The 55732-nt window shown below is 42.7% G+C and carries 63 protein-coding genes and 1 tRNA gene (1 of these 64 cut by a window edge); 30 read left to right on the forward strand and 34 right to left on the reverse strand.

Going from position 1 to position 55732, the window contains the following annotated elements; all coding sequences use genetic code 11:
- Nucleotides 1-387 precede the first annotated feature (387 nt).
- The gene (locus tag GS399_RS06955) at nucleotides 388-660 is read left to right on the forward strand and encodes a hypothetical protein (protein ID WP_160843901.1); all 273 of its coding nucleotides are present in this window, start codon (nucleotides 388-390) and stop codon (nucleotides 658-660) included.
- A gap of 62 nt (nucleotides 661-722) precedes the next feature.
- Here the strand turns inward: GS399_RS06955 and GS399_RS06960 are convergent, their stop codons facing one another.
- On the reverse strand, nucleotides 723-1499 hold the full coding sequence (locus tag GS399_RS06960) for an Fpg/Nei family DNA glycosylase (RefSeq protein ID WP_160843902.1): 777 nt from the start codon (nucleotides 1497-1499) through the stop codon (nucleotides 723-725).
- A gap of 96 nt (nucleotides 1500-1595) precedes the next feature.
- Here GS399_RS06960 and GS399_RS06965 point away from each other — a divergent pair, with 96 nt between their 5' ends.
- Nucleotides 1596-2255 carry a DUF1349 domain-containing protein gene (locus GS399_RS06965; RefSeq protein ID WP_160843903.1) on the forward strand — a complete coding sequence of 220 codons (660 nt, stop codon included), beginning with the start codon at nucleotides 1596-1598 and terminating at the stop codon, nucleotides 2253-2255.
- 39 nt (nucleotides 2256-2294) lie between these two features.
- On the opposite strand, the gene GS399_RS06970 is transcribed toward GS399_RS06965, so the two are convergent.
- Nucleotides 2295-2519, reverse strand: a complete 225-nt coding sequence (locus GS399_RS06970; RefSeq protein WP_160843904.1) for a CDGSH iron-sulfur domain-containing protein — start codon at nucleotides 2517-2519, stop codon at nucleotides 2295-2297.
- 344 nt (nucleotides 2520-2863) lie between these two features.
- Between GS399_RS06970 and GS399_RS06975 the strand changes: the two genes are divergently transcribed.
- The 5 genes from GS399_RS06975 to GS399_RS06995 are packed head-to-tail and all read left to right on the forward strand — an operon-like array spanning nucleotide 2864 to nucleotide 8266.
- Complete coding sequence (locus tag GS399_RS06975) at nucleotides 2864-3364, forward strand: (2Fe-2S)-binding protein (protein ID WP_160843905.1); 501 nt, start codon at nucleotides 2864-2866, stop codon at nucleotides 3362-3364.
- Nucleotides 3361-4344, forward strand: coding sequence for an FAD binding domain-containing protein (locus tag GS399_RS06980; protein ID WP_160843906.1), 984 nt, complete (start codon nucleotides 3361-3363; stop codon nucleotides 4342-4344). The genes GS399_RS06975 and GS399_RS06980 overlap by 4 nt, the downstream gene beginning before the upstream one ends.
- 3 nt (nucleotides 4345-4347) lie before the next feature.
- Nucleotides 4348-6570 carry a xanthine dehydrogenase family protein molybdopterin-binding subunit gene (locus GS399_RS06985; RefSeq protein WP_160843907.1) on the forward strand — a complete coding sequence of 741 codons (2223 nt, stop codon included), beginning with the start codon at nucleotides 4348-4350 and terminating at the stop codon, nucleotides 6568-6570.
- 2 nt (nucleotides 6571-6572) lie between these two features.
- Entirely contained in the window at nucleotides 6573-7697 is a 1125-nt protein-coding gene (locus tag GS399_RS06990) for an XdhC family protein (protein ID WP_160843908.1), read from the forward strand.
- On the forward strand, nucleotides 7694-8266 hold the full coding sequence (locus GS399_RS06995) for a nucleotidyltransferase family protein (RefSeq protein ID WP_160843909.1): 573 nt from the start codon (nucleotides 7694-7696) through the stop codon (nucleotides 8264-8266). The genes GS399_RS06990 and GS399_RS06995 overlap by 4 nt, the downstream gene beginning before the upstream one ends.
- A gap of 4 nt (nucleotides 8267-8270) precedes the next feature.
- Here GS399_RS06995 and GS399_RS07000 read toward each other — a convergent pair whose 3' ends face one another.
- The 4 genes from GS399_RS07000 to GS399_RS07015 form a co-directional block, all read right to left on the reverse strand.
- Nucleotides 8271-8561 (reverse strand): hypothetical protein, encoded by a 291-nt coding sequence (locus tag GS399_RS07000; RefSeq protein ID WP_160843910.1) that lies wholly within the window; start codon nucleotides 8559-8561, stop codon nucleotides 8271-8273.
- 1285 nt (nucleotides 8562-9846) lie between these two features.
- On the reverse strand, nucleotides 9847-10431 hold the full coding sequence (locus tag GS399_RS07005) for a riboflavin synthase (protein ID WP_160843911.1): 585 nt from the start codon (nucleotides 10429-10431) through the stop codon (nucleotides 9847-9849).
- Between the two features lie 75 nt (nucleotides 10432-10506).
- Nucleotides 10507-11991 carry an acetyl-CoA carboxylase biotin carboxylase subunit gene (gene accC, locus GS399_RS07010; RefSeq protein WP_160843912.1) on the reverse strand — a complete coding sequence of 495 codons (1485 nt, stop codon included), beginning with the start codon at nucleotides 11989-11991 and terminating at the stop codon, nucleotides 10507-10509.
- Between the two features lie 101 nt (nucleotides 11992-12092).
- Nucleotides 12093-12596 (reverse strand): hypothetical protein, encoded by a 504-nt coding sequence (locus tag GS399_RS07015; RefSeq protein WP_160843913.1) that lies wholly within the window; start codon nucleotides 12594-12596, stop codon nucleotides 12093-12095.
- Between the two features lie 107 nt (nucleotides 12597-12703).
- Here GS399_RS07015 and GS399_RS07020 point away from each other — a divergent pair, with 107 nt between their 5' ends.
- Complete coding sequence (locus GS399_RS07020) at nucleotides 12704-13183, forward strand: RidA family protein (RefSeq protein WP_160843914.1); 480 nt, start codon at nucleotides 12704-12706, stop codon at nucleotides 13181-13183.
- A 503-nt stretch (nucleotides 13184-13686) separates the two neighbouring features.
- On the opposite strand, the gene GS399_RS07025 is transcribed toward GS399_RS07020, so the two are convergent.
- Both GS399_RS07025 and GS399_RS07030 read right to left on the reverse strand, forming a co-directional pair.
- A complete protein-coding gene (locus tag GS399_RS07025) occupies nucleotides 13687-14007 on the reverse strand; it encodes an HU family DNA-binding protein (RefSeq protein ID WP_160843915.1) in 321 nt (106 codons plus the stop codon).
- A 59-nt stretch (nucleotides 14008-14066) separates the two neighbouring features.
- Entirely contained in the window at nucleotides 14067-15044 is a 978-nt protein-coding gene (locus GS399_RS07030; protein ID WP_160843916.1) for a DUF1028 domain-containing protein, read from the reverse strand.
- Nucleotides 15045-15199: 155 nt separating this feature from the next.
- Between GS399_RS07030 and GS399_RS07035 the strand changes: the two genes are divergently transcribed.
- Together GS399_RS07035 and GS399_RS07040 are read left to right on the forward strand one after the other, a co-directional pair.
- A complete protein-coding gene (locus GS399_RS07035; protein WP_160843917.1) occupies nucleotides 15200-16060 on the forward strand; it encodes a LamG-like jellyroll fold domain-containing protein in 861 nt (286 codons plus the stop codon).
- Nucleotides 16061-16341: 281 nt separating this feature from the next.
- Nucleotides 16342-16797, forward strand: coding sequence for a YciI family protein (locus GS399_RS07040; RefSeq protein WP_160843918.1), 456 nt, complete (start codon nucleotides 16342-16344; stop codon nucleotides 16795-16797).
- A gap of 2 nt (nucleotides 16798-16799) precedes the next feature.
- On the opposite strand, the gene GS399_RS07045 is transcribed toward GS399_RS07040, so the two are convergent.
- Entirely contained in the window at nucleotides 16800-17552 is a 753-nt protein-coding gene (locus tag GS399_RS07045; RefSeq protein WP_304622142.1) for an EcsC family protein, read from the reverse strand.
- An 85-nt stretch (nucleotides 17553-17637) separates the two neighbouring features.
- Here GS399_RS07045 and GS399_RS07050 point away from each other — a divergent pair, with 85 nt between their 5' ends.
- Nucleotides 17638-18348 carry a DNA alkylation repair protein gene (locus GS399_RS07050; RefSeq protein ID WP_160843919.1) on the forward strand — a complete coding sequence of 237 codons (711 nt, stop codon included), beginning with the start codon at nucleotides 17638-17640 and terminating at the stop codon, nucleotides 18346-18348.
- Here GS399_RS07050 and GS399_RS07055 read toward each other — a convergent pair.
- From GS399_RS07055 to GS399_RS07070, 5 genes are read right to left on the reverse strand one after another with little or no spacing between them, the layout of a single operon-like run.
- A complete protein-coding gene (locus tag GS399_RS07055) occupies nucleotides 18341-19411 on the reverse strand; it encodes an aminotransferase-like domain-containing protein (RefSeq protein ID WP_160843920.1) in 1071 nt (356 codons plus the stop codon). The two genes, GS399_RS07050 and GS399_RS07055, sit on opposite strands and share 8 nt — an antisense overlap.
- A gap of 14 nt (nucleotides 19412-19425) precedes the next feature.
- Nucleotides 19426-20241: a hypothetical protein gene (locus GS399_RS07060; RefSeq protein WP_160843921.1), complete on the reverse strand. Its 816-nt coding sequence runs from the start codon at nucleotides 20239-20241 to the stop codon at nucleotides 19426-19428.
- A 31-nt stretch (nucleotides 20242-20272) separates the two neighbouring features.
- On the reverse strand, nucleotides 20273-21343 hold the full coding sequence (locus GS399_RS07065; RefSeq protein WP_160843922.1) for a M48 family metallopeptidase: 1071 nt from the start codon (nucleotides 21341-21343) through the stop codon (nucleotides 20273-20275).
- A 2-nt stretch (nucleotides 21344-21345) separates the two neighbouring features.
- Nucleotides 21346-21618, reverse strand: a complete 273-nt coding sequence (locus tag GS399_RS20640; RefSeq protein WP_369410110.1) for a DUF898 family protein — start codon at nucleotides 21616-21618, stop codon at nucleotides 21346-21348.
- Nucleotides 21522-22304 (reverse strand): YjgN family protein, encoded by a 783-nt coding sequence (locus tag GS399_RS07070; RefSeq protein WP_202409398.1) that lies wholly within the window; start codon nucleotides 22302-22304, stop codon nucleotides 21522-21524. The genes GS399_RS20640 and GS399_RS07070 overlap by 97 nt, the downstream gene beginning before the upstream one ends.
- Before the next feature lie 83 nt (nucleotides 22305-22387).
- On the opposite strand from GS399_RS07070, the gene nudK reads away from it, so the two are divergent.
- Entirely contained in the window at nucleotides 22388-22966 is a 579-nt protein-coding gene (gene nudK / locus GS399_RS07075) for a GDP-mannose pyrophosphatase NudK (RefSeq protein ID WP_160843923.1), read from the forward strand.
- Nucleotides 22967-22971: 5 nt separating this feature from the next.
- Here the strand turns inward: nudK and GS399_RS07080 are convergent, their stop codons facing one another.
- Both GS399_RS07080 and GS399_RS07085 read right to left on the reverse strand, forming a co-directional pair.
- Complete coding sequence (locus GS399_RS07080; protein WP_160843924.1) at nucleotides 22972-23367, reverse strand: ACT domain-containing protein; 396 nt, start codon at nucleotides 23365-23367, stop codon at nucleotides 22972-22974.
- A 1-nt stretch (nucleotide 23368) separates the two neighbouring features.
- Complete coding sequence (locus GS399_RS07085; RefSeq protein WP_160843925.1) at nucleotides 23369-23722, reverse strand: antibiotic biosynthesis monooxygenase family protein; 354 nt, start codon at nucleotides 23720-23722, stop codon at nucleotides 23369-23371.
- Between the two features lie 62 nt (nucleotides 23723-23784).
- Here GS399_RS07085 and GS399_RS07090 point away from each other — a divergent pair, with 62 nt between their 5' ends.
- Nucleotides 23785-24465 carry an ArsR/SmtB family transcription factor gene (locus tag GS399_RS07090; protein ID WP_160843926.1) on the forward strand — a complete coding sequence of 227 codons (681 nt, stop codon included), beginning with the start codon at nucleotides 23785-23787 and terminating at the stop codon, nucleotides 24463-24465.
- Nucleotides 24466-24476: 11 nt separating this feature from the next.
- Here GS399_RS07090 and obgE read toward each other — a convergent pair whose 3' ends face one another.
- The 6 genes from obgE to GS399_RS07120 form a co-directional block, all read right to left on the reverse strand.
- The gene (obgE, locus tag GS399_RS07095) at nucleotides 24477-25472 is read right to left on the reverse strand and encodes a GTPase ObgE (RefSeq protein WP_160843927.1); all 996 of its coding nucleotides are present in this window, start codon (nucleotides 25470-25472) and stop codon (nucleotides 24477-24479) included.
- A 66-nt stretch (nucleotides 25473-25538) separates the two neighbouring features.
- Nucleotides 25539-26111, reverse strand: coding sequence for an adenylate kinase (locus tag GS399_RS07100; RefSeq protein ID WP_160843928.1), 573 nt, complete (start codon nucleotides 26109-26111; stop codon nucleotides 25539-25541).
- 64 nt (nucleotides 26112-26175) lie between these two features.
- Nucleotides 26176-26249, reverse strand: a tRNA-Arg gene (locus GS399_RS07105).
- A gap of 93 nt (nucleotides 26250-26342) precedes the next feature.
- Entirely contained in the window at nucleotides 26343-26804 is a 462-nt protein-coding gene (locus GS399_RS07110; RefSeq protein ID WP_160843929.1) for a redoxin domain-containing protein, read from the reverse strand.
- An 18-nt stretch (nucleotides 26805-26822) separates the two neighbouring features.
- Nucleotides 26823-27749, reverse strand: coding sequence for an SDR family oxidoreductase (locus GS399_RS07115; protein ID WP_160843930.1), 927 nt, complete (start codon nucleotides 27747-27749; stop codon nucleotides 26823-26825).
- 52 nt (nucleotides 27750-27801) lie between these two features.
- Entirely contained in the window at nucleotides 27802-28017 is a 216-nt protein-coding gene (locus GS399_RS07120; RefSeq protein ID WP_160843931.1) for a hypothetical protein, read from the reverse strand.
- A 257-nt stretch (nucleotides 28018-28274) separates the two neighbouring features.
- On the opposite strand from GS399_RS07120, the gene atpD reads away from it, so the two are divergent.
- The 14 genes from atpD to ilvA all read left to right on the forward strand — a co-directional run bounded on the left by atpD (nucleotide 28275) and on the right by ilvA (nucleotide 44240).
- Nucleotides 28275-29780 (forward strand): F0F1 ATP synthase subunit beta, encoded by a 1506-nt coding sequence (gene atpD, locus GS399_RS07125; protein WP_160843932.1) that lies wholly within the window; start codon nucleotides 28275-28277, stop codon nucleotides 29778-29780.
- 81 nt (nucleotides 29781-29861) lie between these two features.
- Nucleotides 29862-30107, forward strand: coding sequence for an ATP synthase F1 subunit epsilon (gene atpC / locus GS399_RS07130; protein ID WP_160843933.1), 246 nt, complete (start codon nucleotides 29862-29864; stop codon nucleotides 30105-30107).
- A gap of 424 nt (nucleotides 30108-30531) precedes the next feature.
- Nucleotides 30532-32244, forward strand: coding sequence for a dihydroxy-acid dehydratase (ilvD, locus tag GS399_RS07135; RefSeq protein WP_160843934.1), 1713 nt, complete (start codon nucleotides 30532-30534; stop codon nucleotides 32242-32244).
- A 111-nt stretch (nucleotides 32245-32355) separates the two neighbouring features.
- A complete protein-coding gene (ilvB, locus tag GS399_RS07140) occupies nucleotides 32356-34092 on the forward strand; it encodes a biosynthetic-type acetolactate synthase large subunit (protein WP_160843935.1) in 1737 nt (578 codons plus the stop codon).
- Between the two features lie 15 nt (nucleotides 34093-34107).
- The gene (ilvN, locus tag GS399_RS07145) at nucleotides 34108-34725 is read left to right on the forward strand and encodes an acetolactate synthase small subunit (protein WP_160843936.1); all 618 of its coding nucleotides are present in this window, start codon (nucleotides 34108-34110) and stop codon (nucleotides 34723-34725) included.
- Between the two features lie 123 nt (nucleotides 34726-34848).
- The gene (ilvC, locus tag GS399_RS07150) at nucleotides 34849-35907 is read left to right on the forward strand and encodes a ketol-acid reductoisomerase (RefSeq protein WP_160843937.1); all 1059 of its coding nucleotides are present in this window, start codon (nucleotides 34849-34851) and stop codon (nucleotides 35905-35907) included.
- A 196-nt stretch (nucleotides 35908-36103) separates the two neighbouring features.
- The gene (locus tag GS399_RS07155) at nucleotides 36104-37609 is read left to right on the forward strand and encodes a 2-isopropylmalate synthase (RefSeq protein ID WP_160843938.1); all 1506 of its coding nucleotides are present in this window, start codon (nucleotides 36104-36106) and stop codon (nucleotides 37607-37609) included.
- Nucleotides 37610-37646: 37 nt separating this feature from the next.
- Nucleotides 37647-39041, forward strand: a complete 1395-nt coding sequence (leuC, locus tag GS399_RS07160; protein ID WP_160843939.1) for a 3-isopropylmalate dehydratase large subunit — start codon at nucleotides 37647-37649, stop codon at nucleotides 39039-39041.
- 32 nt (nucleotides 39042-39073) lie between these two features.
- The gene (leuD, locus tag GS399_RS07165; protein ID WP_160843940.1) at nucleotides 39074-39670 is read left to right on the forward strand and encodes a 3-isopropylmalate dehydratase small subunit; all 597 of its coding nucleotides are present in this window, start codon (nucleotides 39074-39076) and stop codon (nucleotides 39668-39670) included.
- A 101-nt stretch (nucleotides 39671-39771) separates the two neighbouring features.
- A complete protein-coding gene (locus GS399_RS07170) occupies nucleotides 39772-41289 on the forward strand; it encodes a hydroxymethylglutaryl-CoA lyase-like TIM-barrel protein (RefSeq protein WP_160843941.1) in 1518 nt (505 codons plus the stop codon).
- Nucleotides 41290-41311: 22 nt separating this feature from the next.
- Nucleotides 41312-41443 carry a hypothetical protein gene (locus tag GS399_RS20950; RefSeq protein WP_255491573.1) on the forward strand — a complete coding sequence of 44 codons (132 nt, stop codon included), beginning with the start codon at nucleotides 41312-41314 and terminating at the stop codon, nucleotides 41441-41443.
- A 107-nt stretch (nucleotides 41444-41550) separates the two neighbouring features.
- Entirely contained in the window at nucleotides 41551-42609 is a 1059-nt protein-coding gene (gene leuB, locus GS399_RS07175) for a 3-isopropylmalate dehydrogenase (protein ID WP_160843942.1), read from the forward strand.
- A 68-nt stretch (nucleotides 42610-42677) separates the two neighbouring features.
- The gene (locus GS399_RS07180; RefSeq protein WP_160843943.1) at nucleotides 42678-42980 is read left to right on the forward strand and encodes an antibiotic biosynthesis monooxygenase family protein; all 303 of its coding nucleotides are present in this window, start codon (nucleotides 42678-42680) and stop codon (nucleotides 42978-42980) included.
- Between the two features lie 15 nt (nucleotides 42981-42995).
- Nucleotides 42996-44240 (forward strand): threonine ammonia-lyase IlvA, encoded by a 1245-nt coding sequence (gene ilvA, locus GS399_RS07185; protein WP_160843944.1) that lies wholly within the window; start codon nucleotides 42996-42998, stop codon nucleotides 44238-44240.
- A gap of 19 nt (nucleotides 44241-44259) precedes the next feature.
- Here the strand turns inward: ilvA and GS399_RS07190 are convergent, their stop codons facing one another.
- From GS399_RS07190 to GS399_RS07235, 10 genes are all read right to left on the reverse strand, one after another.
- Nucleotides 44260-45255 carry an ABC transporter ATP-binding protein gene (locus GS399_RS07190; RefSeq protein ID WP_160843945.1) on the reverse strand — a complete coding sequence of 332 codons (996 nt, stop codon included), beginning with the start codon at nucleotides 45253-45255 and terminating at the stop codon, nucleotides 44260-44262.
- A 66-nt stretch (nucleotides 45256-45321) separates the two neighbouring features.
- Nucleotides 45322-46137, reverse strand: coding sequence for an outer membrane beta-barrel protein (locus GS399_RS07195; RefSeq protein WP_160843946.1), 816 nt, complete (start codon nucleotides 46135-46137; stop codon nucleotides 45322-45324).
- 18 nt (nucleotides 46138-46155) lie between these two features.
- Nucleotides 46156-46941, reverse strand: a complete 786-nt coding sequence (locus GS399_RS07200; protein ID WP_160843947.1) for a DUF3379 domain-containing protein — start codon at nucleotides 46939-46941, stop codon at nucleotides 46156-46158.
- Nucleotides 46928-47491 (reverse strand): RNA polymerase sigma factor, encoded by a 564-nt coding sequence (locus GS399_RS07205; protein WP_160843948.1) that lies wholly within the window; start codon nucleotides 47489-47491, stop codon nucleotides 46928-46930. Before GS399_RS07205 ends, GS399_RS07200 begins: the two co-directional genes overlap by 14 nt.
- A gap of 52 nt (nucleotides 47492-47543) precedes the next feature.
- Nucleotides 47544-48662: a lipid A deacylase gene (locus tag GS399_RS07210; protein ID WP_160843949.1), complete on the reverse strand. Its 1119-nt coding sequence runs from the start codon at nucleotides 48660-48662 to the stop codon at nucleotides 47544-47546.
- Nucleotides 48663-48738: 76 nt separating this feature from the next.
- A complete protein-coding gene (gene lepB / locus GS399_RS07215) occupies nucleotides 48739-49839 on the reverse strand; it encodes a signal peptidase I (RefSeq protein ID WP_160843950.1) in 1101 nt (366 codons plus the stop codon).
- A 24-nt stretch (nucleotides 49840-49863) separates the two neighbouring features.
- Nucleotides 49864-50613: a 4-hydroxy-tetrahydrodipicolinate reductase gene (gene dapB, locus GS399_RS07220; protein ID WP_160843951.1), complete on the reverse strand. Its 750-nt coding sequence runs from the start codon at nucleotides 50611-50613 to the stop codon at nucleotides 49864-49866.
- Between the two features lie 20 nt (nucleotides 50614-50633).
- Nucleotides 50634-51335 (reverse strand): DUF5683 domain-containing protein, encoded by a 702-nt coding sequence (locus GS399_RS07225; RefSeq protein ID WP_160843952.1) that lies wholly within the window; start codon nucleotides 51333-51335, stop codon nucleotides 50634-50636.
- Entirely contained in the window at nucleotides 51335-52249 is a 915-nt protein-coding gene (locus tag GS399_RS07230) for a ParB/RepB/Spo0J family partition protein (RefSeq protein ID WP_160843953.1), read from the reverse strand. The genes GS399_RS07225 and GS399_RS07230 overlap by 1 nt, the downstream gene beginning before the upstream one ends.
- 3 nt (nucleotides 52250-52252) lie before the next feature.
- On the reverse strand, nucleotides 52253-53059 hold the full coding sequence (locus GS399_RS07235) for a ParA family protein (protein WP_160843954.1): 807 nt from the start codon (nucleotides 53057-53059) through the stop codon (nucleotides 52253-52255).
- Between the two features lie 170 nt (nucleotides 53060-53229).
- Between GS399_RS07235 and GS399_RS07240 the strand changes: the two genes are divergently transcribed.
- From GS399_RS07240 to GS399_RS07250, 3 genes are read left to right on the forward strand one after another with little or no spacing between them, the layout of a single operon-like run.
- Nucleotides 53230-53751, forward strand: a complete 522-nt coding sequence (locus GS399_RS07240) for an NADPH-dependent FMN reductase (protein WP_160843955.1) — start codon at nucleotides 53230-53232, stop codon at nucleotides 53749-53751.
- 58 nt (nucleotides 53752-53809) lie between these two features.
- The gene (locus GS399_RS07245; RefSeq protein ID WP_160843956.1) at nucleotides 53810-53998 is read left to right on the forward strand and encodes a hypothetical protein; all 189 of its coding nucleotides are present in this window, start codon (nucleotides 53810-53812) and stop codon (nucleotides 53996-53998) included.
- On the forward strand, nucleotides 53995-54381 hold the full coding sequence (locus GS399_RS07250; protein WP_160843957.1) for a type II toxin-antitoxin system VapC family toxin: 387 nt from the start codon (nucleotides 53995-53997) through the stop codon (nucleotides 54379-54381). The genes GS399_RS07245 and GS399_RS07250 overlap by 4 nt, the downstream gene beginning before the upstream one ends.
- Before the next feature lie 159 nt (nucleotides 54382-54540).
- Here the strand turns inward: GS399_RS07250 and GS399_RS07255 are convergent, their stop codons facing one another.
- On the reverse strand, nucleotides 54541-54912 hold the full coding sequence (locus GS399_RS07255; RefSeq protein ID WP_160843958.1) for a hypothetical protein: 372 nt from the start codon (nucleotides 54910-54912) through the stop codon (nucleotides 54541-54543).
- A gap of 24 nt (nucleotides 54913-54936) precedes the next feature.
- Nucleotides 54937-55732, reverse strand: the end of a protein-coding gene (locus GS399_RS07260; RefSeq protein ID WP_160843959.1) for an acylase. Its footprint extends 1277 nt past the window's final position; only the last 796 of its 2073 coding nucleotides appear in the window; its start codon lies off the right edge, out of view — the gene reads right to left on this strand; its stop codon occupies nucleotides 54937-54939.

Genomic DNA, 55732 nt, shown 5'->3' on the forward strand with positions numbered 1-55732 from the left:
CTGAAAATTCCCACGGCTCTGATTGCGACAGGCCGGATCACCGGGTTTTTAGCACAAAAATTTGAAGCCTTGAACTTTTGTTTCTTTTCTTTCAAGAAAAAAAAAGAGCCAGCCGCCGGCGGAGAGGCGGACCAGCTTTCATAAACAGCTGGCTGTGCCTTTTTATTGTCAGCCGGGCTCATAGTCGTGCGAAGACCGTTTCCTACTATCAAAGTACAAATGCTATGAACGATCCCCTCGGCAGTACATTCAACAACCGATCATCAGCGATTTGAATAGTCAAGTGCGGAAAAAGAAGCGACTTTAATACCTCCAATAATATTTATATCTGCTAATATTTTTAGTATTTTATTCGGATTCCTGTAAAATATTTTTCAATTTTGTTTCATGAATACCATGAAAGCCTGGTTGAAGCGCGAGAATCGGCCTGATGAAGTAATCCGCATTATTACCGGATGGGAAAACAAGGTCCGGACCTGCAACTTATACACCGCCTTCGAAGAACAAGCCTACCTCGGACGCATCCTGTTTGACTTGAAAGGCTACTGGATCTATGACGGAACTGAACTTACCGTAAACGAACAGGAACAGGTTGCTGCATTTATCATGCAACACCAGCTGCTGCCCGACACACAGCTAACAGATAGCGATAGCAGGTGATCTCTGTAAAATTGTAATGCCTCAGATATTCAGTACGATTACTTACTACTTGCTACTCCCGCTCAATACAATTCCTGCTCTTCAGTAAAATACGTTTTACGGGAATTTAGTTCCTTCACCTGTATAACTTCTCCGTCGGGGCTTTTCTTCAGGTGAGAATTATGAATTTTCAGAAAATCTCGAACCTCGCCATGGATAATATCAGGGTGAGCTTTTAATATTTGTTTTTCAGCATCTTTCAATTCGGATTTTATTGCATCTGCTAAATCGGCTATCTTCTCATCAGGTATTTTGTTGCAAACTGAAAAAGGTGAAATCCGGGCTTTCCACAAAATTTCATCCGCGTAAGCATTGCCAATCCCACGGATGACGTTTTGATCAAGCAGTAAATTTTTAACGGTTGTTTTGGTTCCCTTTAATCTTTCTTTCAGATAAGATGCGTTTAATTCGTCTGAAAGTGCGTCCGGAGCATCCCGCTCCTGTGGGTCCAGTGTTGGTGTGGCAAGTCCGCGAAAATCGGTCAGCACGATTCCTTCTCCATCTTTAAACAAAAGCTCGAGAATAGAATTTTTCTCTTGATTATTTCCTTTAAACATGAACAGTTTGCCGTTTAGCATCAGGTGCATTCCCAGAATATGATCATTGTCAAACTTAAACCGCAGCTCCTTTCCTTCGCGGTAAATACTTTCGAGTTTGCGCCCTTCAAGCCTCTCCTTTAATGTACTTTCCCCGACATTAAGTTTTTTTAATTGATGAACTGTGACTTTTTCGAGAGTTTTTCCGGCCAAAAGTTTATTCAGATTCCGGCTAAAAACTTGCAGATCGGGTAATTCAGGCATAATGATCTTATAGGTTCCTATTTAACCATACAATTAATAGAAAGTTTGTCATCTGTCATTTGTAAACTGTATTATTGTTTAACAACCAAAAACGTCATGAAAAAACCTGTTATCCTGATCGCACTGATCACTATCTGCGGCTATGCTTTTGGACAAACTGCTGCTAAAATAAGCGCAATTCCAAAGCCGATAAGTTGGGATGTACAACCCCTGAGCTTCGTAACCGGACCTAAAAGTATTACCATTAAAGCCGGCAAAGAAACCGATCTATATACATTCGCAGACGGAAGGTTTTACATAAACAACGCTCCGAAAATGCTTTTCACGCCAGACACCGCTTTTATCATGTCGGTAAAAATTACACCCGATTTCAAAAACGAATATGACGGAGGAGCGCTTCTTATCTACAGCAATAAGGAAAACTGGGCAAAGCTATTATTCGAAAAAAACGAGGATGGTTCCCTGGGACTTGGCGCATCGCTGGTAAATAATAAGCACGGCGACGACAGCTACCACATTGCGGTAAACAGTGGCTCCGTCTATACAAAAGTAGCAAGGTCAGGAGACTTCTTTGTTTTTTACTATTCCCTGGATGGGAAATCTTGGAAAATTATCCGCTCGTTGCCCTATGCTAAATCTGCGGACCTGAGAGTGGGTTTTTACGCGCAATCACCCAAAGGAGAAAGCTGTACAGTTAAATTTGAAGACATTTCTTACGATGCCCGGCCATTTAAAAACTTCTCTACCGGGGAATAATAAAAAAGTCCGGCACTTTAATTGGCCGGACTTCAGATCTTAAACCTTTTTTGGCGGCAGGTCGAACGCTTTCGATTCATGTTCGAAATGTCCTTTATGCGACCCGTCGCAAAACGGCTTGTTTGCAGATAGTCCGCAGCGGCAGATAGAAACCACTGTTCTGCCTTGCAAGCCGTACGCGTTGCCCTGCATATCAACGATCTCGAAATCTCCGTCGACTTTCACCGAACCGTTACTGTTTATTGTCAATTTTGTTGTAGCCATGTTTTGTTTTTAAGGATGCCAAAGGTAGCCAGCGTTTTGTATCAGTTGGGTCAGTATTTGCAATTTATAGCCAGTTTAAATTAGCGAAGCCGATCATTTACCGTACACTTTGAAAAATTACCTTTTTAGCAGTGCTAAGGACTACTTTGGAAAAAGAGTTTAGAGATGATCCTGATGCGATGAAACCGCTGTTCTTGGTATCCGCGTTGCAAACGCCGACAATTTACCGTGATTCTCCTTTAGTCGAAACATCATTTCGCCCATGATGTTATCAAAAAAGCAACATCTGTCGCTATGTCACAAATGACTATTGAAGAAAATTTTCTTACACTCGAATAAGAATTATGGAGCAAGCCACATTATTGGGAACGCATGAAAGTACTGCAATAAAACTTTCCATCAACGGCAAAGATCATTCATTAAACGTTGAGCCCTGGGTGGTACTGCTTGATGCACTCAGAGAATACCTCAGCCTTACAGGAACAAAAAAAGGCTGTGACCACGGGCAGTGCGGAGCCTGTACCGTGCTGATCAACGGTAAACGGATAAATTCCTGCCTCACACTCGCTGTGATGCACGAAGGCGATGAAATTACCACCATCGAAGGCATTGGAAGTTCTGACAATCTTCACCCGCTGCAACAGGCTTTTATCGATCACGACGCTTTTCAATGCGGCTATTGTACGCCGGGACAAATTTGTTCGGCGATCGGGCTTTTGTCGGAAAACAAAGTAAAAACCACAGCTGATATCCGTGAACTTATGAGCGGGAATTTGTGCCGGTGCGGCGCTTATCAAAATATCGTTGCTGCGATTAAGCAAGTGAAAGGAAACATAGCCGAATGAACAGGTTTACCTTTAACAAGGCTGGAAACATAGCCGATGCTTTTAGCAGCCAGCAACAATCGGATTTTTCAAAATTCATTGCCGGCGGCACAAACCTGCTCGACCTGATGAAGGAGAATGTCGAACGGCCGGACCACCTGACAGATATAAATGCTCTGCCCTTCCAGGAAATTGGAATGAACGAGGACGGCGGCCTCCGGCTTGGCGCCCTGGTAACCAATGCTGATACAGCCTATCATCCCGAAGTCGAAAAAAGATACCCGCTTATTTCACATGCGATATTAGCCGGCGCATCGCCGCAGTTACGAAATAAAGCTACAAACGGCGGAAACCTGTTGCAACGCACACGCTGCTATTATTTTTACGATACGGCGCTTCCCTGTAATAAAAGAAAGCCCGGCTCAGGCTGTGGTGCATTGCAGGGATTTAACCGGATACATGCAATTTTCGGAACGTCTGACCATTGCATCGCTACCCATCCGTCCGATTTTTGCGTCGCGCTTGCCGCTTTAGGCGCCCGGGTTAACGTTACGGGACCGTCCGGCGAACGTACTATCGAATTTGAAGATTTCCACAGGCTGCCGGAAGATACTCCTGAAAAAGACACCAACCTGCATCCCGGAGAACTTGTTACTTCCATTGATTTGCCGGAATATGGATTTCACGAAAATTATAAATACCTGAAGATTCGCGACCGGGCGTCGTACGCTTTTGCTCTTGTCTCAGTGGCCGCCGGATTAAAAATAAACGATGGTAAAATAGAAGATGTGCGCATCGCTCTCGGTGGCGTTGCCCACAAACCATGGCGAAACAAAGAGGCGGAAAATATGCTAAAAGGAACAACGCCGGAAAAGTCCGCTTTTGAGCAGGCAGCAGATCTGATCTTGAAAGACGCACGTGGCTTCGGACATAATGACTTTAAAATTATTTTGGCTAAGCGCGCCATTGTGAAAACGCTTTCAGAAGCTTTAAATTCTTAGAGAATGCAAGACAATCCAATCGGAAAACCGCTAAGCCGCGTTGACGGCCCGTTAAAAGTTACCGGCGAAGCAAAGTACGCGGCTGAATATCATTTTCCCGGCATGGTTTACGGCTACATCGTTTCAAGCAAAATCGCCAAAGGTAAAATACAATTTATCGACACTGCAAAAGCGATGGAAGCGGAAGGTGTTATCGCCATTTATTCGCATGAAAACGTCCCGAAACTGGCCCGTCTCGATCTCAGCTATAAAGATCACGATGCCCCATTATCCGGCAAACCGTTCAGGCCGTTCTATACTGATAAAATTCTTTTTAGTCAGCAGCCTGTTGCGCTGGTGATCGCTGAAACTTTTGAACAGGCGCGCTACGCGGCGTCTCTTGTTCAGATACGTTACCTCGTTGCAAAACACACAACGAATTTTGAGGAGAATCTTGGCAACTCACACAAGCCATCATTAAACAGGTTTCCTATTAAATCCCGCGGCAAGAAAGCTGACAAAATAATAAGCGAAGGCGACGTGCGCCTTGATACCGAATACCTGCATATGTATGAGCATCATAACCCTATGGAAATGCATGCCACTACTGTTCAATATCACGACGATGGTTCACTTACTGTTTATGATAAAACGCAGGGTGTATTGAACAGCCGTAATTACCTGGCTGACGTTTTTAAACTGTCTAAAAAGAAGATCAGGGTACTTTCGCCTTTCGTCGGTGGCGCCTTTGGCTCGGGTTTACGGCCGCAGTACCAGGCTTTTATGGCGGTGATGGCGGCGCTTCAGCTTAAACGCCCGGTCAAGGTATCACTTACCCGCCAGCAAATGTTCTCTTTCGGGCACCGGCCGGCAACACACCAACGATTAACGTTGGGTGCTTCTCCGAACGCCCAGCTAAAAGCCATTAAACATGTAGCCATTGCCGAAACTTCACAACTGGAGGACTATACTGAAAATGTGGTTAACTGGTCGGGTACTTTATATCAATGCAACAATGTGGAAACTAATTACCGCCTTGTTCCGCTGGACATCTACACCCCGCTTGATATGCGTGCGCCTGGCGGTGCAACCGGAGTACACGCACTCGAATGTGCCATGGATGAACTGGCATACAAACTCAACATCGACCCGCTTGAGCTCAGACTTATCAATTACGCAGAACGGTTCCAGGACGGAGATATCCCGTTTTCAAGTAAGGAGCTAAAAGAATGTTACCGCCAGGGAGCAGAGAAATTCGGATGGAGCCGCCGGAATCCAGAACCGCGGTCGATGAAAGATGACAACCAGTTAGTCGGCTGGGGAATGGCGACGGGTATATGGGAGGCTTTCCATGTACCGGTTAGAGCGCATGTTAAATTATCGATAGATGGCAAGTTATCCGTCAGCACTGCTACGTCAGATTTTGGGACCGGAACTTATACCATCATGACGCAAACTGCGGCGCAACTTATGGGATTACCCGTAACAGACGTTGAAGCTAAACTTGGCGATACAAATCTTGCCTGGGCGCCATTATCAGGCGGTTCATTTACTGCAGGATCAGTTACCAGCGCCATAAAAGCGGCTTGCGACGGCCTAAAAAAGAAACTATTGAAACTTGCTAAAAAAGCAAGCAACTCGCCATTTAAAAAACTAAAGCCAGAACAGGCCGAATTTAACGATGGGTATATGTATGTTACAGGCAATCCGGAAATCAGGATAAAGCTTACCGATATCTTACAGTCTGAAAAAACGAACACACTTGAAGCAAAAGCATTTAGTTTACCAAACGTTCTAAAACAGCGCAAATATGCCCGTTATACACACTCAGCGGTGTTTGTTGAAGTAAAAGTTGATGAAGATCTTGGCACTGTTCATGTTAGCCGCGTGGTAAGTGCCGTTGCCGCCGGAAAAATTCTTAATCCTAAAACAGCACACAGCCAAATTATCGGGGGACTTGTCTGGGGTATCGGCATGGCGCTCCACGAAGATTCGGTAATGGATAACCAGTTTGGCCGCTTTGTTAATCATAACCTGGCAGAATATCATATCCCCGTGAATGCGGATATTCCGGAAATGGATGTGATATTTGTAAATGAGCATGACGATATTGTAAACCCGATGGGCGTAAAAGGACTTGGAGAGATCGGCGTTGTGGGAACTGCGGCGGCTGTTGCCAATGCCATCTTCCACGCGACAGGAAAACGAGTCAAAAAGCTTCCAATTACGCTGGATACCTTGTTATAAAAATGAACGAGCTGCGAAAAATTATCAAAACGTATGAACGGGCTAAAGCTGAAGGGAAAAACTCGGCACTTGCTACGGTAGTTAAGGTAGAAGGCTCCTCCTACCGAAAGGCTGGCGCACGCATGCTGATAACCGAAGAAGGACAATTTACAGGTGCGATTAGCGGTGGCTGCCTGGAAGGCGATGCATTGCGAAAGGCACGCTTTGCCATGAGCCAGCGACACCCTATGCTGGTGACTTATGATACGACCGATGAAGACGACGCCCGCTTTGGAGTCGGACTTGGTTGCAATGGAATTATCCATGTATTGATCGAACCCATTGATGATGCAGATCCTTTGAACCCGATATCCCTACTTCAAAAGTTTTTTGAGAAACGCCGGTATGCAGTGCTGGTCACCTTGTTTTCGTTGGAGGACAAGAAAGCGGCACAATCCGGCACTTGTTTATTTTTAACGGAATCGGATGAAATATACAATCAGCAAAGCTATTCCTCTTTAAGCGCTGAGATTTTCGACGACAGCCGTGATGTGCTGCGTAAAAAAACATCGCTTATTAAAACTTACGGCGAGACAAATCCAATCACAGCTTTCATTGAAATATTGAAACCTGAAATATCACTGATAGTGTTCGGAGCAGGCAACGATGCGATTCCGCTAATCCAGATGGCTGCTATTTTAGGATGGGATGTCACTGTAATCGACGGCCGACCTAATTATGCCTCCACCGCCAGGTTTCCGGATACTAAAGTTCTTATCTCAAAACCTGATGCGTGGTTAAACGAAGTGGAACTTGACGAACGAACCGCCTGTATCCTCATGTCGCATAATTACACGTACGATTACGAGGTATTAAAGAGGCTACTTAAAACTGATGTTCCGTACATTGGCTGCCTGGGGCCAAAGAAAAGGACACTGCAAATGCTGGAAGAAGCAGGTTTGGATCCAAAGGCTAATAAGCTTCCTGAAAACTTATTTGGGCCGGCCGGTTTGGATATCATGGCAGAAAATTCACAGGAAATAGCCCTTTCCATTTTAAGCGAAATACAATCGGTAATTCATAATGGCAAGGCTGGCTTTCTAAAAAACAAGCTAGTCGGAATCCACGTACCTGAAATTCAGCTATGACAGGAATTATAATTCTGGCCGCCGGAGGTTCTGTGAGAATGGGCCGGCCCAAGCAATTGCTTCCATATCAAAAATCAACCTTGCTCAGGCATGCGATAGACCAGGCTAAGCAAGCTGGGTTAGGACCAGTTATGGTTACCTACAGCGACCCGCAGATTCAATATGACGACGAAACTATATACTGGTGTCTTAATACCGGATGGGAAGAAGGTATTTCCTCGTCGATAAGAAAAGGAGTTGATGAGCTAATCAGGCTTTACCCCCAGGCCGAACAAGCAATTATTATGCTTTGCGACCAGCCGTTTGTAAGCGCTAAACTGCTTATGGATTTAAAAAACGCCGCTGAAATAGAAAAAAGAACGCTTGCGGCCTGTTTATACGGTAACACTATAGGAACACCTGCTTTATTTGGCAAGTCTTATTTCAACGATCTGCTGGCTCTTAAAGGAGATGAAGGAGCTAAGAAAATCCTGCTCCTTCATCAGAACGCCATTGCGGCAATTCCATTTGCCCAAGGTATCATTGATATCGACACCCCGCAAGATTACGACAACTTGCCGGCATATTAAAAGATTATCCGCCTTTCAGCGCTTCCTGTTCTTTTAACGCGCCAATGTTGTTTTTACTTTCAAACTGCGTTTTAACTTCTGCAAAGTTTGAGAAGATTTCGTCAATCGTATCAATGATATCTGCAGCGCTTTGATGTATGTCGGGCAGTTTATCTTCCAGCTTCTTGTCCGATAATTCGATGTTATCTACTTCGATCTTCGTTATCTTTTGGAGCACCGCCGTCTGGCTGTTTTTAAGATCTTCCAATTCACGTTCGATCTTCTCTATTAATTCGAATTTCTGTAATGTATTCATGGTAATGTTTTTTGCTTGTTATCTTAAAACAAGGATTTTTGGACGGTATTGTTTTGAAATTTAGGAATTCTAGGGGTTGTAGTCTGGTGTTTAAAGATTGTTATTTTGATGTTTTGTAAATAATAAGAACATCGTCTAGAATATTTGGCAATAGGAAGAAGCTAGCTTGAAACGGTTTTTTTCTAATGTATTCCGAGTTTTATATAAGATTCCTGATTTAGCATTTGCACTCGTCTGGAAGCAGGAAAACTTTTACTTCTGCTCCGGCAAATACGTTTTAATGATTTACATGTTGAAAGCAAGTTCCTGCGTTAATCGGAGCCGGTAGTCCCGCTAACGTTACAAGCTTAAAGTGATTGTCACAGGTTGCCGAATGTTCGTGCATCTTTAAGGCTTTTCACTCATATCGGGTTTAAAACCGTTGAGATATTGCAGCTATCCACCTAATAGCACGAACCCTCGTACCGACGAAACACAGGTTTGAGTGCAATAAACCTGATCGGAGAGGAAAGCTTTTTGGTGCAACTCGTTCAATTTAGAAAGAAACATTCACAAAAAACTTGGATCGTAGAGCAGGACTGTCCTTGCCAACAGAGATGAACGTTCGTTTCAAAAGCTATCTAAAAATTAGGGCGAAATAAAAAAATCGTTTCGAAAGTTTTAGTGAAATCGTTGGTGAGACACCAACAATGGTTAGGGTTAGCTATAAAAGTCTTAATAAAACAGATTGTAATTTTTTTTGGAAAGCAAGTTCCTGCGTTATTCGGTGCCGGTAGTCCCGCTAACGTTGCAAGCTTAAAGTGATTGTCACAGGTTGCCGAATGTTCCTGCAACTTTAAGCTTTTCACTCATATCGGGTTTAAAACCGTTAAGATATTGCAGCTATCCACCTAATAGCACGGACCCTCATACCGACGAAACGCAGGTTTAAGTGTAATAAACCTGATCGGAGAGGAAAGCTTTTTTGTTGGAGCTCGTTCAATTTAGAAAGAAACATTCACAAAAAACTTGGATTGCAGAGCAGGACTGTCTTTGCCAAAAGAGATGAACATTCGTTTCAAAAGCTATCTAAAAATTCAGGGCGAAATAAAGTCGTTCTGAAAGTTTTAGTAAATCGTTGGTGAGATACCAACAATGGGTTAAAGTGAACGGCATTAATTTATGAGTAATCATGCAACTTTAAGCTTTTCACTCATATCGGGTTTATTACCGGGAGGAATTTGCTACTATTAACAAAAGCTAACCGCAATTGCAAATTCCTAATTTATAATTTGCCAATATTCAACTAATTCCTCAGCAATTTCGCCACGTATTTACCAATAATATCAAACTCCAGGTTGACAATACTACCCGTCTTTACATCCTGCAGATTTGTATGCTCTAACGTATAAGGGATTATCGCAACAGAGAACTGATCATCTTTTGAATCAACCACCGTTAAGCTGATGCCGTTTACGCAAATCGACCCTTTTTCCACGGTAACGTTACCCTGCGTAACATCGTATTGAAATGTATAACGCCAGCTTCCGTTTTCATCTTCAACGGAAATGCATGTCGCGGTTTGATCCACGTGGCCCTGAACGATATGTCCATCAAGACGGCCGTTCATTTGCAGGCAACGTTCAAGGTTTACCAAATCGCCTTCCTTAAGGTTGCCAAGGTTAGTTTTTTGAAGAGTTTCGTCGATAGCGGTTACTGTATGGCTTTTATCGTCCAATGCTACAACCGTTAAGCAAATTCCATTATGAGAAACCGACTGGTCGATCTTTAATTCATTCGAAATGGGAGATTCTATCGTAATGTGAAGATTGCTTTGTTCGTGTTTCAATCCGCTGACTTTACCTAAGGTTTCAATAATGCCTGTAAACATGTTCCAAAGTTATTTGTCTGCTGTTCCATTTCCAACTGTGATACCGGCGTGAGGATTTTAATGACTTTATTTAAACTAATAATCCTTTCTGTTTTTTACCCAGTCGGATGAGGTATTGCTCGAATCTGGCTGTATGAACTGTTTTCTGTGTTCATTCAGCCATTTAACTGCGATAATGGCAGCGATACGGGCCTCATCTTCATTTTCATGAACCAACAGCTCGGGCTTGAAGTATTTCTGAACAAAGTGCGTGTCAAAATCTCCGGACCGGAAGGCTTCGTGTTGCATCACAAATTTGCCGAAAGCCAGTGTTGTTGCCACGCCGGATACTGTATATTCATCAATCGCTCGAATCATACGATCAACAGCTTCCTTCCGGTCGGCGGCATAAACAATCAGTTTAGCGATCATCGGATCGTAATAAATAGGAACTTCCATACCTTCTTCAAAACCGTCATCAACCCTTATTCCCGGCCCGTTTGGTAAGCGGTAAGTACGTAATGTACCGATGTCCGGTAAAAAATTATTAGCAGGATCTTCAGCATAAACCCGTAATTCAATAGCATGTCCATTTATCCGGAGTTCTTCCTGTTTGAACCTAAGAGCTTCGCCTCTTGCTATGCGGATCTGCTCCTTTACGAGGTCAATCCCTGTTATCATTTCGGTAACTGGATGTTCGACCTGCAAACGTGTGTTCATCTCCAGGAAATAAAAATCTAAATTCTCGTCGAGGATAAATTCAACCGTGCCGGCATTTGTATAATTAACCGAACGCGCCACATCCACCGCACACTTGCCCATTCTTTCCCTGATCTCGGGCGTCAATACCGATGATGGCGCTTCTTCGATTACTTTCTGATGGCGGCGCTGTACCGAACATTCGCGTTCAAACAAATGAATGATGTTGCCATGCGAATCTCCCAAAACCTGTATTTCGATATGCCGTGGCGAGGAAACATACCGCTCGATAAACACAGAACCATCGCCGAAAGCAGAGGTTGCCTCGGAAACTGCCAGTTTCATTTGTTCATCAAAATCTTCCGCAGTATCAACGATTCTCATTCCCTTGCCTCCGCCACCGGCTGCCGCCTTAATCAAAATCGGGAAGCCAACTTCTGCCGCACGCCGCTTTGCTTCGGCAACATCAGTAATAGCGGTTTCTGTGCCAGGGACCATGGGAATATTATAGCGCATCGCCGCCGCCTTTGCAGCCAGCTTATTGCCCATAATTTCTATCGCTTCCGGTGAAGGACCAATAAAGATCAATCCGGCTTCTATTACCTTTCTTGCGAAAACCGCGTTCTCGGACAAGAAACCATAACCCGGATGAATAGCTTCGGCACCGGTTATTTTGCAAGCCTCAATAATTTTTTCGGCAACAAGGTATGATTCGTTGGAAGGTGCCGCACCAATGCAAACCGCCTCATCCGCGTAACGGACATGAAGTGACAAACGATCGGCTTCCGAATAAACGGCGACAGTTTGTATTCCCATCTCTTTCGCTGAACGCATGATCCGCAAAGCAATTTCGCCACGATTGGCAACAAGGAGTTTCTTCATAGAAACTAAAAATACTAAAATCAGCGAGATAGAACAGAAGTTCGTGATGTGTGTCCGAAATATTTGTCAACAGGACAAATACCGTTCGCCGGGTCTTAGTATTAATGCAAAAGTCTTTTCAGCGGGTTCTTTTTCTTCCTGGTAATTGCGTCATAAACTAAACCAGAAACAACCGCATATACGCCATGATGCAAAACATCAACCGAAATGTCTTTTGGCTTTTCTTCTGTTACAGGCGGGGCGACCTTCAGCGATGGAAGCATAATGAGTGACGTTCCCCAAACCGCCGCGAAATGCAGGAAAGCCGCCGGAAAACCTTTCAGCCCCATCAAGCCGATCAGTCCGCGCGCAACGCCCCAGCTCGTGCCATAGGTGAAATGAATTTCTTCATTTACCTTGCTTTTTTCTTCTTCGGAGGTAGGTTTAACATCAAGTACTTTGGAGACCGCCTTCACCGGCGTATCACTTTTTTCGCGTTTTGTGATCTGCGCTTCGATAATCTGCGAGACTGTCATTGCTACAGTGCCGGCTAACCCGGCCAGCAATCCAACACCAATGGCAGTTCCCAGGTCCGCCAGCGACGATTGTTTTTTATAGATTTTCATAGGATAGATTTTAGGAAGAACATTAGGTTCGTCTTATTGTTTAAAGCGCCTGGGTCAAATAAGACAGAAAGCTTATTTTAGCTATGCTAATCTATGCCTGTACTGATATGAAAAAATTTCTTCATCTCCTCTTTATGTTTGCCTGCACGAACTGTTTTGCACAAACCGATTCTGCACTCGTAAAATTTAACAACCCACCTTCCGTACCTCCTGCAAACGGATACTCCCAGTCGGCGGAAATTAACCTTGGAAATTGCAAAATGCTAATCATATCCGGACAAGTTGCACTCAACAGCAAAGGCGAACTCGTAGGCGCGGGAAATATGCGAAAACAAGCGGACCAGGTTTTTAAAAATATCAGATCAATTGTTGACCAGGCAGGCGGAAGCCTGAGCGACCTCGTGAAAATCAGTTTTTTTGTAACAGATCTCAGTCAGTTAAAATCGATCAGGGAAGTGAGAAATGAATACATAAATCTTAAAAATCCGCCGGCGAGCACGTTGATACAAGTCAAAAGCCTTTTTCGCGATGATTTAATGATTGAGATCGAAGCAACCGCGATTCTACCGTTAAGGAATAATCATTGATAACTTTCTTCAGTGATACAAGGAATTTATATCAACGATAAAAATTGCTTTTGTCGGTGATATAAGAGACATTTATCGACGATAGAAATTTATTCTGTTGTCGATAAAAATTAAATTAGCTTACGATTTCTTCTTAGTCTAAAGCTTTTCTGTAAGAACTACCTGCCTTATAGTTTCTGAAATTCCATAAGCTTTACGAACTTCAATTACATGTTCGCCGGCTGTAAATTTTCAGGTATACTAAAAATGATTCGTCCGCTTGTAGCGGTCGCCACGGTTTTAACCTTAATCACGCCAGTAGTATGAGTAAAAGAAGATCCCCTCCTCATCATTGTACAGATCTATTTTGAGGCCATCTCCGAGCAATTTACCAATACCGCAGGGGGTTAACCGGCTGTTGGTAGTTTGACTGCTTACATCATGAAATTCCAAAAGCGTGGGCGCAGGTTTAAATGATTTAATTTTTTCAACCGCCGCTTCGCGCATTTACTGTTCAGGAGAACTCATTTGAGTCGGTAGCTTTTATTCAAATGCCGCGAATGATCGAAAACGTCGGCAGCCCCATTAAAAACACCGTTTATTCCCGGGCGAATGTTTACCAAGGGTGATAATATCGTGTTGCCGGAAGCAACTCCGTCTGTCACAACCTCGAAAAAAATGCTCAGAGCCGCCCTCAGGTCGGTTTCCGTTATAGTAGTGCCACGTTTAACTATTTTCTTTATGACACCTTCGATATCTATAGTTTCATTGGCCGCTGTACGAGCAACATAGCCATTTGGATTTGCAGCAATTGGATTGGGTTTGAGGTAGTACTTAATGGACATGATTATAAATGTGATTTGGTTGTGGTTGATTAAGCTGGTAAGTTGAACTATCGGCGAAACTACTGCAGCAGCAACTTCAATTCTTGTTCACTTACAGTCAGCTGCCCCACCTTCGGTAAACGCCTTGTTAACTCCCGCCAATTAACATCTTTTGCATAAACCTTTTTTAACATTGCGGCAGCTTCTTTTACCCGTTTGTTATTCGCAAGAGTGATCGCATGCCAGTATTGCATTTCCAGGTTTTGGGGAAACATTTTCTCTGCGGCCGTATATTCTTCCATAGCTTTTGGCATGTTACCATTTTCCACCTGCAGGTCGCCATTGTTCATATGCTCATAAGCCCGCTGGAGTTTTAGCAAACGGCCAAGTTCTCCAATGGGATCAACATTATCGTCCACTCTTAAATCGACAAGCTTATCGTTCCAGCTTTCTTTTACCAGTGCGCCCGAAACCACGATCATTGCAGCCGACTGTTTCCCGCGGATATCGCCGCCTGCTTTTTGAGCAGCGATTAAACAGGCAAGAACTCTTTCAGCAAGCGGCAGCTTATCGTTTAAAGAGAAAGCGTTTTCCATTGCCGCGCAAACTTTGTCCGTTAACATCATGTTCGATTGAACGGAATAATTTGCGCCATGCCTGTCGTTCGCAAAGTCGATGCACTTGCTGCCAGTGTGTACTGCGGTCTGTCCGGAAGTATTTAAAAATGCTACCTGGCGTACATCACGGCCTTCATCTTTCTTCAATAATTCCGTTACAGCTTCTTCAGGTGTTTTTCCCTGTTCCATAAGCTCCAACCCAAGCGGCCCGTAGGATTTATTCACGAAAGATTGAGTTGCCACCACTCCTACTCCTGATCTTCCCCAGATAACAGATGTCCCTACACTGAACCAATGACTTTGAACGGCTGCCGCCATCTCGCCGGTGGACGGATCGCGTGCGACGATAGAGAACGTATGTGCGAGCGGCTCGGTAGTTTTATAGACCTGTCCGGCAGCAATGTTTGAAAATAAAATAAGGAGAATTAACAGTTTTTTCATGACCGAATACTTAATTATAAAATTACCTATGATAGTCGTTACTCGACATTATATCAACAGGTAGTTTAAATTTCCCAAAATTTACACATTATTAAAACTCGATTGCCCTGCAGATAAACTTAAGTTAATTTTAAATAAATTTTTTTCATTGAGTTATGAATTACGTAAAAATTAACCGCGAGCCAACCATTAAGTTAATGAGTTTGCTCTATGTATTCGCTTCATGTTTTGTTTTTTTTACCGGCTGTTCAAAGGATGAGTCGCTGACTACAACAACGGACGAATCATCTTTAGCTGCCACACAGTCAAAGAACAGTATCACAACGTCGTCAACAGATGTTCTGAAGCCAATTTATTATTTCCCGTTAACTAACAATTTGGTTGATTCAGTAAGTGGGATAGATCATGCAAATACTGTGTATACGCCAAATGGCAAATTTACCTATGGCATTACCGGACAGCCTCTAACCGCCATGTATTTTACTAAAGGCGGCTTTAATTATGATATCGGAATGGCCAATTCAATTAACAACGTTGGCACATTATCTTTTTGGATGTATGCTGATACCATCAAGGATTCACCACTTTTTCATGCCCAGCAGTATTGGTATGGAGTTGTTTATAGTATACGTTTGCAAAATGATGGCTCCATCAAAGCATTTTCCTCAAGATGTTTTGTTGACTCTATAGCTACTCCCGGGGAATTTAATGTAATAACAGGTCCGGTAATAAAAACAAAAAGGTGGTACCACATTATTATACGATGGGACGACAATTACTATGCACCTGGCCAGGGACTGGTTCACCTCTTTGTTAATAATACGCTGTTAGGTATTGACAAATACAAATTTAAACCATCGATATGGGAAGGTTTAGAAGACAATGAATATGCTATCGGCCTTCAGAAAAACTGGCGTGGCAATCATGATTTTGATTACCAATTTTTTAACGGCCGATTGGATGAGATCAAGTTTTATCGAAAATTTGTTAAAAAAGAAGATTTTTCAAGACTTTAATATTAAACGCCCGCTTAGCCGGGCGTTTTTATTTGATAAAGATCCGTTATATTAAAGTCCTGGTATCATCAATTGTGGAAATCGCGTAACTTATTAAAGCGTTTTACCGCTTATCGACATTTCCGGTTATGTGTACTCAGAATATCCCTATTTATAAATTAAAATATATTTTCAAACCTTCTGCAAAAGGTGAATTCGTTTATAAATCGTTTAATTCTGAAGCCGCTGCTACCCTTACCGTTAATTGAGAATAAATTTAATCCGGTTTTAACAACATTCCCATGAAACTATTAATTATCCTTTGTCTTGTAACCTTCGGTTTAACTTCGCTTGCTCAGTCAACCAATCTCAAATATGATAAAGCTCTCGCAGATTCACTTGGCGCCGACGAGTATGGCATGAAGATGTACACGCTCGTGATATTGAAAACCGGACCGGCTGAGATCAGCAAAAAAGAAATTGTCGACAGCCTGTTTCGCGGGCATATGGCAAATATCGGCAGGTTGGTAGCTAACGGAAAAATGATCGTTGCCGGTCCTCTTGGCAAGAACGACAAAAATTATCGCGGCATATTTATATTAAACAGCGAAACAACCGAAGAAGCTAAGGCCTTGCTGTCCACCGATCCAGCCGTAAAAGCAAAACTTCTTGAAGCCGAAATTTTTCCATGGTATGGCTCGGCGGCTTTACCATTGTATTTGCCTTTTCACGATAAAGTATCAAAAACGAAAATGTAAAATTACCCGTTAAGCTCTTTCATCGAAAACCATCGCATCCTGTAACAATTAATGGCCGTATTCCCGAGTTGTTCGATAAGTTTATAATTGGCAATAGCTCCCACCGCGGCTCCGATTACCGGGACTAACTGCGCCATTTTTGCAAGATCAATATAATCCCGATATTCTTGCTGAAACGTACGCCAATCGAACTGGTCAACATCTGCAGGCAGGGAAGCAGCATAAGTTTCCCAATTTTCGATATGCTGTTTATAAATCTCTATCCTCCGCTGCTGACTGCAAAATGCAAGCTGAAAAACATAAAGAATGTAAAGCCTTTCCTTATAATCTTTTACGTCGCAACCTGCAAAAGCAGCGATATCAAAAAGCAGCTTTATTTTAATTCCTATAAGAATCGGGAAATCTGCCAGTCCTAGCAATATCCCACCCGCGCCGGTAACAGCTCCTTCAACGGTCGCCGTTCTTTGGTAGAAATTAATTTGATCTTTAATATATGCTTCCGAGATTTGGAGCGACTCAGTTTTTGCCGTTTTAAATGTAGTGTATTTGGCTCCGTACAGCACCGCTTTTGTCATCTTTTCGATGGTTAAGGTAATCGCCTTGTGCACCTTCTCAGGAATCAGATTATTTATTTTTGTCTGCAAACCTTTAGCCGCACGGTTAAATAACGACGGCCGTTTTTCCATTTTTGCTTGCCAGCGCTTCAATTCTTCAAAAGCTTGTTCTTCGTAAGCAGTCATTTTGTAAATATACATTGGATGCTGTGATGTTTAGTTTGTCACGAACACCATAGAGTTATCGAAACGTTTTTTATATATTGTAATACAGGCTTTAATAAGCATGGAAATATTAACAGCAGAAAGTTTTTACAATAAACTCGTCGCCCTTCAACAAGAAAAAGAACTTGAAAATGTCCGGCGATTTTATCGCGATCCCAATCGAGAAAATAAATTTATCGGCGTTCGCATGGCCGATATCTTCGCTTTGGCAAAAGAATTTAAACTGATGCCAATCGAAGAAATCGAAAAACTGTTATTAAGCGATTACTACGAAGCGAGGATGGGCGCTGTGAGCATCATGGATTTCCAGGCAAGAAGTAAAACCATTTCGGCCGCTCAAAAAAAACAATTGTTTGATCTTTATATCTCCCGGCACGAGCGAATAAATAACTGGGATTTGGTAGACCGGAGCGCTCCCTACGTTGTAGGTGGTTACCTGGATGATAAGCCTCGCGACATACTTTATCGGCTGGCAAATTCGGAAAATGTATGGGAACGCAGAACGGCCATTGTAAGTACCTATTATTTTATCCGTCAAAACCAGCTGGAAGACACGTTCAGGATTGCGGAATTATTGATCCATGACGAACACGACCTGATTCAGAAAGCAGTTGGCAGCTGGCTCAGAGAAGCTGGAAAACATAACAAACAAAAACTATTAAGCTTTTTAAACTCGTACCATCAAGATATGGCTCGTATAACTCTTCGTTACGCGATAGAAAATCTTGACGACACTCAGAAATCTCATTATCTCAGAGCCAGCGCTAGCTGATCAGTTTCTTAATAATTTCAATACCTTCCGCTACCCTGGAAAAATCACTTTCACCGCCCAAGGCAATACGAATCGCTCCTTCATAAACAGGCGTATCTGCCGAAAATCCCACTGAAGGAACTATTAACACGCCCTCTTTCTCCAATCGACTATTTAATTCTGATGACTTAATCTGATCCGGAAGCTTTAACCAAACATGCCAGCCGTTCTTATGGCCGGAGAAGTTATATCCGTTTAAAAGCGTTTTCACGGAAGCTTGCCGCTCCGCGCCGCCAATTTGCTTTTCGCGGATCACGCGGCTCATCTGTCCCGACTCGATGAGGTTGTTGAGAACGTTGGAAAGCAGCGGAGACGAATTACTTGACGTTAGCCTAAGTGTGTCGGTTACCTGCTGAGAATAATTTTCCGGTGCCAGTAAATAGCTCGTTTTTATACCCTGTGCGTATGGTTTCGAAAAGCTATAAACATAAAAACTCCGTTCCGGTGCCAGATGAAAAAAGTTCGGAAGCAATTGATCTTCAAGGAATCCGTATGCATCATCCTCAATGATTATCAGGTTGTTTTCTCTCGCAATAGACACGATCTCCCGGCGGCGTTCGATGGGTAAAACCGTTCCCAGCGGATTGCTTACCGTAGCCATTGTAAATAAGGCATCTATGTTATTTGAGAGGCAGATTTCGCTGAGTGAAGCCGGAATCAGGCCGAACTCATCAACTTTACATGGAACAAGCTTGAGATTTAGCAGTGCAGCCGCTGATTTGAAATTTGAGTAAGTAAATTCTTCAACCGCGATTGTTTTATTCTGAAGCTTTGCCGCCAAAATAGCGACTATACATGCATGATGTCCTCCTCCACCTAAATACACGTCGTCCGGGTTAACCGGAAAACCTGGCTGTGAAAGCCATTTCGCCCCAACTTCTTTGTCGCGGTAGCTGCCACCAGTTGGGTCGGTACTTAGCAGCTGTAACGGATTTCCCAGCGTTTCTTTCAGTAACTCCTGAAATTCCGCATTTTGGTTTTCCAGGATCGGGTAGTTGAAACGCAGGTCGATTGGCTTAAGCATATTTCAGGATCTGTTTATTTCTCTTTGTAAAGAACAAAATGAAAGCGCATAGCGGTTTTCACAGGCTGCTGGCCAATTTTTAATGGCTTCCAAAACTTTGAGGAACGCTGAACTATTTTGGTGATCATTTCATTAATTTTAGCATTAAACCCCTGTAAAACCGCGACGTTGCTAACCCCATCCTTTGACACGTCAAATTCGATGATCATTTCGTCTGAAACAACGCCCGGCTGCAAAAAGCGATAACCATGAAAGGCCGATGCAATGAAATTACCAAATGCCAATGATTCGTTGTCGGCGAACAGCGGCCTGGGGATAAGGAATGGCTGGGTGTTATTTACCCGGTACATGGCAAACGAAGTCGGGTAATCCGCTTTTTCATTGATTTTGCCATATTTTAAAATGATCGTACCATTATCAATTACATCGTCTGTGCTAAACTTTAAAAATTGTGCCTGGTTAACGAAATGAAAGTTGACCAGTTCGTTTTTCATATTCAGTGTACTTAAAATCAAGCTGTCTTTTGAGGCCGATTTAACGAGATATCTTTGTGATCCATACACGTACGGATCAATAACATCGACACTATATAAATCAAAGAGCGTCATGAATTCAAAACCTTCGTCAAAGGGAGCTTGTGAAATAAATACTGTATCCTGCACAAAGCTGAGCTGAAGGAAATCAATTGATTCTCCGAACCTGCCGGAGGCCGCTTTTCCAAGTGTATCCGTAATGCCGGTACAAACCCAATCGCCCTGCACTTTCTCTTGCAGCGTTTGAGCTTGGCCAGTCATAATGCCACAGAATAAAAAGAGCAACAGTTTTTTCATTGGTAGAAATTTAGCGGACTAAACGAAATAACTATTTTTTGATATTATTCCAAAGCTGTTTTAGATCATTATTTTCCGTGTAGTTTTTTTGCTTTGAAGCAGCATCCGCCGCGTTCTTAATTCTTTCCTTTGTCAGCGGGTGTGTACTTAAAAATTTGAAATACTGAACTTGTCCCTCGTTGCTTAATCTTTTGAACAGCCATTCAACTCCATGCTGATTAATCCGGTTGTTTTGAAGTGTCCTGAGCGCTTCATTATCTGCTTCCTGTTCCAGGCTTCTTGAGAAACTCAGATTGTTAAGGGTATTTGCATTATCAATCAACACTGACATAATTCCGTTGACATCGTTAAAAATCAAGGAAATAAAAATATACCCGGAAAGATTCCTGCCAATAGCCCGAAGTGAATGTTTATTGGTAACATGGGCAGTTTCATGAGCTAGTAATGCCGCCAGTTCCTCGTACTTGTTCATTTTTTCAAGGATACCTGTAAAAACGACAATCCGTCCGCCGGGCATAGCAAATGCGTTTACCTGACTACTCTCAACCACCGTAACCCTGATTGGATAATCGGTGCCAAAATTCATCTTCTTTACAAAGCTGTTGATCAATCTAGTTTGCTTCGAATTAATAATTCTTCCTGAAATATAACTTTCGTACATTCTGTCGCCTAAGCTAATTTCAGTTCCCTGAGGTATCTTTGTAATAAAAAAGCCGACGATCCCCGGTAGGATCCACAAGTAAGCGGCGCTCAATAAAACCACCAGGATAACAGAAGCGATGATCAGATTTCTCCAGCCTTTAATTTGCTGTTCGCTATTAATAGTCCTTAAAAAAGCAGCCTGTGGATATTGCTGTTTCAACTCCTCAAACAAACTACCGTCATTACATTCTAATAGTTGTTGAGGAAACTCGCCGTATCTGAAAATGAGTGTATTACCTATGTGTTCAAAGGATTTAATTTGACTGATGTGCCATTCCAATTGGAACAGCACATCAGAGTACTCATAGTCAATAAGCCAGGTTTCGGGCCTGAAAGTAACTTCGGCGGTATGCGGAACGGACGACAGACCATCGTAAAAAATAATCTTTCGTGAGTCCATCACTAAACTATTCCTATATCAAGCATATCAACAAGATCATCACCGGTCGCATCTTTATAATCTTCCTCGGTTTGCGACAATGTGTTGAAATCGACGTCCCCCATCAGGTAAACGTTATTGAAAACATACCTGAGCGTACGAACAACTACCCATGGCGTTCCAAGTCCGAACGTAAAAATTATGATGACCAGGTTAAGTGCAAAAAGCCTGAAGTAATTTCCGCCGGTTGCCACTGAGCGAAGTTCAAGCCGCTTTCCATCCTGTTCAAGTTCAATGTTTTCAACGTAAAAGTTAAATAAGTCTTTTGCGAACCAGATGAATAAATTCCGAAAGTAACGATAGTCAGCAGCGTACCGATGATTAACAATACAAAATAATCTGTTCCTGAGCCGCTGTAACCGAATTTAATATTACCAAAGCGAATATTGCTGATGATATATCGACGTAACTTAATTGTAAACCATGGAGAATAAATTCCAATCGTGATAAAAGTTAAAAAAGCACCGCCTAAAAAAAGCAATACCAGTTCTTTAAGATCGCCCCGATAGCCAAAATGGATACCACGCCATGACGACCTCGAAAGTCGATATCTCATGGAACCGTGTACAGCAATCGGAACCAGCGCGATGAATAAAATGTATGTAACCATAATTCCGGTCACTTTTACTACCGGATTACTGTTCAAACTGAACGTGATAAAAAGCCCGTAAAGAACAATGAATATTCCCACAGCTTTTAAAAAGCCTTTGAACATTTCCCTGCCCGTGCCATGGAATTTGAAGCGGCTTCCATCCAGCCAGGTATTTTCATACAGATACTTTAGCTTTTTCGCTTTCGCCCAGGGATAGTAAAATCCGAAGGTAATGATCATTAAAATTGCGTTGAGAAGATAGATACCGAAAAAATCGGCTCCGTCGCCACGGAACTCGGCCCGTGTGAACTTAGGTTCTTGATTTTCCATTTCTAATGTGATAAAGTTGGTTTGACCAAGGTATTATATTTTAAATTATAATTAAATACCTTCACGTAGAAAAATTTTCCGATATGATAAAAGACGTTAATATCCTTAAAACCGAAATTCTTTCCGACAACTGGTATGTACTAAGAAAACTTACCTATGAGTATCTAAGAAAAGATGGAAAACACATAGTACAAACCCGGGAGACTTACGACCGGGGAAATGGCGCAACGATCTTACTTTATAACCTGGAACAAAAAACGGTGATACTAACAAGGCAATTTCGTTTGCCGACATTTGTAAACGGCAATGAAACCGGGATGCTGATCGAAGCTTGCGCGGGCTTGCTCGATAAGGATAATCCGGAAGACTGCATTCGGCGAGAAACAGAAGAGGAAACCGGCTATCGGATAAACCATGTTCAGAAGATCTTTGAAGCATATATGTCTCCCGGATCCGTTACTGAGCTGCTTTACTTCTTTATTGCCGAATATTCAAAGTTGATGAAAGTAACCGATGGCGGCGGAGTTGAGCATGAAGAAGAAAACATTGAAGTGCTCGAATTGCCGTTTGATAAAGCTCTTTCAATGATCAGATCGAATGAAATTAAAGATGGCAAAACGATTATGCTGTTACAGCACCTGCGATTAAACGAGCTGTTATAAAACCTTTAATTCCAAAATTCCTTCATCCATTTATCCGAAACAGCCCTTGCTTTTTCGGGATTATCGACGACTAAAATCAACTGGTTAGCATGATCACTGTATTGAACAAGGATGTTAACATTCTCGTCAGCAAGCCGCCGGCAAAACAATCCAAGCTGCCCCGGCAGGTCTTGCCGTAATTTCTGAATGATCACTTCGTTTATCGCCAAAACGTCAAAGCCTGCATCTCCCAATACCTTCCTGGCCTTTTCAGGCTCCATTATCAAAAAATGCGCGGTAGATTTTTCATTACCGGCAAACACGCCGCCTCCCTCCAGGCTGATATTATTTGTTCCCAGTATTTCGCCCATTAATGCCAGTGAACCTGGTCTGTTTTCCAATACAATTTCAATGTCGTACATCTTAAATCAATTTATCGTGAACCGCTTTACTATCTGATGGAGCTTCGGTGCGCCGTTCCATACTATAATCACGCTGAACCAATGCCACCCTGATCCGGTAATCCTTAAATACGTTATCTCGTCCTGCTTTTTGAGCTTGCCTGTGCAATTCCAGATTCCTCCATTGAACAACGCTTTTTTCATCTTCCCAGAATGAGAGAGATAAAACTTTCTTTTGATCCGACATGCTTTGAAATCGTTCGACTGAAATGAATCCGGGAACAAAGCTTAACTGCGGTTTTAGTATTTCTGCCAGCTCTAAATAGTTATTCCATTTATCTTCAAATGGAGTAGCTTCAAAAATTACTGCTATCATCTATTTTAATTTGTTCAAAATAACTGCATCGGGTACCTTTATACTTCATTTGAAATTGAAATATGATTGCTGAGGAAAGTTTTTTAAAAATCGCTGGAATTATTGGTGAGCCGAATCGGGCGGGAATTCTGTGGGCTTTACTTGATGGAAGATCGTACACGGCCGGCGAACTGGCGCTGACCACCGGAATGTCAGTCTCGGGAGCCAGCAATCATCTATCAAAGCTGCTTGAATACGATTTGATAAAGGTTGAATCACAGGGACGGCATCGTTATTTTTCATTTTCAAGGCCGGAGGTTGCGTACGCAATCGAATCACTGGCAAATTTGCTAGAGCGCCCGGCAAAGAGAACAAGTTCTCAAACAGCAAACGGCGTAAAATTTTGCAGAAGTTGTTACGACCATTTAGCCGGTTACGTAGGAGTCAAACTCACTGAGGCTTTTGAAGATAACTTGTTGATTATGAAAAATGGGGCTGCATACTCGGTAACTCCGGAAGGCTGGAATTGGTTATCAGGATTGAATATTAACGAAAGAGAGTTTATGGATATCCGGCGGCCGTTGACACGTCAGTGCCTCGACTGGAGTGAGCGTCGGCCTCATCTCGCCGGAAAATTGGGCGCTGTATTGCTGGAAAAAATGTTAGAGAAGAACTGGTTTAAACGAATACAATTTTCACGTGAATTGCTTGTCACCTCAAAAGGGAAGCAGGAAATATACAACCGGCTGGGAATTGCCATATAAGCAACGGAACCTTATTCGTTTATCGCTTTCCAAAGCATGTCTTTTAACTCGGTCAATCCTTTTTGAGCTACCGATGATATAAAAACATATGGAATGGCAGGCAAATCTTTCTTCATCTCGGCGGTAAGTTCCTCGTCGAGCATATCGGATTTGGTGATCGCCAGCACTTTGGGCTTGTGCATAAGCTCTGGATTGTATTCCTGTAATTCTCTGAGAAGAATGGCAAACTCTTCGTTTACACTACGACTCGTGTCGGCCGGAATCATAAACAGCAATACTGAGTTACGTTCAATATGTCTGAGGAAACGGAAGCCTAATCCTTTACCTTTTGAAGCACCTTCAATGATTCCGGGAATATCAGCCATGACAAACGAGCGACTATCGCGGTAGGAAACAATACCCAGATTAGGCACCAGGGTAGTGAATGGATAATCAGCGATTTCGGGCTTAGCGGCTGATACAACAGAGAGCAAGGTTGACTTTCCGGCGTTTGGAAACCCTACCAGGCCCACATCGGCTAATACTTTTAATTCCAGTATCATCCATTCTTCCTTACCCGGTTCGCCGGGTTGCGAAAAACGCGGTGTCTGGAGTGTTGGTGTTTTGAAGTGCCAGTTGCCCAATCCGCCACGGCCGCCTGCGGTAAGAATCTTAGTTTCGCCGTCTTTTGTAATTTCAAACAATACTTCGCCGGTTTCAGCATCTTTTGCGATAGTCCCCAGCGGAACTTCGAGGATATCATCTTTACCGTTGCGTCCGGATTTAAGTCCGCTACCGCCCGGCTCGCCGTTTTCGGCGATAACATGCTTACGATATTTCAAATGCAACAGCGTCCAAACGTTGGTGCTTCCACGCAAAACGATATGTCCGCCACGGCCGCCGTCGCCGCCATCAGGTCCGCCCATCGATGTATGCTTATCTCTATGTAAATGCGCAGAACCTGCCCCTCCATGTCCGGACCGACAGCAAATCTTCACATAATCAACAAAATTGGAACCCTGAGACATATCTTATTATTTGAAACAAAAAACGCCGCCATTACGCGACGTCACGGCAAAAATTACCTTGTCGGATTACAGTGTGCTAACGACCCCTGTAATACCTTTAAAAATATCTTCTATCGAGCCAATACCTTGTATACTTGAGTATTTGCCCTGCGATTTATAAAAATTAGCCACCGGCGCTGTTTTCGAATTGTACTCGTTAATACGTTTGCGAATCACTTCGGGATTTGCGTCATCCGGCCGGCCGGAATCTTTCCCTCTCAATAGCAAGCGCCTTTCCAGTTCTTCATCGGTAACTTCAAGCGCAATCATACCGGATATCGAAGCTCCTTTTGACTCGAGCAAAGCATCTAATGCTTCGGCCTGAGTTACCGTTCTTGGAAATCCATCAAAAATAAACCCTTTCGCATCTTTATTGGCGTCAAGCTTATTGCTTATCATGCCAATTACTACTTCATCCGGAACGAGTACGCCCTGATCCATCAGCTTTTTTGCTTCAAGTCCCAGTTCTGTGCCATTTGAAATTTCGCTTCTGAGAAGATCTCCTGTCGAGAGGTGAATCAGCTGATATTTATCGATCAGCTTCTGAGATTGTGTTCCTTTACCGGCGCCCGGAGGACCAAACAAAACTAAGTTTAGCATTTAGTATCGTTTTAAAATTTAAAAAGCCTTTCCGGTTTTAAGGGCGAAAAGGCTTTGTTAATTGTGCACCCGAAGAGAGTCGAACTCCTAACCTTCTGATCCGTAGTCAGATGCTCTATCCAATTAAGCTACGGGTGCCTCCGAATTGGATTGCAAAGATAGAACTTGTTTCTAAAAGTTCTAAAAAAATTTAAAAAAACCTTCCAGCCGATTCTATACCAGCCCTTTAGATTACCTGACTATTTCTTTTATTTTCTCGAAATCGGGCAAATCTCCCGCATTTTCAAGAACTTCTGCGTAAATAACGTTCAGATCTTCATCAATTACAAAAGCCGCACGCTTTGATACTCCTTTTAATCCGAAAACAAACTCATCGTAAATAGCGCCATATGCTGCGGATACTTCTTTGTTAAAATCCGACAACAATGGGAATTGATAAGCATTTTCTTCTTTGAACTTTGCCAGTGTGAATGGTGAATCCACCGATATTCCAATGATCTGCGCACCTAATTCATCGTAATATCCAAAAGTATCGCGCATAGTACAAAGCTGCGTAGTACAAACGCCCGTAAACGCCATCGGAAAAAAGTGGATAATCAACTTCTTGCCTGCATAATCATTTAAAGAAACTTCTTTTAACTCGGAACTGTACAATTTAAAGCCGGGCGCTTTTGAGCCTGTTGTTAATGACATATATGTTTATTTATAATTTTAATTTATAATATCTGAATTCTTTAAAGAGAGCAATTGTTGCTCAACTACCTCCAGCCCTTCTTCAAAACTATGTGGCCGGTAATTAAGCTGATCAATAGCTTTGTCGAGAATAAACCCGGTACGGGCTGGCCTTTTAGCCTCCTGATTCAACGTTTCGGAAGATACAGGCGTAATTAATGATTTATCCAGATTCCAATAATCAGCAACGGCATAAACGATCTCTACAATACTCATGGAATCTTTCCCGGAAACATTATAAAGGCCGGTTATTCCGTTTTGAGCGGCATAAAGACATGCATTGGCCAGATCCTCAGCTAAAGTAGGCATACGCCACTGATCGTTAACTACCTTAATCGACCTGCCATCCTCGAGAGATGATTTGGCCCACAACACGATATTTGTCCGGCTCATATCCGGAACTATCCCGTAGACAAGGATAGTGCGAATTATGGTCCATTGGCATGACGAAGCTTTGAGGATTTCTTCGGCTTCAAATTTCGACTGGCCGTAATAACTTAACGGATTGGCATCTGCGTCTTCGTCGTATGGCCCGTTTTGTCCATCGAATACAAAATCAGTAGAAAGATGAATGAGGTGTATGTTCAGGTTTTCGCAGATACTAACGAGAGATTCAACCGCGTTGATATTCAACTTCCGGCATTGTTCTTTATCACTTTCGGCCTTATCAACGTTGGTTACCGCAGCGGTATTAATAATTACGTCGGGGTTTAGGTCTTCTATGACTGATTTGAGTTGCTTATCATCGGAGATGTCGAGCTCGCAATATGAGTAGCCGGTTTTCACAGGAAATCTATTAGCCCCTTTTGAAGTAGCCAGTAATTCAAAATCCTGAGTCTTAAGAATGTGCTCGGTGATTTTTTGTCCCAGCAAGCCGTTACTGCCTGTAACGAGAACTTTTTTCATGCCCAAAAATAGAAGAATATTACTGAACCAGACATGGCCGGACGGCTATTTGCTATCTATGCTGACGTTCGTGAATATAATCATCAACGTTAACCAATATAACGATGATAAGGATCACGAAGGCGCACCATGCCAGTGGCTGCGTAAAGAAATAATTTGCGAACTTCGACTGGTTGTTAAACCATGCAATACATAGCGTGGATACTACGAGAATTATACATAATGCCGGAACCCTGCTTCGCTTTAGTAGATTGACTGGAATTTTCATGCCGCTCACTTATTCTTGTCACCGGTTTAACACTAAATCAAAACGCTGGTTTTTAAAAATTTATTTTTGTGTAAAACAGATATGATCTGAGAAAATTTATACAAATAAATTCCATGTTTTTTTCTATGTCATAAGCTGTTTATAATTAGTTTAAAAAGGTGTTTGAAATAAGTTAATAAAACGTATTTTTGCAGACCCAAAATGGGCCTGGTTTAAAGGCCATAAATTATTGATTTATAAAAATTTTATAAACCCATATGCCAAACATTGGAAAAATAGCCCAGATCATCGGTCCGGTAGTTGACGTAAGCTTCGCTGATGATGCACACTTACCTAAGATTTATGATGCGTTAGAGATTGAAAAAGAAAACGGTCAGAAAATCATCCTTGAAGTACAGCAACATTTAGGAGAAGACCGCGTTCGTGCGATTGCAATGGACTCAACTGACGGATTGGTTCGCGGATTAAAGGTTACAGATCTTGGAAGCCCGATCAAAATGCCGATCGGCGATGATATTAAGGGACGTGTATTCAATGTTATTGGCGATGCCATTGATGGTATCGAAAATCTGGACAGAACTTCCGGCCGCCCAATTCACAACACACCTCCAAGATTTGAAGATTTATCCACTGAAACAGAAGTTCTGTTTACAGGTATCAAAGTAATCGACTTGCTTGAACCTTACGCAAAAGGTGGTAAGATTGGTTTATTTGGAGGTGCTGGCGTTGGTAAAACAGTATTAATCCAGGAATTGATCAACAACATCGCAAAGGGACACGGTGGTTTATCTGTGTTTGCGGGTGTTGGTGAGCGTACACGTGAAGGAAACGATTTACTTCGTGAGATGCTTGAATCAGGCATTATCAAATATGGTGAAGAATTCATGCACGGCATGGAAAAAGGCGAATGGAATCTTTCCAAAGTTGACAAAGATCAATTGAAAGAATCTAAAGCAACTTTCGTATTCGGACAAATGAACGAGCCTCCCGGTGCGCGTGCACGTGTTGCATTATCGGGTTTAACGATTGCGGAATATTTCCGTGACGGCGATGAAGATGGACAGGGAAAAGACATCCTTTTCTTCATCGACAACATCTTCCGTTTCACACAGGCAGGTTCTGAAGTATCCGCTCTTTTAGGCCGTATGCCTTCAGCGGTAGGTTACCAGCCAACCCTTGCTACTGAAATGGGTATGATGCAGGAACGTATTACTTCAACAAAACGTGGTTCAATTACATCTGTTCAGGCCGTTTATGTACCTGCGGATGACTTGACTGACCCTGCACCAGCGACAACATTTGCTCACCTTGATGCAACAACGGTACTTTCGCGTAAGATTGCTGAACTTGGTATTTATCCTGCGGTGGATCCTCTGGATTCTACTTCACGAATCTTAAATGCAGCAACTTTAGGCGATGAGCATTATAATACTGCACAACGTGTAAAAGAAACTTTGCAGCGTTATAAAGAATTACAGGATATTATCGCGATCCTGGGTATGGATGAGCTATCTGAAGAAGATAAACTGGTTGTTTCCAGAGCTCGTCGTGTACAGCGTTTCTTATCGCAGCCGTTCCACGTAGCAGAACAGTTTACAGGCCTTGCAGGTGTACTGGTTGATATCAAAGATACCATCAAAGGATTCAACATGATCATGGATGGCGAAGTGGATGAATATCCTGAAGCTTCTTTCAATCTTGTTGGAACTATTGAAGACGCCATTGCAAAAGGGAAAAAGTTATTAGCTGAAGCAAATAGTTAGATTTGAATACAGAGATATGAGCTATGAGAACGAGAGGCATTTGTCTCGAATTTCATATCTCAAATCTCACATCTGAATAACATGACATTAGAGATATTAACACCAGACAAAACTGTTTATGAAGGAGAAGTTATCTCGGTAACTGTTCCTGGAACATCTGGTTCATTTGAAGTTTTGAAAAACCACGCTCCTATTATTTCTACATTAGAAGACGGGAACGTTATAATCCGCACTTCAGCAAAAGATGAGCAGGTAATGTATATAAAAGGTGGTGTGATTGAAGCTTATCATAACAAAGTGGTAGTTCTTGCCGAAGGTTTAGGTTAAGCGATAAAATAAGATTAAAAAATGCCGGTTTGGAAATCCTGAACCGGCATTTTTTTTGCGTTTTTTTCATTTCATCCCCCGTTTTCACGCAGAAAAATCGCAATTTCCTATTGTTCAGTTAATGTTTTGAACCGTATACCGATTTCAACTTTGGTATAGCATCCAAAATATATTACATATATTAGCTTTTATAAAAGACATTTATTTGACAATTGCGCCATTCGACAGAATTTAATATCAAATTTAAAATAAATCGAAAAGCTATTGCCCAAACAGATTGAACTAACTAATTTGAAATTATTGAATGAGGCATTTGCGAGCCATGTATTATCCATGTAAGATATGTGGGGCAATATCATTACCAAACCAGTTAAAAATGAATCCGGCCCGATAAAATTATACTTATCGTCTATAGAGAAAATATATGAATCCACTGATTGATAACGAAACAACCGAAGCTGTTGAATTGAACAAATACAGCAAAGTACTAACCCAGGATCCGACGCAGCCTGCCGCCCAGGCCATGTTATATGGAATCGGCTTGACCGAGGAAGATATGGACAAAGCACAGGTAGGAATCGCCAGTATGGGTTATGACGGCAACACCTGCAATATGCACCTGAACGATCTTGCGAAGATTGTTAAGGAAGGTGTGTGGAAGGAAAATCTCGTCGGTCTGATCTTCAATACAATTGGCGTGAGTGATGGTATGAGCAACGGAACTGAAGGCATGCGCTATTCGCTTGTCAGCCGTGATGTAATCGCCGATTCAATTGAAACTGTTTGCGGAGCCCAGTATTATGATGCGGTAATCGGGTTGCCCGGGTGCGACAAAAATATGCCTGGAACGATAATGGCGATGGGCCGTTTGAATCGCCCATCGATCATGGTTTACGGTGGAACGATCAAACCTGGCCACTATAAAGGCGAAGATTTAAACATTGTGTCAGCGTTTGAGGCTTTGGGCAAAAAGATAGCCGGTACCATTAATGATATCGATTTTAAGGAAGTTGTAAAAAATGCCTGTCCGAGTGCTGGCGCATGCGGTGGCGTTTACACAGCAAATACCATGGCGGCGGCTATCGAGGCTTTGGGGATGAGCCTTCCATACTCCTCGTCAAATCCGGCATTAAGTGAAGAAAAGAAAAAAGAATGTCTGGCTGCCGGAGAAGCTATCAAACTTTTATTGGAGCGCGATATAAAGCCGTCCGACATCATGACTCGTAAAGCGTTTGAAAATGCTATTGTCACCATTATGGTTTTGGGAGGATCAACGAACGCCGTGCTGCATTTGATCGCTATGGCCAAAAGTGTCGACGTACCTTTAACACAGGATGATTTTCAAGAAATCAGCAACCGCATTCCGGTATTGGCGGATATGAAACCAAGCGGAAAGTACATGATGGAAGATCTTCATAACGTTGGCGGTGTACCATCTGTGATGAAATATTTGCTTAGAAAAGGCTGGTTGCATGGCGAATGCATTACGGTAACAGGAAAAACTATAGCCGAAAATCTGGAAAACGTTCCAGACTTTGACTTTGACGCTCAAAAAGTCATTATGCCGGCGGAAACGCCGATCAAAGCAACAGGCCATCTTAATATACTTTACGGAAATCTTGCCGAAGGCGGAAGCGTGGCCAAGATCAGCGGAAAAGAAGGCGAGCGTTTCAGCGGACCAGCACGTGTGTTTGATGGTGAGTTTGCATTAGTTGACGGGATTTTAAGCGGACGTGTTAAGCCGGGCGACGTAGTGGTTATACAAAACGTCGGTCCGAAAGGCGCGCCCGGAATGCCGGAAATGTTAAAGCCAACCTCAGCAATTTTCGGAGCTGGCCTGGGAAGTTCAGTTGCCTTAATTACCGACGGCCGTTTTAGCGGCGGAACCCACGGCTTTGTAGTTGGACACATCACTCCGGAATCTTTCGACGGCGGTTTAATCGGCCTGGTTAAAGATGATGACCCTATTGAGATTGATGCGATCAAACGCACTATTGAACTGAAAGTTTCAGACGAAGAAATCGCTGCCCGCCGTGCGGCTTGGGTTCAGCCTGAACTTCGCGTTAAAAAAGGAATACTTTATAAATATGCGAAACAAGTAACCACAGCTGCCGAAGGTTGCGTTACGGATGCTTAAATAGAAATAATAAAGGAAGATAGGAAACGGAGAATAGTTAATAGACAGCAGGTAGCAGATTGAAACCTGACGCCAGATACCTTAAAAATAACCATACCAAACAATAAAATAATGGAAGTTGCACAACAGGAAAAAGCAGTAGCCGAAACAAAGAAAACTCAAAAAGTTTCAGGTTCGGTGGCATTGCTTGAAGCTTTAATTGCAGAAGGTACCGAAACGATTTTCGGTTACCCGGGAGGTGCTATCATGCCGATTTATGATGCCCTTTATGATTACAATGACAAGCTGAACCATGTCCTGGTCAGACACGAGCAGGGAGGAATTCATGCCGGGCAAGGATACGCACGCTCATCCGGTAAAGTCGGTGTAGTGTTCGCAACAAGCGGCCCTGGCGCTACTAACCTGGTTACCGGTTTGGCTGATGCTCAGATTGACAGCACTCCCCTCGTTTGTATTACCGGTCAGGTTTTTGCTCATTTGCTGGGAACTGACGCGTTCCAGGAGACAGACGTGATTAATATTACCACGCCTGTTACCAAATGGAACTACCAGGTAACCGATGCAAATGAAATTCCGGAAGTGATCGCAAAGGCTTTTTATATCGCAAAAAGCGGAAGACCAGGCCCGGTGTTGATAGATATTACAAAAAATGCGCAGATCCAGCAATTCGACTTCGCCGGATACGAGCCATGTAATCATATACGCAGCTATCGTCCGAAACCTATTATTCGTAAAGAATATATTGAACAGGCAGCTAACCTTATTAATGCCGCGAAGAAACCATTCATCATTTGGGGACAAGGCGTTATTCTGGGAAAAGCGGAGCAGGAATTTAAGGCGTTAGTTGAAAAGAGCGGAATCCCTGCGGCCTGGACTATTATGGGAGCCGGTGCAATTTCTACTGAACATCCACTTAACGTGGGAATGCTGGGAATGCACGGAAATTACGGGCCAAACGTTTTAACCAATGAATGCGATGTGCTAATCGCTATTGGAATGCGCTTCGACGACCGTGTTACAGGCAGACTGGACAAATATGCGAAACAGGCAAAAGTTGTTCACCTCGATATTGATCCGGCCGAAATTGATAAAAACGTTCACACGGAAGTTCCGGTTTGGGGAGATTGCAAAGAGACTATTCCTTTGCTTACCACGCTATTAGAACAAAAAGAGCATACATCATGGCTGGAAAGATTCCGCGATTACACCAGGCAGGAAGTTGAAGCGGTAATCAATGAGGAATTGAATCCTTCAACGGAGGAAATGACCATGGGTGAAGTTATCCGCGAATTAAACGACCTGACAGATGGCGACGGGGTTATAGTAACAGATGTCGGACAGCATCAGATGGTTGCCTGTCGTTACGCGAAATTCAATAAAACGCGAAGCAATGTTACCAGCGGTGGTTTAGGAACTATGGGTTTTGCTCTTCCGGCAGCTATTGGGGCGAAGTTTGGAACGCCCGACAGACCGGTTATAGCAATTATAGGCGACGGCGGTTTCCAAATGACGATTCAGGAATTAGGAACCATCATGCAAACGGGTGTTGATGTAAAAATCATCATCCTGAATAACCGGTTCCTCGGCATGGTTCGTCAATGGCAGGAACTTTTCAATGAACGGCGTTACTCATTTGTCGATATTCAAAGCCCCGACTTTGTTAAGGTCGCCGGCGGATATGGCATACCGGGCAAAACGGTTGGAAAACGCGATGATCTCAAATCCTCATTAAAAGAAATGATTGAAAGTAAAGGGTCTTTCCTGCTTGAGATCATGGTAACTAAAGAAAACAATGTATTCCCGATGGTTCCACAAGGTTGCAGCGTAAGCGAAATCAGGTTAAAATAGTTTAATAAACGCACAATGAGCACGTTAAATAATTCAGGCGAGCCTGATAAGAAGGAATTCACATTCACTGTTTACACCGAAAACCAAATCGGTCTGTTAAACCGGATAGCCATAATTTTTTCCAGAAGAAAAATCAATATCGACAGCTTAAACACCTCGCCTTCAGAGATTGAAAGCATCCATCGTTTTAACATTGTTATTAATGAAACTGAAGATGTTGTTCGTAAATTAGCTCGACAAATCGAGAAACAGGTTGAAGTTCTGAAGGTGTATTACAATACAAATGAAGATATTATCTGGCAGGAAATGGCACTCTATAAAGTACCTACCGACGATATTGCCGAGAAGGTTAGTGTTGAGCGCCTTCTTCGTGAAAACGGAGCCAGGGCGGTGGTAATTCGAAAAGACTATACGGTGTTCGAAACAACCGGCCACCGCGAAGAGACTGACGCGCTCATCCAGGTATTGCAGCCTTACGGGTTAATTGAATTCGTCCGCAGCGCTCGTGTAGCAATTATTAAAGATAGCGAAGGCTTCAACCGCAAATTACGTGAATTCGAGCGCCTTGAACCTGGCGAAGACGTCATTGAAAACGAATTCCTGAATAAACGGGATAAGGTCTTTACAATGTAAGCGAGTAAAGATTTAAAGACTAAGGAATTAAAGAACAACTATGGCTGACAGTTGATCCTGACAGTAACACCTAAAAAATAAACAACAAACTAATAGGCGTAAGCCAAACAACAAACCAAAAACATGGCAAAATTAAATTTCGGCGGAGTTGAAGAGAATGTGATAACCCGCGAAGAATTTCCGCTATCAAAAGCGCAGGAAGTATTAAAAAATGAAACTGTAGCAGTTATCGGTTACGGTGTGCAAGGTCCGGGCCAGGCGTTGAACCAAAAAGATAACGGTATTAATGTAATCGTTGGTCAGCGTAAAAATTCTAAAAGCTGGGATAAAGCTGTGCGCGACGGCTTTGTACCGGGCGAAACTCTTTTCGAAATCGAGGAAGCTTTGGAAAAAGGCACCATAATTTGTTACCTTTTAAGTGACGCTGCTCAGATCGCATTATGGCCAACTGTAAAGAAAAACCTTACCGCCGGTAAAGCACTATATTTCTCACATGGCTTCGGTATTACCTTTAATGAGCAAACCGGCATCATCCCTCCTGCTGACGTTGATGTATTTTTGGTTGCGCCAAAAGGATCAGGAACTTCATTGCGTCGCATGTTCTTGGAAGGACGCGGCTTAAATTCAAGCTATGCTATCTTCCAGGACGCAACCGGCCGCGCAAAGGAACGTGTTACTGCATTAGGCATTGCTGTTGGCAGCGGCTACCTGTTCGAAACTGATTTCAAAAAAGAAGTATATAGCGATTTAACTGGTGAGCGTGGTACGTTAATGGGATGTATTCAAGGTATTTTTGCTGCCCAGTACGAAGTATTGCGTTCAAAAGGCCATACTCCTTCCGAAGCATTCAACGAAACCGTTGAAGAACTAACTCAATCGTTGATGCCACTGGTTGCCGAAAACGGAATGGATTGGATGTATGCAAACTGCTCAACAACGGCGCAACGTGGTGCACTTGACTGGTGGAAGAAATTTAAAGACGCTACTAAACCTGTTTTCGAGGAATTGTATGACAGCGTAGCTACAGGCAAAGAATCACAGCGTTCAATTGATTCAAACAGCCAGACTGATTACCGTGAAAAACTTGACGCTGAATTAGCTGAACTTCGTGATAGTGAAATGTGGCAGGCCGGTAAAACTGTCCGCAGCTTACGTCCGGAAAATCAAGCCGTCGAAGCATAAAAGGAACTAATGAGAGTGACGCAAACATTGGAATAATTGTCATGTTGAGTGTAGTCGAAACATCTGTTGCCAAATAAACGGACCCTTCGACTCAGCTCACGGTGACAACAGTTTCGCGTTACTCTCATTCAAAATAAATGGCTTTAAAAATCGTATAATTTATACCAGATTTGCCGATTATAAAATTTAAAAATTCATGTTACACGATCCAAACCGCATATTCGTTTTTGACACAACGCTTCGCGATGGCGAGCAGGTGCCAGGCTCACAACTGACAACTCCTGAAAAGATAATCATTGGTGAGGCGCTGGAAGCACTGGGCGTTGATGTTATCGAAGCGGGATTCCCGATTTCCAGTCCGGGAGATTTTACCAGCGTAGTTGAGCTGTCAAAAGCAGTTCGCGAACCGATTATTTGCGCCCTTACCCGCGCCAATAAAGGCGACATTGATTGTGCCGCCGAAGCGCTGAAATATGCAAAACATCCACGCATTCATACCGGAATCGGATCATCCGATATGCACATTAAATACAAATTCAATAGTACCCGTGAGGCTATTTTGGAACGTGCCGCAGACGCCGTAAAATATGCCAAGCAATTTGTAGAGGATATTGAATTTTATGCGGAAGATGCAGGAAGAGCTGATAATGTTTATCTGGCTCAAATGATCGAAGCCGTTATTGCCGCAGGTGCAACAGTAGTTAATATCCCGGATACAAATGGGTATTGCCTGCCGGAGCAATACGGGGCCAAGATCCGTTTTCTTAAAGAAAATGTAAAAAATATTGACAAGGCCGTTATCTCGGTACATTGCCACAATGACTTAGGTTTGGCTACTGCAAACAGCATTGCAGGTTTGCAGAACGGCGCGCGCCAGGTTGAGTGTACTATCAACGGTATCGGCGAACGCGCAGGCAATACATCGCTGGAAGAAGTAGTGATGATCTTGAAAACACATCAGCTGAATCTTCATACAAACGTCAATAGCAAGCATTTATCTAAGCTAAGTCATATGGTTAGCCGGATGATGCGAATGCCTGTCCAGCCGAACAAAGCTATCGTTGGCAAAAATGCATTTGCACACAGTTCAGGCATTCACCAGGATGGTGTATTGAAACACCGTGAAAATTATGAGATCATCAATCCAGAAGATGTTGGGATTGATTCCTCAGAAATCATTTTAACCGCCCGCAGCGGACGCCACGCCTTAAAGCACCATCTTGAAAGATTGGGCTATGACAATGAGCGCATTGATCTGGACCAGGTTTATCAGAATTTCCTGGCAATGGCCGATGTTAAGAAAGAGATCAAGGATGACGATTTACTGGAATTGATGGGTGTTGAGACTGAAAATAATTTCAAAAACGGCATCAAGATCAATATGCTGCAAGTTAGCTGCGGTGATCAAAGCGCGCCTGAAGCAATTGTAAAATTAAATTACAATGGATCAGACCATGAAGGTTCGGCCACAGGCAACGGCCCGGTTAGCGCTACAATTAAAGCAATCGAAACCATACTTGGACATTCATACGAGATCAAGGAATTTAATATCCATTCGATTCATGGCGGCAGCGACGATGTAAGTAAGGTAGACATGCGGGTAATGCATAATGATCAATCGTACATGGGCTATGGTTTTAGCACGGATATCGTGAGAGCTTCTGCTAACGCGTACCTGGACGCTTTAAATAAATTTGTATAATCAGCACGAATAGTGCTTAAAATAAAAGCTATAAAAAATGAGCAAGACATTATTTGACAAGGTGTGGGACACGCATGTTGTACGGAAAATCGAGGGTGGGCCTGATGTGTTATTTATTGATCGTCATTTAATACACGAAGTTACCAGCCCCGTTGCCTTTTTGGGCTTAAAAAACAGGGGCGTAAAAGTTTTATATCCTGAACGGACATTTGCTACGGCAGATCACAATACTCCGACAATAAACCAGCATTTGCCGGTTGCTGATCCTCTTTCGGCAAACCAGTTACAGGCACTCGAAAACAACTCGAAAGAATACGGAATCAGCCACTGGGGATTAGGTCACCGTAAAAATGGCATCGTCCACGTTGTTGGTCCCGAATATGGAATTACGCAACCCGGAGCTACGATTGTATGCGGTGATTCGCACACTTCGACTCACGGAGCTTTCGGAGCTATCGCTTTTGGTATCGGAACGTCTGAGGTTGAGATGGTTCTTTCGACGCAGTGTATTATGCAGCCTAAGCCAAAAAGTATGCGTATTAACGTAACCGGAGAGCTGAATAAAGGCGTTACACCTAAAGATGTGGCACTGTTCATCATTTCAAAACTGACGACATCCGGCGCAACAGGTTATTTCGTAGAATATGCGGGCGAGGTTTTCGAGAAAATGACTATGGAAGGCCGCATGACGGTTTGTAACCTGAGTATCGAGATGGGTGCGCGCGGCGGGATGATCGCTCCGGATGAAACCACATTTAACTACGTGAGAGGACGTGAGTTTTCACCGAAAGAAGAAGCATGGGATAAAGCGATGGCATACTGGAAAACATTAAAATCTGATCCTGATGCAACATTTGATAAAGAGTTGACTTTCGACGGTTCCACTATAGAACCAATGATCACTTATGGAACCAATCCCGGAATGGGAATGGGCATCTCAAATCATATTCCCGATGCGGAAGATGTGGAAGGCGGAGTTGCTACCTACGAAAAGTCATTAGGCTATATGGGCTTCCATGAAGGTGATTCTATGATTGGCAAAAAGATCGATTATGTTTTTGTGGGAAGCTGCACTAATGGACGAATCGAAGATTTCCGCGCATTTGCTTCGCTAATTAAAGGAAAGAAAAAAGCGGACGATGTAACCGTCTGGCTGGTTCCCGGATCACACATTGTTGAATCGCAGATCAAAGAAGAAGGAATTCTGGACATTTTGACGGAAGCAGGTTTTTCGCTGCGTCAGCCAGGTTGCTCGGCATGCCTTGCAATGAACGACGATAAAGTTCCTGCCGGAAAATACGCGGTTAGCACATCCAACAGAAATTTTGAAGGACGACAAGGTCCCGGCGCACGTACGATGCTTGCCAGCCCGCTGGTTGCCGCAGCGGCAGCTATAACCGGGAAAGTAACCGATCCGCGAACCTTAATCTAATACGACGCAACGCGTTCAATTAAAAGAATAAAATGGCTTACGATAAATTCAACATATTACAAAGTACTGCGGTTCCTCTTCCTATCGAGAATGTGGATACCGATCAGATTATTCCTGCCCGCTTTCTGAAAGCTACAGAGCGTGTAGGTTTTGGCGACAATCTATTCAGAGACTGGCGTTACAATGCCGACAACACTCCAAAACAGGATTTCGTATTGAACGATTCTTTGTACAGCGGAAAGATCCTGGTGGGCGGAAAAAATTTCGGCTCCGGGTCATCACGCGAACACGCTGCCTGGGCAGTTTACGATTATGGGTTCCGTTGCGTTGTTTCGAGTTTCTTTGCGGATATATTCCGGAATAACTGTTTGAATATTGGCGTTTTGCCTGTTCAGGTTAGTCCTGAATTCCTTGAGAAAATATTCAAAGCTATTTACGATAATCCTAAAACCGAGCTGGAAGTTAATCTTCCCGAACAGCGTATAACTTTGCTTGCAAGCGGCGAATCGGAAAGCTTCGACATTAACAGCTATAAAAAAGATAATATGCTGAATGGCTTTGACGATATCGATTATCTGCAAAATATAAAAACAGAGATCCAGGAATTCGCTACTCACCTCCCACTTTAAATTAAAGATTTGCTAAATAAAGTCGATTTATGAAATATATTTCGACTTTGATCAATGTGACAAGATAGCTAACCGATTAATAGCATAAGACCTAGCCCACAATGACCAAAAGGAAAATCGAAATAATGGATACGACACTGCGCGATGGCGAACAAACATCGGGCGTATCCTTCTCTATTTCGGACAAGTTAACCATTACCCAACTGCTGATCGAAGAATTGCAGGTTGATCGTGTTGAGATCGCCTCAGCCCGTGTTTCTGAAGGCGAATTTGAGGCTGTAAAAGCGGTAATGGAATGGGCCGAGTCTAATGGCTACACTGAGAAAATCGAAGTATTGTCGTTCGTAGATAATGGCGTGTCAATCGACTGGATGGTTAACGCTGGTGTGCGTGTACAAAATCTGTTGACTAAAGGCTCGTTGAATCACCTTACCTATCAGCTAAAAAAGACCCCGGAACAACATTTTTCAGAAATTGCTCAAGTCATCAAGGTTTCTCATGACAAGAATATCGAGACAAACGTTTACCTGGAAGATTGGAGCAACGGAATGCGCAGCTCACGCGAATATGTTCTCCAATATTTAGATTTTCTGGCGACGCAGCCTATAAAAAGAGTTTTACTTCCGGATACGCTAGGCATCTTAACTCCATCAGAGACATTTGACTTTATTTCATTACTACGTTCAAAATATCCCAAGTTGCACTTTGATTTTCACGCCCACAATGACTACGACCTTGGAACGGCGAATGTTCTCGAGGCCGTTAAAGCTGGTGCCAACGGTTTACATTTAACCGTGAATGGCATGGGAGAACGTGCTGGGAATGCGCCTTTGGCCAGCGCGGTGGCTGTGATAAATGATTTTCTTCCTGAAGTTGAAATTAATTTAATAGAGTCGTCGATCTATAAAGTCAGCAAGCTGGTTGAAACCTTTTCGCGGGTAAGAATTCCGGCGAACAAGCCGATTGTTGGTGATAATGTTTTCACACAGACAGCAGGTATTCATGCCGACGGCGACAACAAAAAGAATTTATATTTTAACGATCTGTTGCCGGAACGTTTCGGCAGGAAACGTAAATATGCCTTGGGCAAAACTTCAGGAAAAGCTAACATTGAGAAAAACCTACAGGAACTTGGACTAAAACTAAACGACGACGATTTGAAACGCGTAACACAGCGTGTTATCGAATTAGGTGATAAAAAGGAAACTGTAACGCAAGAGGATTTACCTTACATCATTTCCGACGTTTTGGATAGTAAGCTTTACGAAGAAAAGGTGGTCGTGGAATCGTATGTTTTAACAAACTCGAAAGGGCTCAGACCTTCGGCTACAATTTCAGTCTGCATTGAAGGGAAGTTAATCGAGACCAACGCACAGGGTGACGGACAATTTGATGCGTTTATGAATGCGCTCAGCAAAGTATACGACGAGAAGAACTTGACTTTGCCCAAGCTGATCGACTATGCCGTAAGAATTGCGCCGGGAAGTGATTCCGACGCCTTATGCGAAACCATTATCACCTGGGAAACGGAAAATAAAACTTTTATAACTCGTGGATTGGATTCTGATCAGACAGTTTCTGCGATAAAATCTGCTCAAAAGATGCTGAATATCATATAACCAGTAAGTAAAAGGCTGCCATATGCCGAAGCAATCAATTTTAAACCTGGTTGAAGCGACACCCTGGAACGAAGCCGGGAAATGTGGGATGAGTGAGGAGTACGCGGAAAACGGGGCCGCCACAACCGATGAAAATCAGTTTTTGCTTTTCTAATTAAAGTGGTTCAACAACTTGATTTGCGATTTTTAACCATCATAACATTATTACGACGTTACATTTAAAATCTAAAAATACTCAACGATTCAAACTAAACTATAAAAATGAAACTAAATATCGCCCTTCTGGCCGGAGACGGAATAGGCCCTGAGGTAATCGATCAGGCCGTAAAAGTATCGGACGCTGTCGCTAAAAAATTCGGGCACGAGATTAATTGGACATCAGCTTTGACGGGCGCCTGCGCGATCGACGCGGTTGGCGAACCTTATCCCGACGAGACTCATGAAATCTGTATGGCTGCTGACGCCGTTTTATTTGGCGCTATCGGACACCCACGGTTTGATAACGATCCCAAAGCGACGGTTCGCCCTGAGCAGGGTTTACTGAAAATGCGCAAGAAATTGGGTTTGTACGCAAATGTACGCCCAACATTTACATTCCCTTCTTTGATTGACAATTCGCCATTAAAAAGAGAACGGATTGAAGGAACAGATCTTATTATTCTACGTGAGCTTACCGGCGGAATTTATTTCGGCGAGCGAGGCAGAAAAGATGACGGAAACACCGCTTTTGATACCTGCACCTACACGCGCGAAGAAATCCAGCGCCTGGCGAAATTAGGATTTGAAATGGCAATGACACGCGGAAAAAAACTTTGCTGTGTTGATAAAGCCAATGTTTTGGAAAGCTCACGTTTATGGCGTGAAACCGTCCAGGATATGGAAAAGGATTTCCCTGAAGTGACCGTTTCTTATGAGTTTGTGGATGCAGTTGCGATGCGTTTGGTTCAATGGCCAAGTTCATACGATGTGATTATCACCGAAAACTTGTTCGGCGATATTTTAACAGATGAAGCTTCGGTTATTTCAGGATCAATGGGATTGATGCCATCTGCTTCGGTTGGCGTTCATACATCCTTATACGAACCGATCCACGGATCATATCCTCAAGCCGCAGGAAAAGATATTGCTAACCCTTTAGCGACTGTTTTGTCTGCCGCAATGATGTTTGAAGATGCTTTTGGATTGAAAGAAGAGGCTGAAGCAATTCGTGCGGTGGTTAATAAATCGCTTGCCGAAGGAATTGTAACGGAAGATCTCGCTGGTAAAAATAAAACCTACAAAACCAGCGAAGTTGGAGATTGGCTGGCAGCACATATTTAAAAGCATAAAAAAAATAAGTTGAAACCGTTGCTGAGATGTCAGCAACGGTTTTTTATTAATAAAATATTATGATCACCGAACTTGCCACCTTATACGTTAAGCCAAATCGACAAAAACAATTTGAAACTGACTTTGAAATTGCCGGGCAATATATCAGTTCAATAGATGGCTACATTTCACACAGTTTACAAAAGTGCGTTGAACAAGACGATAAATACATTTTGCTGGTAAGTTGGCGAAGCCTCGACGATCATACGATCGGCTTTAGGAAATCCGAAGTGTACTTGAAATGGAAGGAATTGCTTCATCATTACTATGATCCGTTTCCGGTGGTAGAGCATTTTGAAACAATCATCGAAAACAAAAAGTAATTACCAAATTTGCATATGACACATTCCGAAGAGCTTAATTTCGAAGCTGCTGCCGAAAGACTTAAGAACATCGTAAAACACACCCCACTAATCCATAGTCAACGATTATCTGAAAAATATTCATGCAATGTTTATCTAAAAAGAGAAGATCTGCAAGTTGTGCGTTCGTACAAACTTCGCGGAGCTTATAACATGATCAGCACGTTGCATGCAATTGAACTTTCCAAAGGCGTCGTTTGTGCAAGCGCCGGCAACCATGCCCAGGGCTTTGCCTATTCATGCAACAAGCTTGGAGTGAAAGGTGTAATTTTTATGCCTGAGATTACGCCGCGTCAGAAAATCCGGCAAACGGAAATGTTTGGAAGCGGAAGCGTCGAAATTATTTTAGTTGGCGATACCTTTGACGACTGCCTGAAGGAAGCCTTGGCTTATACTGCGGCACATGGTATGAAGTTTATTCCGCCTTTTGATGATTATCGGATTATCGAAGGCCAGGGAACTGTTGGCGTAGAAATATTTGAAGATCTTCCGGACATCGATATTGCGATTATTCCGGTCGGCGGCGGAGGGTTATCGGCCGGTGCCGGCACTTATCTCAAACAAAAAAATAGCGCTATAGAAATTATTGGGGTTGAGCCAATGGGCGCTCCGTCAATGACCAGGGCATTACAGGAAAGGAAGCCGGTATTATTAGAAAGCATTAACCGTTTTATTGACGGCGCAGCTGTGAAGTGTGTTGGACAATTGACATATGCTATCTGCAAAGATGTGCTGGATGACATAATCCTGATTCCGGAAGGAAAAGTATGTACAACTATCCTTAAGCTGTACGATGAAGACGCCATCGTCGCCGAACCGGCAGGCGCTCTTTCCGTAGCTGCGTTAGATCTTATAAAAGATCGTTTAAAAGGCAAAAACGTAGTCTGTGTAGTGAGTGGTGGCAATAATGACATCGACCGAATGGGCGAAATCAAAGAGCTCTCCCTACTGTATGAGGGATTAAAACACTATTTCATTGTCCGTTTTCCGCAGCGCCCGGGAGCTTTGAAGCTTTTCGTAAATAATGTTCTTGGGCCAAATGATGATATTACCCGTTTTGAATTTATCAAAAAAACCGAACGCGAACGCGGGCCGGCACTGGTAGGCATCGAACTAAAATCTGCGGACGACTACGAGTCGCTTTTGCAAAGAATGCAAGAAAATCATTTCGATTGCATAGAAGTAAATCAGGATCAAACATTATTTGAGTACCTGGTTTAAACGGGATATCGGATTGGGGTTAATCGAAATCAAGGTGTCTATTGACAGCCAGATGGATCGAATCATTTATTTTGTACGTACCCGGATGGTGATTTAAAACCCTCAGGGTTACGTCCTGGTATTTCACCAATAATTCTTCACTATTGCCGAGAAAGAAAATGTCTCTTACTGTGTAAATCTTATCCAGCCAGCTTTTGGTTACTTTTATCCATTCCGGGTAAATGGCAGTCTGGCTACCTGATATCTTAATTCCGATTTTTGATGCCTCCGCAGCCGTAAGTACATTGCAATTTCCTAACAACCGGGCAGTATATAATGCTGCCGGATTTTGATACAAATCTTCCGGTTTTCCTTTTTCGATAAGCTCTCCCAAACGCATTACGATAAGTTCATCTGCAAGGGAAAGACCATCGACAGGGTCATGTGAAACCAGGATGATTGTTGTACCAAGTTCGTGCGAAATTCGCCGGAGATCAGCACGTAAATGATTTTTAAGAATAGTGTCAACCTGGCTGAACGGCTCATCCAGCAAAAGGACTTCTGGCTGAGTAATTATAGCCCTTGCTATCGCAACTCGTTGTCTTTCACCACCACTCAAGTCAGCCGCTCTTTTACCGGCAAGGTGCGTGATTCTAAAAAAATCCAGCATTTCCATCGTGCGGTCGTTCTTAAACTTCAAATCGGTATTTGGAAGCAGCGCCGCAATGTTATCATAAACTTTGGCATACAGATTAAGATCAAAATCCTGGGTAACCATTCGCATACTGTCATGCCCGGGAATAAGCTTTTCGGATGGTCCCTTAATACGTTCGCCGTTAAATTGAATCTCGCCTGAATCTGGGATCTGCAATCCGAAAAGCAATTTCAAAAAGGTGCTTTTACCACTTCCGCTTTCACCGACGATAGCTGTGATTTTTCCTTTTTCTATCGAAACCGATATGCTTTTTACACCTGAATTAATTTCGGGTGAGTATTGTTTGGTGACTTCGTTAAAGCCAATATATTTTGTAGACACGATCCAAAGATAACAAAAAAGCCCCTCCGTCGCCGGAAGAGCTAAAGCGTAGTTGACGCGAAATTTTTAAAAGCCAGCCATCAAGCCGAAAGACATATTCCTGAGTCCATCCTGCGCCGGGCTGTTCTCAAACATATCGTTGAAGTAATATTTGGCAAATAATCCCAGGCCGCCATAACCAACTCTGACAACAGCACCATATCTGAAGGTTGTATAATGATAATCGTCCTTGAATTTTTGCTTACCGTTTTCATCACTGATCTGCTTGACTTTTCCATTTAAAAGGAATCCGATTTCGGGACCAGCCACGAAACGAAACTTTCTGCCGCGGTTATCATCCCTGGTACGAAATTCGAATGCCAGCGGAATACGAACATAAGTTGATGAAAAGCGATTCTTGCTGTAGTCGATCGTGTCCTGGCGATAAGTTAAAACCGGTTCATTAGGCAATATCGTGATGTCTTCGCGAAGGCGAATGTGAACCCAGTCGATACCGCCGGCCAGGTAAATTTTAAAATTGCTGTTGAAGCGGTAGCCCATTTGCAAAACATCAAATCCAACAGTGCTTGTTTTGCCCGCACGATACGAAAGAAATTGATTTTGTGGAGACAAGGTAAAACTTCCATTATCAATCAATTTTGCATAACCAAGATCGAAACGGCTGAAAGTAATTCCGAAAGAAAAACCAGGAGCTTTGGACGGCGTGTCCTCATCTTCGTCATCATCGTCATTTCCTACGCCAACGCCTGATTCCGTATCGATTTTAATGGTTACTGATTTCTTCTTTTTGACAACAGTATCCTGTTTTACTGTAGTCGAATCCTGTGCGAAAGCTCCGGCTAAAATACAGGCGAGTATGAGTGTTAAAAATGTACGTTTCATAACTTATGTAAGGTTGATCTAGTTTTTATTTTTGCTCTTAAATTTTACAAATCCTAAATTGACGCCTGTCAGTTCTGTTCCTTCATCGTTGTTTGAGAAATGTATCAGCTTCTCCTGCCGTTTATCCACTTTCGAAACCACAAAGTTGATAATGTCTCCCATCGACCTGATTTTCCGTTTAGACTTATCAGTTTGCGCTGAATCATCTGCATCTTCTTTCAACAACGACGCTAACACCGGTTCTTCTTTTTTTATCTCCGGTGCCTCAATTTCAGGTTTTGACACGTTTTGAGTTTCCGGACTTATCTTTCGAGTCTCTGATTTCGCCACTAACGTTTCCCGTTCTACCACTCTTTGAGAATCAGGACGTGCCGGCAGCGTCGGTTTTTCATAATCCTTTTTTAGCGGTTTTTGTTTCGCGGAAGCAATAAAACTCTGCTTCGGTACATTCGCCTTGTTAGAGGCTGACTTATCTTTTATTGCTTCCTGGTTTTCGACAGATTCATTTGCAACCGCAACTTTCTCAACAGGCAACTTTTCATCCTTGACAGATGGCTTTACTGCCGGTTTTAGTCTTACTATCTTTTGAGATGTTTTTCCGTTTGGATGACAGGCAAAAAACAGACCTACCCCTAGCACGAGCACAACCGAAGCCGCAGCCATCCACCAAACAAAAAAGGTTTTCTTTTTCTTTTTTCCATCCAGCTCACCGGCGATTTTATCAAAAAGCCCTTCAGACGGTTCTATTTCAAAATCTTTAAACCTGTTCTGGAACAGTTTATCTAAATCCTTATCCTGCAGCATAATTCGATCCCTCCATTTTTAAAATTTTTTCTTTCAGTATCGCCCGTGCTCTTGATAATTGCGATTTCGACGCACCTTCAGAAATACCTAGTTTTTCGCCAATCTCTTTGTGAGAATAACCCTCCATGGCATACATGTTAAATACCAACCGGTAGCCTCCTGCCAGGCTTTGTATCAATCTCAACAGATCTCTTGTTTCTAATGTATTAATATCAAATGTCGACTGCGGAGCATCATAAACTTCGTCGATATCTACTACATTCAGCGTCCGTTGATTTTTTCTAAATACTTCGATTGCTACGTTCACCATAATTCTTCTTATCCAGCCTTCAAAAGAGCCTTCATTTCTGAATTCTGATACTTTACGAAAAACCTTAACGAAACCCATTTGCAACATATCTTCGGCTTCGTAACTGTCTTTTGCATACCGGCTGCAAACCGCCAGCATTTTGGAAGCTAGTTTCCTGTAAAGTAACTCCTGGCATTTACGCTCACCGCGTTTACAGCCTTCAAGCAACTCTTCAACCGAAATTTTATGTTCCAAATTCATGCTCTTTATTACCAAGATGCAGCTTTCATGATTTTGGTTGCATGCTGGTAAATTATTTTTTTCTAACGAGGCGAAAGTCCTGTTTATAAACAAGGAAAAGCGAAAAATAGAGGTCAGTTTTTTTCTCTATACCAAGATCGCTGGCGGTTTCAAATCTAGCATCAAGAAAGAAATGCGGCACGACCGGCTGCTGGTAAGCGTAGCGAAAAAACAAAAGCTTACGATTTTTTTGGGAATAACCCGGGTGGTTTATTTGCTGGGATTCAGACTGAAATATTGGCATCCCGTAAGGAGAGTAAAAACCGTTTGCGTTCCAGTAACTGGCTATCAAAGAACCCCACTTTGTATCGGTTCCGGCATTGAGATAAATCCCTTTTCCAGTGGAGTAAGGCAGAATTTTAGTCGGAGATAGTTCGTTAAAATAAACGAAGTAATTTTGGGTATAAACGTTCTTTACAAATCCGAATGTTTGATATTTGAGATCAAAACCTGCGGCTCCGTTAAAAAGAGTCTGTAATGGTTTTCCTACAGTATCGATTTGCCCACCCTGGTGAAAAACGGTCATTTGAACGGGAAGCGACAACCTGAACCGCTCGCTATTTAAAAGCCTGATGTCAGTGGAAATTCCGGCGTTAATTTGCTCCTGTTCGGGAGAGGGCTTATAGATCATTTTCTTCCAACGGATGAAGCCATCGAAAAACAATGAAGGCTTTGTGATTAAGAACTGTGTCCCATATTCTACCGGATCGGTAATCTTTCGTTCAACATCATACAATGGCTCGATGAAACGGTGACTAACAGTTCCTTCCAATGCGCCTGTAATAAATGCAAAATCTTTCTTTTGGTATTTGATGCTGAAAAGCGGTGTAGTTTTAATCTGATCGTTGCCGAAGTCTTTCCTAAAATTTGCGCCGGCCATCACAACAAGCCGCGGATGGATGTAATATACCAGTTGTGGTTCAAGCTGCAGGCCGTAAAGTGTATATCCGTCCTGAATCTTATTGTAAAACTCGTAGTTGCGGAGGTAGTCAAAATTATAAATATCAAGATACAGCTCGCCAGTCCGCAAACTATCAGGCCTTATGCGATGTTCAAGACTGTCGTTTTTTATCTGGGATTTGGCGTGGTAAATACTTAAAAACAGGAACAGAAGAGTAAAGAGTTTTTTCATCAGTTTAAAGGTTGACGATCGTCCGAAACTATAAAAACAAAAAACCTCCGAGATTCTCGAAGGTTTTGCTTGGGAATTAATGAATTCCCATAAATATTCTGCTCCAGCGAACTTTACTGAAGAATGAACCGTTATCATTCCAGCTGAACCATACAAATAGCGCTTTTCCAACAATGTGATCTTCCGGTACAAAGCCCCAAAATCTCGAATCCAGGGAATTGTGACGGTTATCGCCCATCATCCAATAATAATTCATTTTGAATGTATACTGGTTGGTCTGCTTGCCATTGATATAAATTGCATCACCTTTCTTTTCAACCTTATTACCTTCGTAAACACGAATGGCACGCTCATAAATCGGGTAATTTGTACTGTCGAGCGTAACGGTCCAATCGCGTTTAGGAATAATTATCGGACCAAAGTTGTCTTCATTCCAGTTAAAATGCGAATCATGAGGAAATACCTCGGATTCGAAAGTTCCGGCCTGTTTAATATTTTCATGAACGGCTTTTACAATCGGCCATTTTCTTACTTCGTCGGCCTGCTCATGTGTCATATTCAAAATATACTCATCGGCCGTTATCTGGCTGGCCTCTATATCCATGTCCTGCAAAGTTTGCGGATTAAGATCCGTCCCGTCTGATTTCACATAGTAAGAAGTCTGCCCGAAATGCGGCGTTTCTGCGGCTTTGCCGTTTACATAAACCTGTGTATTTATAATTCTCAGGGTATCGCCTGGAATTCCCTGGCAGCGTTTAATATAATTCTCCCGCTTATCAACCGGCCGGAAATACGGCGAATCAGCCTCCATAGGATAGTTAAATACAACAACGTCCTGACGTTTAATGTCCTGCAATCCGGGTAAACGACGGTATTTTAATTCGATACCATCCCAGTAGGCCTTAGTGCCAATAACAGGCATGGTATGATGAGCAAACGGAAAAGCAACAGGAGTCATCGGAATCCTGGCGCCGTAATTAACCTTACTTACAAACAGAAAATCTCCAACCAACAAGGATTTTTCCATGGATCCTGTTGGGATGGTGTATGCTTCAATAAATAGTGTTCGGATAAGTGTTGCAGCGATAACCGCGAAAATTATGGCATCAAACCATTCGCGGCCGGCGCTTTTTTTCTTTTTCTTTTCAGTTTTTTTATTCCAAAACTTCCAGTTCATTTTTAAATTTTTTGCAATATAATTTTATATGTCCGATATGTTGAAATCAAACATATCTTTTACCGAGTAAAATCCCGTTTTACCATTTAACCATTCAGCAGCCAGCACCGCTCCCAGTGCAAAACCTGCTCTGTTGTGCGCCGTATGCTTGAATTCGATATCATCAACTTCCGAGCTATAGATAACCGTATGAGTTCCCGGAACTTCTTCGATGCGATGCGATTCTATAAGAAGCTGGTCGGGTTTTGTAATAATCTCCGTCTGGCCAACCACCTCATTCACCCATTCATTTTTACGTTCAACATTTTCGACTATTCCCTCAGCAATGGTCATAGCCGTACCACTTGGTGAATCAAGTTTTTTTGTATGATGGATCTCTTCAACCTGCACATCGTATTGCGGGTAACGGTCCATTATTTTAGCGAGAACCTTGTTAACAAAAAAGAACACGTTAACGCCCACACTAAAGTTGGAAGCATACAGCAACGACTTTTTACCGTTAAGGCAATCGTCTTTTACCCGTTGAAGCTGTCCGTACCAGCCCGTTGTACCAACTATAATCGGTGTACCTGCATCAAAGCATGTATAAATGTTATTTATTGCAGAATCAGGTGTACTAAAGTCGATGGCCACATCAGCTTTTCTTAAATTATCTGTGTTCAGCTCATCCCGATTATCGGCATCGATCTTCAACACGATATGGTGTCCGCGGTCAACAGCAAACTGCTCGATAATGCGGCCCATCTTACCGTAACCAATTAAAGCGATATTCATGTTTTAATTTTTAAAGTGGGTTATAATGAAAGTGTTAGTTTAAGAGATGGCACCGGCACGTTAAATGCAAATGACGAAGGTGCAGCCTGTTGAATTGATGGAGAAACTTTTAAAGAAAGCTCATCGCTGATATCATAACGGAAAAATTTGGCGTCCACATACGCGTCAATTGTTTGAATCGCATGAAATGCCACCAGACCGAGGATACTCAGATCGCGATTGCGCCGATAAAAATCTTTAGCATCAGTTAGGCTTTGAGTAGAATAAGGAGCGTATTTAGGATTCGGCGTATAGTAAGGATTCCCATTTTCATCCTCGTTGGATGGATAATTAGTCCTGTTTTGAACCTCCGTTAAAATCTCTTTATAATACTTCTGATTAAAATTTATCGCCAGCCCCAAGCCAACGTAACCGGCATAAACTATCGGCAATTTCCAATAACGTCTATTAGTAATCTGGCCCCAGCCCGGAACAACGAGCGACCGTAATGTCGCTCTTCTTGGCATTGCCTCAAGCGCCAACCTAGCCGAATCCTTTACAACTTCCTGCTTTTTGGCTTTAACGATCGGCTGATTTTCCGGGCGCGGCAATGTGTCAACGGTTTTTACGCCGGAGCGCCGCATCGTTGTATCGACTTTGACAGCTGAATTGTTGATTTGCGCCTTTGCACTGTTTAGCGAAACGAACAACAACAGCGCAACGAGCAATGTTAAAAATCGCATTACCAATCTAATAATTCAAGAATACGGCTTAAGTCATCATCTGAAACGAACGGAATTTCGATCGCCCCCTTACCTGCTGATTGAACTTTTAGTTTTACACGTGTATCAAACTTTGAAGCAAGATCATCCTGTATTTTTTGGTACTGAAACGAAATGGCTTCCTTCTCCTTTCCTTCCTTTTTCACGGAACGTCCGTTTTGTATTGCACGAACCAATTCCTCTGTTTTGCGAACGGATAAATGATTGTTAGTTACCTCCTGGAAAACATATAATTGTTTATCAACTCCGTCTAATCCAAGGATAGCTTTTGCATGGCCCATAGAAACCACATTATCCCGGATCGCCACTTGTATAACAGGAGGAAGTTTTAGCAGTCTCAGGTAATTTGTAACGGTCGAACGGTTCTTACTAACACGGTCGCCTAATTCCTCTTGTTTCAGATTACATTCGTCGATCATCCGCTGAAAACTCAGCGCCACCTCGATTGAATTCAGGTCTTCGCGCTGAATGTTTTCTATCAATCCCATTTCCAGCATTTGCTGGTCGTTCGCTGTACGAACGTAAGCCGGAATATGATCAATACCAGCTAGCCTTGATGCTCGTAAACGCCTTTCGCCGGAAATTAACTGGTATGAATTATTCCCGCTTTTACGAACGGTGATAGGCTGAATTAATCCCTGGAGCTTGATCGAATCGGCGAGCTCTTTTAAAGCCTGCTCATCAAATTCCGTACGCGGCTGGTACGGATTAACTTCGATCTGATCTACCGGAATCGTATTAATTCCACCGGCAGCAGGTATTTCGCTTTTCGGTTCTGCCTGGCTGTTGTTGTTATTATTATTCTGAACTACTTTCGTATCATCCAGCAACGCACTTAATCCTTTTCCTAATCCTGTTTTTTTCTGATACGTCATAAATTATACTGTCACTTTATTATCGCTTTCCAATTCAACTTCTCTCAGCCCGTTTTTGCGGATGATCTCGCGTGCGAGATTCAGGTAATTTATTGATCCCTTGCAGTTAGCATCATGCATAATCACGGAAACGCCAAAGCTTGGAGCTTCGCTTAATCGTGTATTCCGCTGAATGATCGTATCGAAAACAAGATTTTCAAAATGCGTTTTCACTTCCTCAACAACCTGGTTCGATAAACGTAAACGCACGTCGTACATCGTTAATAAAATACCTTCAATTTCAAGGTCGGTGTTTAACCTGTTCTGAACAATTTTGATCGTGTTCAACAATTTACCTAAGCCTTCCAAAGCGAAGTATTCGCATTGAACCGGGATTATCACCGAATTGGCCGCAGTTAACGCGTTAATGGTGATCAGACCCAGCGAAGGGGAACAATCGATAATAATGAAATCGTAATCGTCTCGGATTTTATCAAGAACCGCTTTCATCTTATATTCACGATTATTCAGGTTGATCATCTCGATCTCGGCACCAACCAGGTCGATATGAGCGGGCAGCAGATCCAGGTTGGGTGTATCCGTTTTCTGAATCGCCTCGCGAGGATCGGTATCATTAATAATACATTCGTAAATGCTGTTTTTTATACTTCTTGGATCAAACCCAATTCCTGAAGTTGAATTTGCCTGCGGATCAGCATCAACCAAAAGTGTTTTAAATTCTAATACAGCTAAGCTTGCAGCTAAGTTTATCGATGATGTAGTTTTTCCTACTCCACCTTTTTGATTGGCTAACGCGATGATTTTACTCATTCTTTGTCGATTATTATGAGAATGTAAACTAAAAGCTCTCCCGAAAATTAACAATTATAAAATGTTAATTTTGGAACCTTTTCAGGGCTTTTTTTACGCCCGACTAAGATACGAACTTTAAACAACTTACACATTTGGGCCTCTGCTCGTTTTAAACATATTATCCACAAATGGTTACCATTGTTGCTGCTACTAACAGAACCGGAAGTTATACATTAAAGCTTTCAGAATATTATCAGAAGAAATTAAAGGAACACGGTGTTGATGCTGATATCCTGACACTGACTGACCTGCCTGCCAATATTTTGCATACCGATCTGTATGGCAACCGGAGCAAGGAATTTCAGCCAATTCAGGACCTGGTTACCGCAACAGAAAAGTTCTTATTTGTGGTTCCCGAGTATAACGGAAGTTTCCCGGGCGTTTTAAAATTGTTTGTTGACGCCTGCAAGTTCCCGGAGAGTTTTTTCGGAAAGAAAGCCGCGTTGCTTGGCTTGTCGTCAGGGAAATATGGAAATGTCCGCGGCATTGAGCACTTTACTGGCATCTGTCATTATATCAATTTGCATGTTATGCCGCTTCGTTTACACATCCCACAAATCAACCTGGAGTTTAATGAGAACGGTGATTTGTTTAAAGAGGATACGGTGAAATTTACAGATCAGCAGATAAGCCGGTTTGTGGAGTTTTGAGTGAAGTAAAGTAAACATCATTGTTAAAAAACGCAAAAACTTATTAGTAAATTTGATCATGAACTTTGAAGTTTTAACATATAAGATCAATCAACTTTCTGATGAGAAAAAAAAGGAGGTTGAAGCGTTAGTAAACAATCTGTTGGCTGAAGAGAAAGTTGAGTACCTGAGAAAAGCCGGTTTTGCAAAAGGAACCTTTGAGATGAAACCAGGATTTGATGATCTTGTTGAAGGTTTCGATGAATGAGTAAATATCTGCTTGACACTCATGCTATTATTTGGTTTGCAGAAAATGACCAGCAGTTATCCCGAAATGCCGTTAAAATAATTGAAAATGCAGACAACGAGATCAATGTGAGTATTGCATCACTTTGGGAAATTGCTGTAAAGGTTTCAATTGGAAAACTTAAAATCAATAAGGAAATTGAGAAGATTGTAACGTTACTCGAGGATAATCAAATCAACTTACTTCCTATCAGGCCAACTCACATAGCTGCTTATATAAACTTACCGCTGTTTCATAAGGATCCGTTTGATCGGTTAATTATTTCGCAGGCAATTAGCGAACAGTTAACCGTTATTTCAAAAGATGAGCACTTCAGTCTTTATAAAGTTCCGATCAACTGGTGATTGTGGCAATGTTCACATGATGGCCCAATCAGTGATTTCAACAATAATTTAACCTCTGTAAAGCACGTTTCATAAAAACTCAGCTGCTCTATAAGGCTTTCAGCAAAGTCGGATTTATGACGCTTAAAACATTGCCGCCATTCCGTGAATACCCTCCCGCTACTCCGCCTTTTTAACTCTTTTCCAATAGTCAGTACCCATTACAAGCACCTGATCTACCAGACCACTTGCATCTCTTAGGAACTTTACTGACCAATCGATCCCGGGAACCGTGAAATTATCGCCGTCCAGATGTTTAAGAGCCATCTCCTGGTTATCCCATAACTGCTTACCAACCAGCACACCGTCTTTCAGGAAAATTTCGAGATAGAAGGTTTTTCCATTAAAATCTTTTTCGTACTTGCCGGTATAAGCGGTTAATGAATCAGCCTGAGATATTGCAACAACGCTCGCTGCATGGGCCATCGCTGATTTACTAAACGCGTAAGATGCAAATACAATTATTGCCGTCAGGATTAACGATTTTTTCATAATTACTTTATTAAGGTGAATAAACTATTTTCTTATAAATGTGTCGTTCTTCCTTATTTCAGTGTAGGCAATATTGCCAGCTAACTGTTGCGGATAAAACCAGGCATCGCGGAGTTTCTTTTCAGAAAACAACTTCAATTGATCACCGTTATGTGGCGACTTGTCCTGGGAAGAGTTTCCATAGCTTAGCAAAACCTTCGCGCGAACCTTTTTGCCGAATTCAATAATTCCAACCCACGAATCGCCGCTTACCACCCGCGCCGTCAACCCATCCCGCTGTGACGAGGCCACCCTGAATACGCCCATCGCACCGTCAGCGCCATTGGCAGGCAGATCGATGCCGTTTCTTTTTAAACGGTTATACGTTCCCCACGGCACTGCAATATCTCCGAATCTGTCCCTTACTTCCCTGGCGGCTTGCCCCAGCAACTGCACCGCCCGTTTTTTATCCCTGATACCGGAGGGTGTGGTGTTTGGCTTATTTTCATCCCAATGAACAGCGTAGTTATAGTCGTTCATCGGGTTAAATGCCATTGCCCATGCATAAAACAACAGCATTCCCCGGCTATCACTATCTGCACAGCGATCCCAGCTGGCAAGTACTTTCTTAGCCTCAAGTAATTGCGGAGACGCTGAACTGTCGATTGAAGAAAGAAGATCATCTAATACTCGATCGGCCAGCAGAACATGAGTTGAAAGTTTATGCTCAACCAACCGGTCAAAACTGATCAAACTATCTTCGAGTAACATATTTGCTGCTTGCTGAGGCCGTAAAGACATAAAGTTCGGCGCGATATATGGCGGAAAATCCTGTTTGTTC

The organism is Hufsiella arboris, assembly GCF_009834875.1.
GTDB lineage: Bacteria > Bacteroidota > Bacteroidia > Sphingobacteriales > Sphingobacteriaceae > Hufsiella_A > Hufsiella_A arboris.

What these genes read in the sequence shown, in the direction of transcription:
- GS399_RS07065 (WP_160843922.1), bottom strand. Translation starts at nt 21,343, where the DNA reads ATGGACTCACGAAAGATTATTTTTTACGATGGTCTGTCGTCCGTTCCG.
- GS399_RS07195 (WP_160843946.1), bottom strand. Translation starts at nt 46,137, where the DNA reads ATGAAACGTACATTTTTAACACTCATACTCGCCTGTATTTTAGCCGGA.
- dapB (WP_160843951.1), bottom strand. Translation starts at nt 50,613, where the DNA reads ATGAATATCGCTTTAATTGGTTACGGTAAGATGGGCCGCATTATCGAG.
- GS399_RS06955 (WP_160843901.1), top strand. Translation starts at nt 388, where the DNA reads ATGAATACCATGAAAGCCTGGTTGAAGCGCGAGAATCGGCCTGATGAA.
- GS399_RS07225 (WP_160843952.1), bottom strand. Translation starts at nt 51,335, where the DNA reads ATGCGATTTTTAACATTGCTCGTTGCGCTGTTGTTGTTCGTTTCGCTA.
- ilvN (WP_160843936.1), top strand. Translation starts at nt 34,108, where the DNA reads ATGAGCACGTTAAATAATTCAGGCGAGCCTGATAAGAAGGAATTCACA.
- GS399_RS06995 (WP_160843909.1), top strand. Translation starts at nt 7,694, where the DNA reads ATGACAGGAATTATAATTCTGGCCGCCGGAGGTTCTGTGAGAATGGGC.
- nudK (WP_160843923.1), top strand. Translation starts at nt 22,388, where the DNA reads ATGATAAAAGACGTTAATATCCTTAAAACCGAAATTCTTTCCGACAAC.
- GS399_RS07120 (WP_160843931.1), bottom strand. Translation starts at nt 28,017, where the DNA reads ATGAAAATTCCAGTCAATCTACTAAAGCGAAGCAGGGTTCCGGCATTA.
- GS399_RS07070 (WP_202409398.1), bottom strand. Translation starts at nt 22,304, where the DNA reads ATGGAAAATCAAGAACCTAAGTTCACACGGGCCGAGTTCCGTGGCGAC.
- GS399_RS07245 (WP_160843956.1), top strand. Translation starts at nt 53,810, where the DNA reads ATGAACTTTGAAGTTTTAACATATAAGATCAATCAACTTTCTGATGAG.
- GS399_RS06960 (WP_160843902.1), bottom strand. Translation starts at nt 1,499, where the DNA reads ATGCCTGAATTACCCGATCTGCAAGTTTTTAGCCGGAATCTGAATAAA.
- GS399_RS07100 (WP_160843928.1), bottom strand. Translation starts at nt 26,111, where the DNA reads ATGCTAAACTTAGTTTTGTTTGGTCCTCCGGGCGCCGGTAAAGGAACA.
- ilvC (WP_160843937.1), top strand. Translation starts at nt 34,849, where the DNA reads ATGGCAAAATTAAATTTCGGCGGAGTTGAAGAGAATGTGATAACCCGC.
- GS399_RS20950 (WP_255491573.1), top strand. Translation starts at nt 41,312, where the DNA reads ATGCCGAAGCAATCAATTTTAAACCTGGTTGAAGCGACACCCTGGAAC.
- GS399_RS07080 (WP_160843924.1), bottom strand. Translation starts at nt 23,367, where the DNA reads ATGTACGACATTGAAATTGTATTGGAAAACAGACCAGGTTCACTGGCA.
- GS399_RS06985 (WP_160843907.1), top strand. Translation starts at nt 4,348, where the DNA reads ATGCAAGACAATCCAATCGGAAAACCGCTAAGCCGCGTTGACGGCCCG.
- GS399_RS06975 (WP_160843905.1), top strand. Translation starts at nt 2,864, where the DNA reads ATGGAGCAAGCCACATTATTGGGAACGCATGAAAGTACTGCAATAAAA.
- GS399_RS07205 (WP_160843948.1), bottom strand. Translation starts at nt 47,491, where the DNA reads ATGAATTTGGAACATAAAATTTCGGTTGAAGAGTTGCTTGAAGGCTGT.
- GS399_RS07000 (WP_160843910.1), bottom strand. Translation starts at nt 8,561, where the DNA reads ATGAATACATTACAGAAATTCGAATTAATAGAGAAGATCGAACGTGAA.
- ilvA (WP_160843944.1), top strand. Translation starts at nt 42,996, where the DNA reads ATGACACATTCCGAAGAGCTTAATTTCGAAGCTGCTGCCGAAAGACTT.
- GS399_RS07085 (WP_160843925.1), bottom strand. Translation starts at nt 23,722, where the DNA reads ATGATAGCAGTAATTTTTGAAGCTACTCCATTTGAAGATAAATGGAAT.
- GS399_RS07005 (WP_160843911.1), bottom strand. Translation starts at nt 10,431, where the DNA reads ATGTTTACAGGCATTATTGAAACCTTAGGTAAAGTCAGCGGATTGAAA.
- GS399_RS07035 (WP_160843917.1), top strand. Translation starts at nt 15,200, where the DNA reads ATGAATTACGTAAAAATTAACCGCGAGCCAACCATTAAGTTAATGAGT.
- atpD (WP_160843932.1), top strand. Translation starts at nt 28,275, where the DNA reads ATGCCAAACATTGGAAAAATAGCCCAGATCATCGGTCCGGTAGTTGAC.
- GS399_RS06990 (WP_160843908.1), top strand. Translation starts at nt 6,573, where the DNA reads ATGAACGAGCTGCGAAAAATTATCAAAACGTATGAACGGGCTAAAGCT.
- GS399_RS07050 (WP_160843919.1), top strand. Translation starts at nt 17,638, where the DNA reads ATGGAAATATTAACAGCAGAAAGTTTTTACAATAAACTCGTCGCCCTT.
- GS399_RS07240 (WP_160843955.1), top strand. Translation starts at nt 53,230, where the DNA reads ATGGTTACCATTGTTGCTGCTACTAACAGAACCGGAAGTTATACATTA.
- GS399_RS07250 (WP_160843957.1), top strand. Translation starts at nt 53,995, where the DNA reads ATGAGTAAATATCTGCTTGACACTCATGCTATTATTTGGTTTGCAGAA.
- GS399_RS07025 (WP_160843915.1), bottom strand. Translation starts at nt 14,007, where the DNA reads ATGTCCATTAAGTACTACCTCAAACCCAATCCAATTGCTGCAAATCCA.
- ilvD (WP_160843934.1), top strand. Translation starts at nt 30,532, where the DNA reads ATGAATCCACTGATTGATAACGAAACAACCGAAGCTGTTGAATTGAAC.
- GS399_RS07040 (WP_160843918.1), top strand. Translation starts at nt 16,342, where the DNA reads ATGAAACTATTAATTATCCTTTGTCTTGTAACCTTCGGTTTAACTTCG.
- leuB (WP_160843942.1), top strand. Translation starts at nt 41,551, where the DNA reads ATGAAACTAAATATCGCCCTTCTGGCCGGAGACGGAATAGGCCCTGAG.
- GS399_RS07200 (WP_160843947.1), bottom strand. Translation starts at nt 46,941, where the DNA reads ATGCTGCAGGATAAGGATTTAGATAAACTGTTCCAGAACAGGTTTAAA.
- lepB (WP_160843950.1), bottom strand. Translation starts at nt 49,839, where the DNA reads ATGAACTGGAAGTTTTGGAATAAAAAAACTGAAAAGAAAAAGAAAAAA.
- GS399_RS07210 (WP_160843949.1), bottom strand. Translation starts at nt 48,662, where the DNA reads ATGAAAAAACTCTTTACTCTTCTGTTCCTGTTTTTAAGTATTTACCAC.
- GS399_RS07255 (WP_160843958.1), bottom strand. Translation starts at nt 54,912, where the DNA reads ATGAAAAAATCGTTAATCCTGACGGCAATAATTGTATTTGCATCTTAC.
- GS399_RS07170 (WP_160843941.1), top strand. Translation starts at nt 39,772, where the DNA reads ATGACCAAAAGGAAAATCGAAATAATGGATACGACACTGCGCGATGGC.
- atpC (WP_160843933.1), top strand. Translation starts at nt 29,862, where the DNA reads ATGACATTAGAGATATTAACACCAGACAAAACTGTTTATGAAGGAGAA.
- ilvB (WP_160843935.1), top strand. Translation starts at nt 32,356, where the DNA reads ATGGAAGTTGCACAACAGGAAAAAGCAGTAGCCGAAACAAAGAAAACT.
- leuC (WP_160843939.1), top strand. Translation starts at nt 37,647, where the DNA reads ATGAGCAAGACATTATTTGACAAGGTGTGGGACACGCATGTTGTACGG.
- GS399_RS07015 (WP_160843913.1), bottom strand. Translation starts at nt 12,596, where the DNA reads ATGAAAATCTATAAAAAACAATCGTCGCTGGCGGACCTGGGAACTGCC.
- GS399_RS07045 (WP_304622142.1), bottom strand. Translation starts at nt 17,552, where the DNA reads ATGTATATTTACAAAATGACTGCTTACGAAGAACAAGCTTTTGAAGAA.
- GS399_RS07230 (WP_160843953.1), bottom strand. Translation starts at nt 52,249, where the DNA reads ATGACGTATCAGAAAAAAACAGGATTAGGAAAAGGATTAAGTGCGTTG.
- GS399_RS07115 (WP_160843930.1), bottom strand. Translation starts at nt 27,749, where the DNA reads ATGAAAAAAGTTCTCGTTACAGGCAGTAACGGCTTGCTGGGACAAAAA.
- GS399_RS06965 (WP_160843903.1), top strand. Translation starts at nt 1,596, where the DNA reads ATGAAAAAACCTGTTATCCTGATCGCACTGATCACTATCTGCGGCTAT.
- GS399_RS07090 (WP_160843926.1), top strand. Translation starts at nt 23,785, where the DNA reads ATGATTGCTGAGGAAAGTTTTTTAAAAATCGCTGGAATTATTGGTGAG.
- GS399_RS07060 (WP_160843921.1), bottom strand. Translation starts at nt 20,241, where the DNA reads ATGAAAAAACTGTTGCTCTTTTTATTCTGTGGCATTATGACTGGCCAA.
- GS399_RS06980 (WP_160843906.1), top strand. Translation starts at nt 3,361, where the DNA reads ATGAACAGGTTTACCTTTAACAAGGCTGGAAACATAGCCGATGCTTTT.
- GS399_RS07235 (WP_160843954.1), bottom strand. Translation starts at nt 53,059, where the DNA reads ATGAGTAAAATCATCGCGTTAGCCAATCAAAAAGGTGGAGTAGGAAAA.
- GS399_RS07020 (WP_160843914.1), top strand. Translation starts at nt 12,704, where the DNA reads ATGAAAAAATTTCTTCATCTCCTCTTTATGTTTGCCTGCACGAACTGT.
- GS399_RS07180 (WP_160843943.1), top strand. Translation starts at nt 42,678, where the DNA reads ATGATCACCGAACTTGCCACCTTATACGTTAAGCCAAATCGACAAAAA.
- accC (WP_160843912.1), bottom strand. Translation starts at nt 11,991, where the DNA reads ATGAAGAAACTCCTTGTTGCCAATCGTGGCGAAATTGCTTTGCGGATC.
- GS399_RS07155 (WP_160843938.1), top strand. Translation starts at nt 36,104, where the DNA reads ATGTTACACGATCCAAACCGCATATTCGTTTTTGACACAACGCTTCGC.
- GS399_RS07030 (WP_160843916.1), bottom strand. Translation starts at nt 15,044, where the DNA reads ATGAAAAAACTGTTAATTCTCCTTATTTTATTTTCAAACATTGCTGCC.
- GS399_RS07055 (WP_160843920.1), bottom strand. Translation starts at nt 19,411, where the DNA reads ATGCTTAAGCCAATCGACCTGCGTTTCAACTACCCGATCCTGGAAAAC.
- leuD (WP_160843940.1), top strand. Translation starts at nt 39,074, where the DNA reads ATGGCTTACGATAAATTCAACATATTACAAAGTACTGCGGTTCCTCTT.
- GS399_RS07110 (WP_160843929.1), bottom strand. Translation starts at nt 26,804, where the DNA reads ATGTCATTAACAACAGGCTCAAAAGCGCCCGGCTTTAAATTGTACAGT.
- obgE (WP_160843927.1), bottom strand. Translation starts at nt 25,472, where the DNA reads ATGTCTCAGGGTTCCAATTTTGTTGATTATGTGAAGATTTGCTGTCGG.
- GS399_RS06970 (WP_160843904.1), bottom strand. Translation starts at nt 2,519, where the DNA reads ATGGCTACAACAAAATTGACAATAAACAGTAACGGTTCGGTGAAAGTC.